At 35.8% G+C, this 57,671-nt stretch carries 38 protein-coding genes (1 of these 38 only partly in view); 27 read left to right on the top strand and 11 right to left on the bottom strand.

Annotation, left to right across the window (positions count from 1 at the left end):
• Positions 1–163: 163 nt before the first annotated feature.
• The 6 genes from IRZ80_RS08580 (at position 164) to IRZ80_RS08555 (ending at position 8,567) form a co-directional block, all read left to right on the top strand.
• Positions 164–1,021 (top strand): alpha/beta hydrolase, encoded by an 858-nt coding sequence (locus IRZ80_RS08580; RefSeq protein ID WP_194641148.1) that lies wholly within the window; start codon positions 164–166, stop codon positions 1,019–1,021.
• 125 nt (positions 1,022–1,146) lie between these two features.
• A complete protein-coding gene (locus IRZ80_RS08575; RefSeq protein ID WP_194641147.1) occupies positions 1,147–1,797 on the top strand; it encodes a hypothetical protein in 651 nt (216 codons plus the stop codon).
• Between the two features lie 326 nt (positions 1,798–2,123).
• Positions 2,124–5,186: a T9SS type B sorting domain-containing protein gene (locus tag IRZ80_RS08570; protein ID WP_194641146.1), complete on the top strand. Its 3,063-nt coding sequence runs from the start codon at positions 2,124–2,126 to the stop codon at positions 5,184–5,186.
• A gap of 64 nt (positions 5,187–5,250) precedes the next feature.
• Positions 5,251–6,660 carry a pyridoxal phosphate-dependent decarboxylase family protein gene (locus IRZ80_RS08565; protein ID WP_194641145.1) on the top strand — a complete coding sequence of 470 codons (1,410 nt, stop codon included), beginning with the start codon at positions 5,251–5,253 and terminating at the stop codon, positions 6,658–6,660.
• Positions 6,661–7,456: 796 nt separating this feature from the next.
• On the top strand, positions 7,457–8,098 hold the full coding sequence (locus IRZ80_RS08560; protein ID WP_194641144.1) for a hypothetical protein: 642 nt from the start codon (positions 7,457–7,459) through the stop codon (positions 8,096–8,098).
• A 235-nt stretch (positions 8,099–8,333) separates the two neighbouring features.
• Complete coding sequence (locus tag IRZ80_RS08555) at positions 8,334–8,567, top strand: hypothetical protein (RefSeq protein WP_194641143.1); 234 nt, start codon at positions 8,334–8,336, stop codon at positions 8,565–8,567.
• A gap of 149 nt (positions 8,568–8,716) precedes the next feature.
• Here the strand turns inward: IRZ80_RS08555 and gldA are convergent, their stop codons facing one another.
• Entirely contained in the window at positions 8,717–9,613 is an 897-nt protein-coding gene (gldA, locus tag IRZ80_RS08550) for a gliding motility-associated ABC transporter ATP-binding subunit GldA (RefSeq protein ID WP_194641142.1), read from the bottom strand.
• 192 nt (positions 9,614–9,805) lie between these two features.
• On the opposite strand from gldA, the gene IRZ80_RS08545 reads away from it, so the two are divergent.
• The 8 genes from IRZ80_RS08545 (at position 9,806) to IRZ80_RS08510 (ending at position 18,100) form a co-directional block, all read left to right on the top strand.
• Positions 9,806–10,414, top strand: a complete 609-nt coding sequence (locus IRZ80_RS08545) for an outer membrane beta-barrel protein (RefSeq protein WP_228520844.1) — start codon at positions 9,806–9,808, stop codon at positions 10,412–10,414.
• A 733-nt stretch (positions 10,415–11,147) separates the two neighbouring features.
• Positions 11,148–11,975, top strand: a complete 828-nt coding sequence (locus tag IRZ80_RS08540) for a prephenate dehydratase (protein ID WP_194641141.1) — start codon at positions 11,148–11,150, stop codon at positions 11,973–11,975.
• Positions 11,976–12,067: 92 nt separating this feature from the next.
• Positions 12,068–13,213 (top strand): pyridoxal phosphate-dependent aminotransferase, encoded by a 1,146-nt coding sequence (locus tag IRZ80_RS08535; RefSeq protein ID WP_194641140.1) that lies wholly within the window; start codon positions 12,068–12,070, stop codon positions 13,211–13,213.
• 175 nt (positions 13,214–13,388) lie between these two features.
• Entirely contained in the window at positions 13,389–14,240 is an 852-nt protein-coding gene (locus IRZ80_RS08530; protein ID WP_194641139.1) for a prephenate dehydrogenase, read from the top strand.
• Between the two features lie 72 nt (positions 14,241–14,312).
• Positions 14,313–15,395: a bifunctional 3-deoxy-7-phosphoheptulonate synthase/chorismate mutase type II gene (locus IRZ80_RS08525; protein WP_194641138.1), complete on the top strand. Its 1,083-nt coding sequence runs from the start codon at positions 14,313–14,315 to the stop codon at positions 15,393–15,395.
• Between the two features lie 244 nt (positions 15,396–15,639).
• A complete protein-coding gene (gene rsgA, locus IRZ80_RS08520; RefSeq protein ID WP_194641137.1) occupies positions 15,640–16,617 on the top strand; it encodes a ribosome small subunit-dependent GTPase A in 978 nt (325 codons plus the stop codon).
• 49 nt (positions 16,618–16,666) lie between these two features.
• Positions 16,667–17,119 carry a D-aminoacyl-tRNA deacylase gene (gene dtd / locus IRZ80_RS08515; protein WP_194641136.1) on the top strand — a complete coding sequence of 151 codons (453 nt, stop codon included), beginning with the start codon at positions 16,667–16,669 and terminating at the stop codon, positions 17,117–17,119.
• Positions 17,120–17,203: 84 nt separating this feature from the next.
• Positions 17,204–18,100, top strand: a complete 897-nt coding sequence (locus IRZ80_RS08510; protein ID WP_194641135.1) for an alpha/beta hydrolase family protein — start codon at positions 17,204–17,206, stop codon at positions 18,098–18,100.
• Between the two features lie 163 nt (positions 18,101–18,263).
• Here the strand turns inward: IRZ80_RS08510 and IRZ80_RS08505 are convergent, their stop codons facing one another.
• From IRZ80_RS08505 to IRZ80_RS08490, 4 genes are all read right to left on the bottom strand, one after another.
• Positions 18,264–20,069: an alpha/beta hydrolase fold domain-containing protein gene (locus IRZ80_RS08505; protein WP_194641134.1), complete on the bottom strand. Its 1,806-nt coding sequence runs from the start codon at positions 20,067–20,069 to the stop codon at positions 18,264–18,266.
• 197 nt (positions 20,070–20,266) lie between these two features.
• On the bottom strand, positions 20,267–21,601 hold the full coding sequence (locus IRZ80_RS08500) for a right-handed parallel beta-helix repeat-containing protein (protein ID WP_194641133.1): 1,335 nt from the start codon (positions 21,599–21,601) through the stop codon (positions 20,267–20,269).
• Between the two features lie 70 nt (positions 21,602–21,671).
• Positions 21,672–22,796, bottom strand: coding sequence for a glycoside hydrolase family 88 protein (locus tag IRZ80_RS08495; protein WP_194641132.1), 1,125 nt, complete (start codon positions 22,794–22,796; stop codon positions 21,672–21,674).
• 13 nt (positions 22,797–22,809) lie between these two features.
• A complete protein-coding gene (locus IRZ80_RS08490; protein ID WP_194641131.1) occupies positions 22,810–25,548 on the bottom strand; it encodes a glycosyl hydrolase in 2,739 nt (912 codons plus the stop codon).
• A 347-nt stretch (positions 25,549–25,895) separates the two neighbouring features.
• On the opposite strand from IRZ80_RS08490, the gene IRZ80_RS08485 reads away from it, so the two are divergent.
• From IRZ80_RS08485 to IRZ80_RS08425, 13 genes are all read left to right on the top strand, one after another.
• A complete protein-coding gene (locus tag IRZ80_RS08485) occupies positions 25,896–29,063 on the top strand; it encodes a SusC/RagA family TonB-linked outer membrane protein (RefSeq protein ID WP_194641130.1) in 3,168 nt (1,055 codons plus the stop codon).
• A gap of 45 nt (positions 29,064–29,108) precedes the next feature.
• Positions 29,109–31,211, top strand: a complete 2,103-nt coding sequence (locus IRZ80_RS08480; protein ID WP_194641129.1) for a RagB/SusD family nutrient uptake outer membrane protein — start codon at positions 29,109–29,111, stop codon at positions 31,209–31,211.
• 658 nt (positions 31,212–31,869) lie between these two features.
• Positions 31,870–35,019, top strand: coding sequence for a SusC/RagA family TonB-linked outer membrane protein (locus IRZ80_RS08475; RefSeq protein ID WP_194641128.1), 3,150 nt, complete (start codon positions 31,870–31,872; stop codon positions 35,017–35,019).
• A gap of 24 nt (positions 35,020–35,043) precedes the next feature.
• Positions 35,044–36,999 (top strand): RagB/SusD family nutrient uptake outer membrane protein, encoded by a 1,956-nt coding sequence (locus IRZ80_RS08470; protein WP_194641127.1) that lies wholly within the window; start codon positions 35,044–35,046, stop codon positions 36,997–36,999.
• A gap of 141 nt (positions 37,000–37,140) precedes the next feature.
• Positions 37,141–38,643 carry a sialate O-acetylesterase gene (locus IRZ80_RS08465; RefSeq protein ID WP_194641126.1) on the top strand — a complete coding sequence of 501 codons (1,503 nt, stop codon included), beginning with the start codon at positions 37,141–37,143 and terminating at the stop codon, positions 38,641–38,643.
• Between the two features lie 45 nt (positions 38,644–38,688).
• Complete coding sequence (locus IRZ80_RS08460; RefSeq protein WP_228520843.1) at positions 38,689–39,672, top strand: family 43 glycosylhydrolase; 984 nt, start codon at positions 38,689–38,691, stop codon at positions 39,670–39,672.
• 2 nt (positions 39,673–39,674) lie between these two features.
• Positions 39,675–39,998: an L-rhamnose mutarotase gene (gene rhaM / locus IRZ80_RS08455; RefSeq protein WP_194641124.1), complete on the top strand. Its 324-nt coding sequence runs from the start codon at positions 39,675–39,677 to the stop codon at positions 39,996–39,998.
• A gap of 365 nt (positions 39,999–40,363) precedes the next feature.
• Positions 40,364–41,653, top strand: a complete 1,290-nt coding sequence (locus IRZ80_RS08450; protein ID WP_194641123.1) for a DUF4861 domain-containing protein — start codon at positions 40,364–40,366, stop codon at positions 41,651–41,653.
• Positions 41,654–41,688: 35 nt separating this feature from the next.
• Positions 41,689–43,020: a glycoside hydrolase family 105 protein gene (locus tag IRZ80_RS08445; RefSeq protein WP_194641122.1), complete on the top strand. Its 1,332-nt coding sequence runs from the start codon at positions 41,689–41,691 to the stop codon at positions 43,018–43,020.
• A 173-nt stretch (positions 43,021–43,193) separates the two neighbouring features.
• Entirely contained in the window at positions 43,194–44,543 is a 1,350-nt protein-coding gene (locus IRZ80_RS08440; RefSeq protein WP_194641121.1) for a hypothetical protein, read from the top strand.
• Positions 44,544–44,558: 15 nt separating this feature from the next.
• Positions 44,559–45,887 (top strand): glycoside hydrolase family 28 protein, encoded by a 1,329-nt coding sequence (locus tag IRZ80_RS08435; protein ID WP_194641120.1) that lies wholly within the window; start codon positions 44,559–44,561, stop codon positions 45,885–45,887.
• An 80-nt stretch (positions 45,888–45,967) separates the two neighbouring features.
• Entirely contained in the window at positions 45,968–47,347 is a 1,380-nt protein-coding gene (locus IRZ80_RS08430; protein WP_194641119.1) for a sulfatase, read from the top strand.
• Between the two features lie 15 nt (positions 47,348–47,362).
• Positions 47,363–49,777 (top strand): glycosyl hydrolase 115 family protein, encoded by a 2,415-nt coding sequence (locus tag IRZ80_RS08425; protein WP_194641118.1) that lies wholly within the window; start codon positions 47,363–47,365, stop codon positions 49,775–49,777.
• Positions 49,778–50,263: 486 nt separating this feature from the next.
• On the opposite strand, the gene IRZ80_RS08420 is transcribed toward IRZ80_RS08425, so the two are convergent.
• From IRZ80_RS08420 to IRZ80_RS08395, 6 genes are all read right to left on the bottom strand, one after another.
• On the bottom strand, positions 50,264–50,860 hold the full coding sequence (locus IRZ80_RS08420) for a hypothetical protein (RefSeq protein ID WP_194641117.1): 597 nt from the start codon (positions 50,858–50,860) through the stop codon (positions 50,264–50,266).
• Between the two features lie 138 nt (positions 50,861–50,998).
• Positions 50,999–51,724, bottom strand: a complete 726-nt coding sequence (locus IRZ80_RS08415; protein WP_194641116.1) for a GDSL-type esterase/lipase family protein — start codon at positions 51,722–51,724, stop codon at positions 50,999–51,001.
• A gap of 38 nt (positions 51,725–51,762) precedes the next feature.
• On the bottom strand, positions 51,763–52,845 hold the full coding sequence (locus tag IRZ80_RS08410) for an SGNH/GDSL hydrolase family protein (protein WP_194641115.1): 1,083 nt from the start codon (positions 52,843–52,845) through the stop codon (positions 51,763–51,765).
• A gap of 170 nt (positions 52,846–53,015) precedes the next feature.
• A complete protein-coding gene (locus IRZ80_RS08405; protein ID WP_194641114.1) occupies positions 53,016–54,530 on the bottom strand; it encodes a rhamnogalacturonan acetylesterase in 1,515 nt (504 codons plus the stop codon).
• Positions 54,531–54,584: 54 nt separating this feature from the next.
• Positions 54,585–57,446 carry a glycoside hydrolase family 2 TIM barrel-domain containing protein gene (locus IRZ80_RS08400; RefSeq protein ID WP_194641113.1) on the bottom strand — a complete coding sequence of 954 codons (2,862 nt, stop codon included), beginning with the start codon at positions 57,444–57,446 and terminating at the stop codon, positions 54,585–54,587.
• Positions 57,447–57,466: 20 nt separating this feature from the next.
• Positions 57,467–57,671, bottom strand: partial view of a rhamnogalacturonan acetylesterase gene (locus tag IRZ80_RS08395; RefSeq protein ID WP_194641112.1) — the 3' end only. It continues 1,157 nt past the right edge of the window; the window shows 205 of its 1,362 coding nt (coding positions 1,158–1,362); its start codon lies beyond the right edge, outside the window; it ends in the stop codon at positions 57,467–57,469.

The raw sequence follows: 57,671 nt of genomic DNA, 5'->3' as shown, positions 1-57,671 counted from the left end.
TACAGTTTCGAATATTTTGTGTAATTAAAAAGAGATCTTAATTCGTGCAAATTAGTGTAATTCGTGTCAGAAACTTTTAAAAGCGAATGCTGTGATTAGGATGCGGTAAATTATAAATGTTTTGTAGTATATTTAGGAGTTGTTATTTTTTAAAAAGTCTTGAATGAAAACAATGCTGAAACTATATATCTGTTTATTTTTTTTAACTATTTGCTGTAAAGGTTCTGCTCAGGAAAATGGTTTGAAAATTTTTCTATGGGAAAATGGTGCTCCGGGTTTTGAAAATCGTAAAAATGAGCCAGAACAAGCCAAAGACTGGTGGGTAAGAAACATTCATAATCCATCTATAACGGCTTATTTTTCAGAAAAACCAAATGGTATGGCTGTCCTCATTTGCCCAGGTGGAGGTCATGAAAATTTGGTTTTTAACTCCGAAGGGAAAGATGCAGCGGCGTATTTTACTAGTATTGGCGTAACTGCTTTTGTCCTTAAATACCGTTTAGCAAGAGAAGCTGGATCTCCTTATAAATTGGAAACTCATGTCAAGCAGGATGTAGAAAGAGCGATGCGTTTGATAAGAAGCAAAGCGGTCGAATTTAAAATTGATCCAAACAGAATAGGCGTAATGGGATTTTCTGCCGGAGGAGAAGTAGCAGCCATGGTCGCTTATAATTCTAAAAATACATTAGAAAATGGTTCAGACGCTGTCGATAAACAAGATGCACAGCCTAATTTTCAAATATTGATATATCCCGGTCCATTATTTATTCCTAAAGAAATCAAGTCCGATGCTCCTCCTGCATTTTTATGTGCAGCAAATGATGATCTCTGCTGTTCTTCGCCTATTGTAGAACTGCTGAATGGGTACCGCAAAGCAAATGTTTCAGTAGAAATGCATTTGTATTCCAAAGGCGGACATGCTTTTAATATGGGCAAAAGAGCGAAAACCAATGCGTTGAAAACATGGCCGCAGCGATTAACAGACTGGTTTGAGGACAATAATTATTTTTTGAAACAGTAAATGATTGAGCAATAGATAATCGTTTTTTTGCTGTTATTAAGAATTTAAGAACTGCTAAATGACTAATTTTGGAGCGTCACATTTAAAATACTATATTTGATTTTATTATCATAGATTTTTCCCCAATGAAACCTATTTACTATACTTTTTTAGCGGCAGCAATTACAATAACGTCTTGTAAAAATAATGATGAAGAAAAGGATAAGTCTATTCCAAAAGTAATCACGCCATTTACGCAGCAAACAGCTGTTACTGCACAGACTAGTCAGCAGACTGCTCCGCAGCAGCATAATTTATTTCACGAAAATAACGCGGTCGGAACTCCATCAGTTGCAGCCGGTGTAAATCCGGCACACGGACAGCCAAATCACCGTTGCGATATTCCAGTGGGAGCTCCATTGAATTCTCCAGTTAACGGGACAGCTGCTCCGCAGGCCAATCAGGTGCAGATGCAGCCACAAGTTCAGACTATAACACAATCTGTCGTAAAAACGCCAAAAGGAATGAATCCGCCTCACGGACAGCCAAATCACCGCTGTGATATTCCAGTAGGAGCACCATTAAACTCAAAACCTGCTGCAACAGCATCAACAGCTGTAACACCTGCATCAGCCTCCGGTGTAGTAAGTAAAAATATTACTGTTCAGCCTCCAGTTCCAGAATTATTATCCACAAGTTCCACAAATGTTGAAACTTCAGACGGAATGAATCCGCCACATGGAAAACCAGGACACCGCTGTGATATTGCTGTTGGAGCACCTTTACCCAAAAGTTAGTTTTTGGAGAATATTTCAATGAAAAGAGTCATGCAGATTTATTGGTTTCAAATGTAGGCTAGAACCTGTAATTTCACTGTATTTTCTTTTTAGGTTTTAAAAGACTGTCACAAATTGCTAATTTGTGCAATTTGTGGCAAATAAATAAGCCCAACAGCCTTACAAACTTTAAGTCTGCTAACCAAACTGTTGATATCAAGTCCTTACGCAGTTTATTTTTTAATAGATAAGTATTTAATTTCTATCGATTAATAGTACTGACTGGTATAAGATTTTTGAAAATATATTTCTTATAAGGTAGTTTTACTTTATTAAACTACTCTGTTTTGAATTTCAAATACCTTATTACACTGCTGATTAGCGTTTTTTTATTCCCTCAATTGCATGCTCAGTTATGTACAGGCAGTTTGGGTGACCCTGTTGTTAAATTAGATTTTGGTTCAGGAACGTCGATTCACGGAAGTGCATTAGGGACAGGGATTACGAGTTATACTTATACTACAGCAAATTTTCCAAGCGATGGTTCCTATACCGTTGAAAGTACTACAAATACGCCCGGAACTTGGTGGACAACCACAGATCATACAGGCGGAGGGTACATGATGGTGGTTAATGCCAGTTTTTCGACTACTGATTATTTTTATAAAAATACGGTTTCGGGTTTGTGCGCAGGCACTACTTATGAGTTTGCCGCCTGGATTATGAATCTTTTGAGAAGCCAGGATAATAGTCCGCCTAATATCACTTTTACAATTGAATCAGCTGACGGAACAATTTTAGGTACATACAATACAGGTAATATTGGGCTGTCAAGCAGTGCTGTATGGAAACAATACGGATTCTTTTTTACGACTCCTTCGGGTGTTGATACTGTTGTGATCCGAATGCGGAATAACAAAGCGGGTGCTGCTCCGGGGAATGATATTGCTTTGGATGATATTACTTTCAGAGCCTGCGGGCCTACTGTAACTTCGGAAATTGTTGATCAGTCGGTAACTAATTTAGATGTATGTGAGGGTGAATCAAAATCGATAACACTTAGTGGTTCTGTCTCGTCTTCTGCTTATACAACGGTTGGTTATCAATGGCAGAACAGTACTGACGGCGGAATAACATGGGCTGATATTCTGGGAGCAAATAATGCTGCTTATACTTTTGTCTCAGGTGCTGTGGGTACTTATAAATACCGGTTGGCAACTGCAGACAGTTCAAATATCAGCTCGACTAACTGTCGTGTTTTTTCCAACGAAATAACGATTAATGTAAAATCAGGACCGATATCGCCCACTGTAGAAACAATACAGCCCAATTGTGATGTGCCTTCGGGAACGATTACTGTAACAGCACCAGCTGGACTTTTGTATAGTGTGGATGGTGTAAATTATCAGTCATCGATGACTTTTTCAGGTTTGGCTGGCGGTGATTATAAGGTTACTGCAAAAAGTTCCAGCTGTGTTTCGAGTCCCGTTGCGGCTCATATTAATTTGAAAGCTGTTTCTAGTGCTGTCCCTGCGATAGATATTATTCAGCCTGTAATTTGTAACAACCCTTTTGGTACGATCACAGTTACCAGTTTGGATGCTGAGTATAGTTTTGATGATGGATTAACTTGGCAGACCAGTAATGTAAAGACAGGATTTCTTCCAGGCGAATATTTGGTCAAAACTCGAAATAGCAGTTTATGTGAAAAAACGGCAATCACCGCCACGATTCTTGTTCCGCCAGGATATCCGCCAACACCGACAGTGAGCGTTACACAGCCAGATTGCAGTACATCAACAGGAACTATAATTGTTTCAGATAATGCAGCTTCATATAGTTTTGACGGAGGGCAGAGCTGGACTGCAAGCCCTAGTAAAACGGGTTTAGTCCCAAATATTTATCCAGTTTTGATAAAAAACACAATTGGATGTATTTCGCTAGTGGCAAATGAAGTCGAAATCAAAGCTTTTGTAAATACCGAACCGCTTCCAACAGCAGCTACACAGACTTTTTGTGTACAGCAAAATGCAGCTATTGGCGACATTGCTATATCCGGAACAAATGTTAAATGGTACGATGCTGTTACCAATGGAAATTTGCTGGCTGGTACAACAATACTGCAGAGTAAAACATATTATGCGTCTCAGACTATAACGACATGCGAAAGCTTACGTCTTCCTGTAGTAGTGAACATTCAAAATACTCCAGTTCCAGCGGGAGATTCAGTGCAGAATTTTTGTACCACACAAAAACCATCAATTGCTGATTTAGCAGTTATAGGCTCATCAATAATCTGGTATGATCAGGCAGCAGGCGGAACAGTTCTGCCAGTTACTACAAATTTAGTAAATGGAGTAACCTATTATGCAAGCCAAACGGTTAACGGCTGTGAAAGCATCAGCAGACTGGCAGTTTCGGCATCGATAGTTGTTCCAAGTCTGGCTGTAAATGATACTGCAGATTTTATTTGTGATAGCTCAGGCGATGGTTCGGAACAAGTAGATTTAACGGTTTATAATTCAAAAATAGCTTCTTGCAGCAGCTGTACTTTTACGTATTTTACATCATTGCCCGGAGCAGAAAATAAAACTGCAGCCGATCAGATTACTGCTTCTGCAGATTATAATCTGGCATCTGGGACTTCAATAGTGTATGTCCGAATTGATTCTAATGATAAATGTTATCAAATTGGCAGGCTGACTCTGACACTCGTGAATGAGCCAGTTATTTCAATACCCGATAGTATTCCTGTCTGCGAAAATTATGATGTTACTATAAATGCAGGTACTGGTTTTGACAGTTATTTGTGGTCAACTTTGGAAACTACACCTTCTATAAAGATTTCAAATGCGGGAGCTTATTCGGTGACAGTAACTCAGAATCATGGGAATACAGTTTGTTCCGCAGTTAAGAATTTTATGGTAGTGTTATCTAATGTGGCTGTAGTAACTACCGAAACCCAAGACTGGACAGATACCGAAAATGTTATTGCTGTGTATGTTTCCAGTTCAAGCGTAGGGAACTACGAATATTCGCTGGACGGAATTACGTATCAGGACAGTAATACTTTTTCGGGATTATTAAGCGGAGATTATATGGTTTATGTCCGAGACAAAAATGGATGCGGCATAACCAGTCAGGAAGTTTATATTTTGAATTATCCAAAATTTTTCACGCCTAATGGAGATGGATATAATGACAGCTGGGCAATACGGTTTTCAGCATCTGAGCCCAAACTCATGGTCAAAATATTTGACAGATATGGTAAATTTATTAAAGAACTAAATGCTGCTTCCGCTTGGGACGGTACATATAATGGGCACGAACTGCCTTCTACTGATTATTGGTTTGTTGTAACGAGAGCTAATGGAAAGGTATATAAGGGGCATTTTGCCATGAAAAGATAATTCTGTAAGTTAAGTTGTGTGATTTTGTTATATTAGCGGATTGAATTTATAACTAAAAATTAAAATGAATCCGACTTTACAGCAAGATTTACAGGATATTGAAAGTATCCTTGAACAGGTAAAACAGCATGGAATTGATTTTTTGAATTCTATTAATACTGTTCCAGCTTCCACACAAAATACTATTGATACAACTGGTAATTTAAATGATTCCGGAATTGGATCATTGGCTGCACTGGAAGTATTCAAAAAGCGTTTAGCTCCCTTGATGGTTTCGCAGGCAGGACCTCGGTATTGGGGTTTTGTTACAGGAGGGGCAACTCCAGCTTCGATTGCGGGTGATTGGTTAACGACTATTTACGATCCAAATGCACAGGCGGTAAAAGCTCAGGGAGGTGTTTCGGCTTTGGTAGAATTTGAAACTATTAATTTTTTGCTGCAGTTATTGGGGCTGCCAAAATCATTTTTGGGCGGATTTGTAACTGGCGCTACAATGTCAAATTTCACTTCTTTGGCGGTAGCCCGACAATGGCTCGGAAAGCAATTAGGGCATGATTTTGCAAAAGAAGGGGTCACAGTTCCTCTAAATATTCTTACCGCTACACCGCATTCTTCTTCGATAAAATGTTTGGCCATGCTGGGAATCGGAAGCCAGAATTTCACCAAAATAAAAACAATTGAAGGCAATCGGGAAGCTATTGATGTTTCTGATTTAGAACAGAATATAAAGAAATTAAAAGGGCAGCCTTTTATTCTAATATCAAGTGCAGCAACAGTAAATACAGCCGATTTTGATGATTTTACTGCGATTTCAAAACTTAAAGAAAAATACAATTTCTGGTGGCATATTGATGCTGCCTTTGGCGGTTTTGCGGCCTGTTCTCCAAAATATAAGTATTTAGTAAACGGCTGGGAAAATGCAGACAGTATCACGATAGATTGTCATAAATGGCTGAATGTTCCTTATGAAAGTGCTTTTTACCTGATAAAAGAACAGCATAAAAATCTTCAAGTAGAAACGTTTCAAAATTCGAATGCGCCGTATTTGGGTGATCCTTTGGAGAATTTCAACTACCTGAATTTCCTGCCTGAAAATTCCAGACGATTGAAAGCTTTGCCAGTCTGGTTTTCGCTTTTAGCGTATGGAAAACAGGGATTTCAGGATATAGTAGAAAATAGCGTTGAAAGAGCATTGCAGTTTGATGATTTCATAACTCAAAATGAAAACTTTGAATTATTGGCAGCAACACTTCTTAATAATGTTTGTTTTACTTTGTCAGGAGAACACAATCAGGAAAAAGTGAATTTATTTTTGGCACATCTTAATGATAAAGGCAAAGTGTTTATGACACCTACAGTGTATCAAAGCCGAAAAGGAATCCGAGCTTCGTTTGTGAGTTGGAGAACCACCGAATTGGATGTGCAGATTGCTATAGAGTCTTTAGAAGAAACAATTTTGGATTTGGACATATAAATGTTTTAGTAAATTCTTTTAGTTCTTCAATAATATAAAACCAACATTTTTCTATATGATGAATTCTCCAATCATAATGAGTATTACATTGGGAGCCGCATTTTTGTTAGGCTTTTTGCTTCTTGCTCATTTGCGAGAAGGGAACAAGATAGGTGATGTATCGTCACTGCTATTTACAATTTGTTGATTATGTACACTTTATGCTAAAAAATAAGTAGATTTAATTAATACTCGATATTTTTTTCCCACATTAAAAATGTAATAATCATGTTCACCTCTTTTTGTTTTCATTATAGACTTGTTATTCCAAAATAAGGCTTCTAAATGTTCAATACAATTTTCTTCTTTTGCAAATTCTCTGGCAACTTTTAGTATTGAGTTAAAATCTTAATTAAACATGGATTTTGGATTTTTATTATTCAAATACAGAACTATTTTACATTAAAAACTAATGTTTAGTATAAATATTCTAAAATTCTATTTTGTATCCTAATTTTAAAAATTTTACTATAAAACTATCTAAAAACTGGTTATTTTTTGTATAACCTATTGTTTATGTGTTTTGTTTTTATAATATTTGTTTAAAAAAAATAATATAGCGTTATCTTATATTGTTGGTATTCGGAATCTGGACAATGTCAATTTACGCCACAAGATTTAAGACTCTATGGTATGGGGGGTAACTTACCTGGTATAGGGTTTGTCCAGAACTTCGAAAACAGTTATGGTTACTAAGCTCCAATTGCCATTTCTAATAACTTCACTTTAGGCTGAGTGGAATAACAATCTTAAACCTATGATTATAACTATCATTATTTTTATCGCAGCTTATTTTTACTTCTTTAATAAATCAAATAAACAAGATAAAAGTAGGATCAAGGCGCAAGGAGGAATTTCGAATAAATACGGTGTACTTATTCAATACATACTTAGCTATTCTCCTGATATGAAAATTCTACAAATGGATGAACGTTCAATTTTAATTAGACAAAAAATTGCTAATATTGGTTATGTAAATTACAGTGTAAACAACAGCTTTAATAGGGTTTATGTAAGATGTACCTGTACTTTTAATGGCGAAAAACCAATGGATTTCAATTGGGAATATGCCGAAAACTACAATCAACACTTAATTAGTGCAGAAATTGAAGGAACTATCCAAGGAACACTCGCAGGATTAAAAGAAGTCCATATTTCTAAAGTTGAAGCTGTACGTTCGCAAATAAATGAATTAATTTCTAGTTTTAGTAAAAGCGCTATTAGAGAATATAGAGGAAGTTCAGAGTTGAGAGAACGTGTAATTGAAGCCATAGAAACTGGAAAATCGTTAGCCATTGAGGCTAGTCATAATTTAGCTTCAAACCATGATTTAAATCAAAAAGAAGTTCTTTTAATAATTGATATGTGTTGCGATAAGTTTTATGATTCATTAAATTAAAAGTCCTTTAATTACGAAGTGGCTTTCTTACTTCTGTATTTGAAATTCTAATTTCACCCAATTTTTCTAATCTTTCCGCTGTTTTTGATTTAAAGATGTAACTCAAAAGGTAAGCTTAACGTGCTAATTTTTTAGGATCATATTTATTTAACCATTCACTTGAAATATTATCATCCTTTTTATAAATATGGTTGAACTTTTTACTATTTTTAGTTATATCTTAAAATTATACTTTATGTTTGAGTTTAATTATTATTTAGTGATCGTACTCATGAATGATAATGGTATTTCTTACCCTAACTTTATAGTTTGTGCCAAAACTAAAACAGGATTTGTGCGTATTGAGAACTTGAAAGAATATCTAAAGGATGGCAAATCAGGGTTGTCAAATGAGCTTTACGATTTTGATAACAGTTTTATAAAAGTAACCGAGAATTGGCAAAATCAAATTAGAATAGGTATAAATTAAATCTACATTAATTGGTGGATTTAACTTATAGTGTAAAGTGGAATACTTGACTACAATTCATTTAAAATCATTGGTAAAATAAAAAGCAAGCTCGTTTAAAATGGCTTTAAACGAGCTTGCTTTTTACCAGTAATCTGCAGCCTGCCAGCTTATTTAGTAATCTCCCTAAACACCGCTTCAAGATTTTTATTCTTTTGGTTCAATTGTAAAGTCTTCAAACCATTATCATAAGCGAAATCAAAAACGGTTGGACGCATGTCTTTGTCGGAAATAAAAGTCAGTTCCCAAGAAAACCCATGAGTGTTTTTGAAAGATTTTAAATGCGGAATCTCAGCAATAAGATCTTCTTCTGCTTTCTTGTCAAATTCAACTTCGATTACTTGTTCTTTATCGGCAGAGATTAAATTTTCCAGTTTTTTATCGGCAGCAATTTGTCCTTTGTCAATAATAATTACGCGGTCGCAGATCGCTTCCACTTCCTGCATAATATGTGTCGAAAGGAAAACGGTTTTGTCTTTGCCAACGTTTTTAATTACGTTTCTGATTTCGGCCAATTGATTTGGATCCAGTCCCGTAGTAGGTTCGTCCAGAATCAAAACATCGGGATTATGCAGTAAGGCATTGGCCAGTCCCACACGCTGACGGTAACCTTTGGATAATTGTCCTATCTTTTTATGGCTTTCGTTTTGTAAACCTGTAAGCTGAATCACTTCTTCAATTCTTGATTTTTCTACCTTATATACATCAGCATTGAAAGCCAGATATTCTCTCACATACAAATCCAGATACAGCGGATTATGTTCCGGCAGATAGCCAATAGAAAGCTGTACTGATTTTTCATCAGTGTTTACATCAAATCCGTTCACGAGTGCTACACCAGAATCAGCATTGATATAAGTCGTCAAAATTTTCATCAAAGTTGATTTACCGGCACCATTTGGCCCCAGAAAACCAACAATTTCTCCTTTTTTTACAGAAAAAGAAATATTGTCCAATGCTTTTTGAGCACCGTAACTTTTCGAAATGTTTTTTACTTCTATTGACATAAAAATTTTATTTACTGCAAAAGTAATTAGAAAATAGATAGTTCTCCATGAATCGGAAAAATTTATGCTGTTTGACAGCGAATATACTATTCAATACAGCTTACACAGATGTTAATTGTATGAAAATTAGTAAACACTGGCACAGTTCTTGTTAATGGATTACTAATTTTTAACAAACAAAATAAATAAATTATGAAAAAAATGCTACTTGTTATTGCTTTAGCTGTGGTAAGCTTTGCAAATGCTCAAAAAGGTACTTACTTTGTATCTGGAAATGTGAGCTTTTGGTCTAGTAAAGATTCTAATAATTCAAGTGAAAGTAAGACTGATAGATTCGGTTTTTCTCCGAGAATAGGATATCAGTTCAAGGATAATTGGACTGTCGGGATTGAATCTGGATTTTCATCTGATAAAAATGTATATACTTATCAAGAAAATGCAATGAATAATCAAGAAAGAATAAGTAAAAACTACTCAGTTGGAGCTTTTGTCAGATATTCAAAATCACTTAGTCAAATGTTTTTGCTGTATGCTGATTTAGGCGCAGGTTACAAGAACAGTAAAGAAACTAACACTAATTCTTTTTCTAATCCAGTTACTTTTACAAATACGTTTGATGGCGTTTATGCAGCTTTTGCACCCGGTTTATTTTTAAATATTAAAAACAATTTTGGATTAAATTTTGGTATTGGCGGATTAACATATTCAAACACAAAGAGTGATCAAAATAATGGAAAGAACAGTAATTTTTATTTCAATTTTGGACAGTCATTTAATATAGGACTTTCAAAAAATTTCTAGTCTATCTTATTTTAAAAAAGCATCCGTTTTTGCGGATGCTTTTTATTGGTCTCAAATAGAGTTTAAAACTATGCACTTTCAGTGCATCTTGCTTTAGCTTCTAAAAAAGTTTTTGCCACAGATTACAGATTTTAAAATCATTTTTTATCTGTGAATCTGTGGCAAAATTTCATCAATTTTCGCAATCCAACCTTGCAGACTTTCTGTTTGCCTAACCAAATCTATGGACTTTCAGTCCATAGTAGTTTGGTTTTCAAGGTAATTCGTTATTTCGATAACTTATTTCTATTCTTTACGAAGTTATAACGATATTCAGTAATAGGTGAAATCGTTTTTATCAAAATTTTTATGGATAAAATTTCAAAAAAAAGCTGTTCTTGGAATAATCCATGATTTCTGGGGGAGTTTTCATTTTAAAATCAATAATTTTATTCGCTTATAAAGCTTCTTTTTTATTAAATAGTAGTTTTATAAGCAGTTTCACAAAGAAATCTTTTTTTGTTATACAAAATATTATTTTTATTTTGGGCGAGCCAAAATATGTTATACATTTGCATCAAATAATTGAAACACAAATAATACAATACAATGTCTAATAACCGTTTTTATTTTAGCAACTCTTTTTATTTCTTCTTTAGGAAGTAAGGGATTGTGCTATGGTTATTTGAAAATAAAAGAAACAAATAAAAATAATATACAATCCTGATGAAAATCAGGATTTTTTTTTGACCCAATGAAAACGAAAATTGCAATACAGGGAATTAAGGGATCTTTCCACCATCAAGTGGTTAAGGAATATTATGACAGTAAAGTAAGTGTTGATGAATGCATGTCTTTTGAAGAACTGGTAGCTAGTCTGTTATCTGGAAAATCAGATCAGGCGGTAATGGCTATTGAGAATTCTATTGCCGGACCGATAATTCCAAACTACGCATTGATTGATAAAAATAATCTGCACATCATTGGCGAACATTATTTAAGCATTCATCAAAATTTAATGGCACTGAAAGGCCAGAAAATAGAAGATATTCACGAAGTACATTCACATCCTATGGCGTTGCTGCAGTGTATGGAGTTTTTGAAAAAATACCCAAACATAAAATTGGTTGAAGACAAAGATACTGCCGAAACTGCCAGAAGAATACATGAAAAACAGCTGAAAGGAATTGCAGCAATCGCCAGTAAAACTGCTGCTGAAATGTATGATTTGGAAATTCTGGCTCCTGAAATCCAAACGATAAATAATAATATGACCCGTTTTGTGATTATCAACAGAGAAAATCATTTTGTTGACGAAAATGAAATAAACAGAGCTTCGATAAAATTTGAACTGGATCATAAACGCGGCAGTTTAGCAGCAGTTTTGAATGTAATGAGCGACTGCAAACTGAATTTAACTAAAATTCAGTCGCTGCCAAAAATTGAAACGCCTTGGAAATATTCGTTTTTCGTAGATGTAACTTTTGATAAATACGAAGATTTTGCCAAAGCCAAATCGTTATTAGAAATTATGGCGGAGTATTTTAAAGTGTTAGGAGAATATAAAAATACCAAACCGTAAATAAGTCTGAAAGCCGAAAGTCACAAGTCGAAAGTTATAATAGGAAAGCATAAAGCGTAAGGCGTACAGCCTAAAGCAAAAAAAATAAAATTATGATTACAACAGCAAAACGTTTAAATGTAGTTGAAGAATATTACTTCTCATCAAAATTGAGAGAAGTGAGACAATTAGCATCAGAAGGAAAACCAATTATCAATATGGGAATTGGAAGTCCGGATTTAAAACCATCACAGGCGGTTATAGATGCTGTTGTAAATGCAATGCAGGACGAAAATGCACATCAGTATCAAAGTTATCAGGGACTGCCGGAACTTAGAAAAGGAATGGCTGATTTTTATCAGAATAATTATGGAGTAGCGCTGGATCCTGCGGTTGAAATTTTGCCATTGATTGGTTCCAAAGAAGGGATTATGCATATTTCTATGGCTTTCCTGAACGAAGGAGACCATGTTCTGATTCCAAATCCGGGTTATCCTACTTATACTTCGGTAACTAATCTTGTTGGTGCTGTGCCGGTTTATTATGATTTGAAAGAAGCTAATAATTGGGAACCTGATTTTGAAGCTTTGGAAAAACTGGATTTGTCAAAAGTAAAAATCATGTGGCTGGGTTATCCTCACATGCCGACAGGAGCAAGAGGAAGTTTGGAATTGTTTGCAAAATTGGTAGCATTTGCGAAAAAACACAATATATTATTGATCAATGACAATCCTTATAGTTTTGTTTTGAATGATAAACCAATGAGTTTACTGCAGGTGGAAGGAGCAAAAGATGTAGCATTAGAGCTGAATTCTTTGAGTAAAACCTTCAACATGGCGGGATGGAGAGTTGGAATGGTTTTAGGAAGTGCAAGTCTTATTGATGCAGTGCTGAAAGTAAAAAGCAACATGGACAGCGGTATGTTCTACGGAATTCAAAAAGGGGCTGTTGCAGCATTGAATAGTGACAAATCCTGGTTTGAAGATATGAACAAAATTTATCGCAGACGAAGAATTTTGACAGAACAGCTGGCTGAAAAGTTAGGCTGTGAAGTATACAAAGAAGGCGTTGGTCTTTTTGTCTGGGCAAAATTGCCGGCAGGAATTGATTCGGCTGAGGATTTTATAGATAAGATATTGTATGAAAAATCAATTTTTATCACGCCGGGAACTATTTTCGGAAGCAATGGAGAAGGATATATCCGATTTGCGCTTTGTGTGAAAGAAGAGAAAGTGCAGGAAGCGATAGATAGATTTTAGATTACTGACTTCAGATTGCAGTTTATCAGAAATGACAAACTAAAATTGGAAAATATAAAGTTGTTGAGAAAATGGGATTCCTAGCCCTGATAGCAGTGGAAATCCTTTTATCCCGATTTTTTTTCGGGATAAAAGATTGCAACGAATAGCAGGATTAGCTCCAAAAAATTAGAATATGAATATATATGTAATAGGTGTTGGATTAATAGGTGGGTCAATAGCACTAGACGCTAAAGATTTGAATCCTGATGCTAAAATTTTTGGAATTGACACTAATGAAAAGCATTTGCAAGAGGCAGCTGCGCTTGGAGTTATTGATGATACAGCTATTTTTGATGACTTATCCAAGGCAGATTTAGTTATTGTTTCTGTTCCCGTGGACATAGCTATTGTGGTTTTGCCAAAGGTTTTGGATTTGGTTTCGGACTCGGCTATTGTTTTTGATGTAGGTTCGACTAAAATTCCAGTTTGTGAAGCAGTTGAAAATCATCCGAAGAGGAGAAATTTTATGGCCACGCATCCTATTGCTGGAACAGAGTTTTCGGGACCTTCAGCAGCAATCAGAGGGTTGTTTAAAGGGAAAACGAATATCATCTGTGAGGTTGAAAAAACAGCTTTTAAATTACAAGAGAGAGCATTGTGGCTTTTTTCGGCAATCGGAATGAGAATCCGCTACATGGATCCGAAATCGCATGATAAACATATTGCTTATGTGTCGCATTTATCACACATCAGTTCGTTCATGCTCGGGAAAACGGTAATCAATAAAGAAAAGGACGAGCAGGATATTTTTGATATGGCAGGTTCCGGATTTGAAAGCACCGTTCGTCTGGCCAAAAGTTCACCAGCGATGTGGACACCGATTTTTAAACAGAATAAAAAACAGGTAGTCAAGACGTTAGAGGAATATATCGCAAATTTGTCTAACTTTAAGGAGCTTTTGGTGAATGATGATTACGAAGCAATTTATAATGAAATGCAGAGCGTAAATAAAATAAGAGAAATATTAAACGGAATGAAAAAATAAGCAATTGCAAAAATCAATTGCAATATCAATAATAACAACACATAAAAATAATAAAAAGTAAATTTAGAAAAGATGGAAAACAAGAAAGAAATGAGAGATTGGTTGAACGAATTCAAATTGTCTCATCCATTCGTAATTGCAGGACCTTGTAGTGCTGAAACTGAAGAGCAGGTTTTGAAAATTGCTCATGAATTGAAAGATTCTGATGTTAGTGTTTTTAGAGCTGGAATCTGGAAACCAAGAACTCGTCCAGGAGGATTTGAAGGTGTTGGAGAAATTGGATTGAAATGGCTTAAAAAAGCTAAAGCTGAAACTGGTTTGCTTATGGGAACTGAGGTTGCTACTGCAGCTCACTGTAAATTAGCTTTGGAAAATGATATCGATGTTTTATGGGTTGGTGCCCGTACAACTGCAAATCCATTTGCGGTTCAGGAGATTGCTGATACATTGGCAGGAACGGATAAAATCGTTTTGATTAAAAACCCAGTAAACCCAGATATGGCTTTATGGTTAGGAGGAGTTGAGCGTTTATATGCTGCCGGAATCAAAAAATTAGGAGTTATCCACAGAGGTTTTTCTACTTACGAAAAAACAAAATACAGAAACATTCCAGAATGGCAGATTGCTATCGAATTGCAGAATAAATTCCCTGATTTACCTTTAATCATTGATCCATCACATATCACAGGAAACCGTGATATGATTCTTGAAGTGACTCAAGAGGCTTTGGACTTGAATTATGATGGTATGATTATCGAAACTCATAATGATCCGGATAATGCTTGGTCTGATGCCGCACAACAAGTTACTCCTGATGCTTTGAAACAAATTTTCAAAGATTTGAAAGTAAGAAAAGTGAGCGGAGATACAGCTGATTTTGAACAAAAAATGACAAAATTAAGAGCTAACATCGATGTTTTGGATGCTAATTTGTTAGACTTGCTAGGAAAACGTATGAAAGTTGCTGATGAAATTGGTCAAGTGAAAAAAGACAATAACGTAGCGATTCTTCAAAACAACCGCTGGAACGAAATTCAAGCCAAAATGGTAGCAGAAGGTGCTAAAAAAGGATTGACAGAAGAATTTATCACTAAATTATTCAAATCTATTCACCAGGAAAGTATCGAACACCAAGAGAGAATCTTGAATTCGTAATGATTTCAGATTTAACAATTTTTGATTTCAGATTTTGTTAGTTGAAAAATTAGATTTTATTAAATCCCAAAGCTTAAGGTTTTGGGATTTTTTGTTTATTTCGAAAATCTTCAATCAAAAGGCTTAGATTTTCAATCATAAATCAGAATTCGTTAATCTTCAATCAAAAATCATTTTATCTTTGCAAAATCTTAGGTTTTAAATCATAAATATAAAATCGTTAATCTTCAATCAAAAATCCTCTATGACAGGAACCGTTTATAAATCTACAGGAAGCTGGTATACCGTAAAATCCGAACAAGGTGATTTCATTGAATGCCGTATGAAAGGGAAATTCCGAATTAAGGGAATTAAAAGTACCAATCCGATTGCTGTAGGTGATATTGTCGATTATGAGCTTGAAGAAACCTCGGACAATGTTACGGGAACCATTCACAAGATTCACGACAGAAAGAATTATATCGTTCGAAAATCTGTGAATCTTTCGCATCAAATGCATATTATTGCGTCTAATATTGACCGCGTTTTTCTTTTGATTACGATAAATAATCCTCCCACAACGACCAGTTTTATTGACCGATTTCTGGTTACTGCTGAAGCTTATGGGATAGAAACGATTTTGGTTTTTAATAAAATAGATACTTTTGATGATGCCATGCTGGATGAACAGCTGTATCTGCAATACATTTATCAGGAAATCGGTTATCAATGTCTAAGAGTTTCTGCCACCCAAAATAAAGGTGTAGAAGAGTTAAAGCAGCTAATGATTGATCAGGTAACGATGTTTTCCGGACATTCCGGTGTGGGGAAATCTACTTTGGTCAATGCTTTGGAGCCTACATTACAGCTGAAAACCAAGACAATTTCAGAACAAAGCAAGCAGGGACAGCATACCACAACATTTGCAGAGATGTATGATTTGAGTTTCAACGCCCGAATAATTGATACGCCGGGAATTAAAGGTTTTGGGATTGTTGATATGGAAAAAGAAGAAATCAGCGGTTATTTCCCTGAATTTTTTAGGATTAAAGACCAATGTAAGTTCAATAACTGTCTTCACAAAGAAGAACCGCACTGTGCCATAAAAGCAGCACTGGATAAAGATGAAATCGCTTGGTCGCGTTATAACAGCTACCTTAAAATCCTTGAAGGTGATGATGAACATTACCGCACTGATAATTATGACGAGGATAGAAAAGCAAGTGATAAAACGAGGGAATAATAATATCAATATCAAAAATCAATAACAATTTCAATATTGAAGTTTTAAAATGAAAACAGTTATTCAAAGAGTTTCCTCAGCCTCTGTGAATGTAGAAGGAAATAAAATAGCCGATATCCAAAAAGGACTTCTTGTCTTAGTAGGAATCGAAGATACCGATAATCAGGAAGATAGTATTTGGCTTTGCCAAAAAATCACCAACCTCCGTATTTTTGGAGATGAAAACGACGTAATGAATTTTTCTGTAAAAGACATTGACGGTGAGATAATTATTGTTTCACAATTTACACTTCATGCTTCCACCAAAAAAGGCAACCGTCCCTCGTATTTAAAAGCTTCAAAGCCTGAAACTGCCATTCCGATGTATGAAAAATTTGTGAGTCAGATGGAAAAAGAACTGGGCAGGAAAGTTCAAACGGGTATTTTTGGCGCCGATATGAAAGTGGCATTACTCAATGACGGTCCTGTTACCATTATAATGGACAGTAAAAACAGGGAATAACAGATAAAAAAATCGGGAACTACCTGATAGTTGTAAGCAATGCTAACAAAGACCAATCAAAATGAAATTGTAATTACACTAAAAATGAGCACTAACTTTTTTTCTAGCATATTTTTTTGGTTATTATTAATGGTATTGCCAGAAATTGCATTTTCGCAATCTGACTTTACCATTCAAGAGGTAAAGTTTGAAAGTCAGGGTGTCACGCTTGCAGGCTCAATTGTAACACCTAAAAAAACAATTGCAGCAGTTGTAATTGTACACGGGTCTGATCCTGTAAAAAGAGAATTGGAATTTGCTAAGCGTCTTGCCAAAGAAGGTATTGCTGTATTGACGTATGATAAACGTGGAGTAGGAGAATCAGGCGGGGTGTATGTAGGGCCAACTGTTGGCACGAATAATATTGATATGACTAATCTTAATTTATTATCGCAGGATGCAAATTCTGCAGTAAATACATTTCGAACTTATTTGAAAGATAAAAAAACACCAATTGGATTAGTTGGTTTTAGTCAAGCAGGATGGATAATCCCAATTACAGCGAGTAAAAACCCGCAAATAGAATTTATGGTTTTGTTTAGTTGTCCAACAATTACAACTTTAGAACAGCTTCGATTTCAGTTTTATACTAATGGGAATAATAATTTTTGGGAAAATCATACAGAAACAGATGCTCGTGAACATACTAAAAATGACCCAGACAGATATCAATTTGTGGCGACTGACCCAAAAAAATCTCTCAGCACTCTTTCAATTCCTGGACTTTGGTTATTTGGAGAAAGAGATATACAGATTCCGGTAAAGATGTGTATTGAACAATTAAATACATTCAAAGTTCAAGGCAAACCTTTTGAATATACTTTATTTTCAACATTAGGTCACAATACTGTATTTGACAGTGATACAACACCTTTTGATATTTCAATTCAATGGATAAAACAGAAAACCTTGAATATTAAGAAATCTAAAACATCAAAATAAACTACTGTTACTGTCTGCAATACAATATTTGCTACAGGAGATTTGGGCATTTGGTTTAATTTAAAAATGGTCTTGTCGCTGGGAGTTTTGGCAAATCCGAAAACAAGGTATAATTCACCCCAAATCTCTTGAAGCAAGCAAATGATAATTTCTGAAAAATGAATTACTCTTTTTTCAGATTGGCAATAATTTCTGGATCAACCTTGATAACCGTTCCGTGTCGCATTCCTTGTGGAAATGAAACTTTATCTGAAATATCTTCCCAGCCCGTTTCGGTTTGTTTTATAGCTCCGTATTTTTTTGAAGTATATTTGTCAAAATAGACAACCCAATTCCCATCAATTTTGATAGCAGTTGGCCCTTCTGCCCAGTAATTTCCTGTAATCGGAGTACTTGCTTTTGAATATGGACCAGTCAATTTATCGCTATAAGCAACTTTAAGATTTTTTTGTACTGGAACTTTGGTTTCATCTTTTAAAAACATCACATACCCTTTGTCTTGTTTCAAAATAGTAGCATCGATCACATTAAAGCCTGGCTCATAAAGGAGTTTTGTTTTGCTGAATTTTTTAAAATCTTTTGTAGTAGTATAATAGATTCGGTGATTGTATCCTTTTTCTTCTTCAGATTTGGTTTCCAGAAATTTCCCTTCAATTGTACTTGCCCAATAAATCATATAGGTTGTTGATTTTTCGTCGAAAGTAATTTCGGGAGCCCAAGTATTCCGTGTGCCCGTTTCATATTCCATTACTGGCAGAAATTCCTGTTTTGACCAATGAATTAAATCTTTGGATGAAGCATAGCCAATTCCTTTGTCAGTCCAGCTTACCGTCCATACCATATGAAATAAACCATCACCGCCTTTAATAACGCAGGGATCTCTCATTAATTTGTCTTTACCAACTTCGGGAGTTAAAAAGTAAGTATCATTTTTTAAGGTCTGCCATTCGTAACCATCAGTACTGCTGGCAAAATGAAGTCCGTCTTCGCCATTTCCTTTAAAATAAGAAAATAAATAAGTTTGTTTTTCTTCTAAAATTTTATTTGCGATTAACCAATTTTTGCAGGCAGCAGGCCAATACGTTTGTGTTCCTTTCGTTCCTAAACCAAAGCCATGACCTCCATTTTGATACAAATGCATCTCTGCAGGAACTTTGTTTTTCTTTAATGCTAGATAATAATTAATACTGTTTTCTACAGGAACAGCATGGTCATCAGTTGCATGGACTAAAAATGCAGGAGGCGTATTTTCGTTTACTACTTTTTCATTCGAATATTTTGCAATTAAATCTGCAGAAGCGTTTTTCCCTAAAAGACTTTCTTTGGAGCCATTATGTGTAATTCCATCTTCCATAGAAATTACAGGATAAATCAGCATCGAAAAATCAGGACGCGCGCTAATATCGTCTTTGCTGTCATATATTTTATCTAGATAATGAGTTGAGGCAGTTGATGCCAAATGACCTCCTGCCGAAAATCCCATAATTCCAATTTTAGAAATATCCAGATTCCATTTTACAGCATTTCGGCGTAATGTTCGTATGGCTTCCTGAGCATCCTGAAGCGGTGCAACAGTTTTATCCGTCATAATATCATCTGATGGCAAACGGTATTTTAGTACAAAAGCCGAAACTCCTATCGAGTTAAACCATTTTGCAATATTGATTCCTTCTTTGTCAATCGACAAAACGGTATAGCCTCCGCCTGGGCAAATGACAACTGCAGCGTTTTTGCCTGAGTCATTTTTTACCAAAAAAGGCATCAAAGTGGGCTCTGTGACTTTTCGTATTCCTGTTCGATTGCCTTGAGCATCCAGTCGCGGTTCTTCTTTGTAAGCGTCATTTTTAATAGCCCCAGGAATTTGATCCCATAATGGAAACGCAGCACTTTCCTGTGAAAAACCGTTAATGGAAAATCCAAAAAAAAGCACTGTTCCAAAAAGTATTCTTTTGTTAATTCTATTTGTCATTTTTATAAAATTTTATTTCTACAATGTAACTATAGTTTAATTGCTTATGCTCCTTCGCGTCTTTAGTTTTAAATTTTCAACCCGAAACTAACATGGTATTTCTTTCTGCAGAATTCTTGTCAATGCGCATAAAAACTGAAAATTAATAATAATGAAACATAAAAAAAATAGTTTAGGCTATTTTCATATTTTAGTATTTATTTTTTCTCAAAACAGCCTAAATCAGGAGCTTCTCCATTGAAAGGGAAGCCAATATCGGTTCCCGCATTTATAAGCTTACTTGAAGGAGCCAGCTTTAAAAAATCGTTGTTAGGAAGACTTCCGTCGGCTTGTCTTGGAGCGGTCAGTAAAGTTTCGTCCAGACTTAAAAAATCAGCAGCAGTAATTGAAATGTCTGCTAAATCAAAATAATTATTTTTCAATATACAGCGGGATTTATCAATATTTCCTAATTCCTTTACTTTAGCAGCGAAGCCTAAGTTGTTTGCCAATTCATGATTCCAGCCAGGACCGTCAGTTCCAAAATCATCTGGGTTAAATGCCACGCAGTTAAGCATGTCATAGTTTACTCTGTTTTTATAAGCAGTATTATTGTGCCAATAGTTCCCTTCTAAATGATGATTAGCATAAAAACCGCCTTGTTTATTTCCTACAGCAAGACAAAAGCGGATTGTGTTTTTAGGAATTGGAGCGTAATTAGCAATAAGGTTGCTATAGGGATTTCGGCCTTTACCGTAGCCGCCGGATTTAAAACCATTTCCGTCACCGCGACTTACAAAATCAGATGAAAAACCATTATAAAAAGCCCAGCAGTTTTCTATTAAAACAGGTTCGGCATTATTGATTAAATCAAAACCGTCATCGCTGTTAAACCAAGCACGACAGCCTCTAAAAACATTATTAACGCTTCCTTTTTTTAGATGAGCACCAAATCCATCTGTGTTTCCGCCTCTTCCGCCTTCAGAAACAGAGTCCCAGTTATTATAAGCATCACAATTTAATATCAGATTATCTGAACCGCTCAGCATATAAACTCCGATTGCCATATTGTTGTGTATTTTCAGCTGTTCCAATATGTTTTTGCTTCCTCTGATTTCAAAACATTCTGATTGCGTGTGCGAGTTAATTGTAACCTGAATGTCTATTGTTTCAATACCTTTTACATGAATATTATTACCGCTTACCAAAAAAGCAATTATTCGAAAGCCGGCTGGTTTAATATTTTTATAATCAAATACCGGAATCTCATTTTTATAGGCTAAATAAGAAATGTTGTTTTTGTCCAATTTAGTTACATAAGCCATAATGCCTTTTTTTTCAGCAATTTGATCTTCTCTCATAGTGTAAATACCGCCTCTTATATAAACAATATCTCCAGAATCAGTTAATTCCTGTGCTTTTTTGATGGTTTCAACGGGTTTTGTAATGCTGCCATCATTAGTATCATTTCCTTGAGGAGCAACATAAAATTCTTTAGCTGACAGAAGAAAGCTTTTCAAAAAAATGAGGACAAGTAAAATTCTATATTTCATAATGATGGGATTATTGTTTATTAAAAAGGGAAGCTGTTAAACCTCCCTTTTTACTATTTAATCATTAGTATTACTTCATTTTATAAATTTCAGACCCAGCTAACAGGAAACAGCCCAATCCATAATCTTCAAAATCAGGGATTTTATCATAATTTAACGGCTGACCGTCTTTTGGCTCTTTTCCAGTAGATTGTAAATAACCTAAGAAACCATCTTTATGCAGACTTTCGGCTGTTAATGCGTTCCAGGCTTTTTCAACAACTGGTAAATAGATTTTTTTATCTAAGATGCCACTGTTGATTCCGTAAGTGATTCCATAAACAAACAAAGCAGTTCCAGAAGCTTCTTTTTCTCCAAAATTAGTCGGATCATGTAAACTCACATTCCAAAATCCGTCTGTTCTTTGAATTGGCACTAAGGCTTTGGCCATAGCCTGTAAATCTTTTACATATTGATCTCTATGCGGAGCGTTCTTTGGAATTATCGTCAGTACTTTTGCAAGAGCAGCAATAACCCAGCCATTGCCACGGCTCCAGTAGCAGTCTTCGCCGTTTGGTTCTTTGTATGGAGCATCAAAATCGGCATCTCTCCACCACAATCCGTCTTTTGGATTGTACAATCCATGATCCCCGTGATTGTTTCTGGAGAACATGTACATTTCATACATTTTCTCGAAATAACGATTGTCTTTTTCTAATACGCCCATTTTGGCAAAAACTGGCATTCCCATTTGTATGGCATCAATCCATGACCAGTCATTGTTTTGAGGCGTATTGAGAAGCATTGCAATATTTGCTCTGGTATTTTTTAATTTTTTTGCATCTGGCTCTAAATTATACAAATCGATGTAAGTCTGAGCAGCACAATAATTATCGGCATTTCTAGTCGTGTTACCGCCATTAAAACCCCATTTATGAAATTCTGACCAATCATATGCATAGTTATAATAAATGTCTTTTGGATATATTTCATGCAAAGCCATCAATCCTTCATAATAAACTCCTCGTGTCCATATGTTGCTTGGGCGTTCTTTGTTGGTAATAATGGTTTTGCCAGTATCAGGCCATTTGTCCATAAAATATTTATTAGCCAATTCCATTTGAGACAAAACTGTTTTTTTGTCGAATGTCTGTTGTGCTTGCGTCGCAGTAGTATAGGCTAAAATTGACGTGATAAATAAAATTAATTTCTTCATTTTTGGTATTGATTTATTTCGTGATTTCGTTTTTTAAAGGAGTAATAGAAACAGGGCCTAACAATCCTGAAGGAGTCGGATCCCATTTGGTTGCATCAAATTTTTTATAATCCTTGTCAACCATATTGATTTCATAAAATATTTTCCATTCTATTCCTTTGAGTTCCATATCGCGAATTCTGTTGGCAGCCAGATTGGTAACCTGAATTTTAAGTTCGTTTTTACCTGGTTTCAATCTGCCAATGTTTAATTGATAAGGAACAGACCAAGCCGTTCCGATAAATGTACCGTTTAACCAAACTTTGGCACTTTCGCGGACATCACCAAGATTTAGAGTCCAATTTTCGGCAGTAGTTTTTGGACTGTCAAACTGCAAAGTGTAAGTGGCAGAACCCGAAAAAGCTTCGGCTTGCGGTGATAATTTTGTCCAGGACTCCAAGGCTGTTATTGCAGCAGGCTGTGGAAGTTCAGGTCCGCCTTTGTCAAAATTTAACTGCCATTTTCCGTTTAAAGGAACTGTAGCAGATGCTGTTTCCCAATAGTTCCATTTTTGCTGGCTTGCTGTATTTTCTGTAATCAGTATCAGTGATTTTCCAGCTTCGATATGTAGTTTTACAAGTGTCTGATCATTCGATTTTTGCACAATAGCATTGCCGTACAGATTAGTTAACGGATCATATATAACTACTTCTTTATTACCGATTTGTAATGGAATCATTCCTTCAATAGTTTTGTTGGTATGATTTACTAAATAATATAGTTTTTCGTTGTCAAGAGTTCTTCGTGTGAATTTTAATCCAGTTTGAACCAAACTTTCAGGATTGATATTCTCTGAACTTAGGCTTTGAAAAATATCCGAAACAGGCTGTGTTAAGCTTTTATTCTCGGCTAATATTTTTTGTAATTCGGCATTCTGTTTTTCATATTCATTAAATCCAGGAACAGATTCCGGCAGCCCTTCAAAGATAATTTTAGCTCCATTTTTCTTTAAATCGATTAACTTTTTTAATGTTTCCAATGGCATTGTTCTGCAGACTGGGACAACCAGTGATTTGAAATTTCCGCCTGGCAAAACTATTAATCCGTCTTTTACAACTGCCTGTTTTATAAAGGAATCCGAAATGAAATCGACGCTATAGCCTTTACTCATTAAGTTTTTGGTAGTGTCATAAAATGAAGTTCCATAAAGCCATTCTGATAAAGAATGAATTTTGAACTGCATAAACAGAGAGCCTTTGTCGTATTTACTCCAAACGTCATAAATAGGCCAGTACAATAAAATTTCATTGTCCGGTTTTCCTTGTTGAAGCAAAGATTGACAATTGGCGATATAAGAAAATAATGCAGGAGCATCTTCCCAAATAGTATTGTTGCTGTTGAAATTTACGGAAGCATAAAATTTCCATCCTGGCCACGCAGCTCTGTCTGGAGAGTAAGTAGAACCGTGTAAAAAAGCGTGATTGACACCGTTTAAAAATAAGTCTTCTACTTCGGGTTTACATTGTGACAACGCGGTTTTAAAGTGTTCTCTAAGCCATGTAAATGATTCTGAAGAAACTAAAGGTTTTCCTGAAATATGCGCTGCAGATGATGAAAATTTCAACATTACCGGATCAGCATCGCCTTCGCGGATATCCTGTTTTTCACGTCTAAAACCTGGAATGTCATAAGGCATTGATCCAAAGGTTTCGCATTCTGGAATATCGGCAGAAGCGTATAAATCGATTAAATTCCCAGGTGATCCATGTGCCTGCAGTTTGGTTTTGTAATTTTTGCTGTTTGCCCATTTTGTCCAAGGGAGATCAAATTTATTCAACAGTAAATCAGAAATAGTTTCCCTATAATCACTTTTAATTCTGTTGCCTATTTCATTGTCGTTCTCGCTTAACAATTCCGGAATATGCATTTTTAAATCATACCCTCTGCGTTTTTTAAATTTCTGAAGAAACAAAGGAGTGAAATCGGTTCCATATACTTCATAACTGTCGTTAAAAATGGCTCTTAACTTTCCTTCAAATCCTACTAATGCATTGTCAAAAGGAACAACATATTCGTTGAAAGCAAGTTCCGAATAATGATCTAAAGTGTATCCTTTACCTCCAGGTGCTGAACGTTTTACCTGCTGTCCTGTTTTACCTGCAAAAACGGCATACAGGGTGTAATTTGTTTTTTTTGCCTTCCAGTTCAGCAGATTTGCTTTTAATTGGTCTGTCAGGTCAAAATAAGACCCATCGTCTCCATATGCTGAAACCGATATTAATTGTGCTGGTATTTTTTCTTTTTCAGGATCGGCTTTTATCTCTTTATTAAAAAGTTCGTTTTTTTTAACTTGGTATTTTTCTACAACTAGTTTTGTTGCTGCATAAGGAAGTGTAACCTGCGGACCTCCATAAGGCCATCCCGTTCCAAGAACCATATCGACCTGCATTTTCAGGCTGTCTGCAATTTTTACAGTATAGCCTAACATTTCCATATATTTTGGCGATAGATAATCTATAAAATTATTTTCTTCGCCTTTTACACCGTATATGGGAGTAATCTCTACACCGCCGATTCCCGCTTTGTGAAAATCGATTAAACTTTTTTTCAGGCCGGGTTTGTCTACGGCATTTCCCATCCACCACCATCGGACCCAAGGCTGATTGATATTGCTTATTTCCTGCAAACGAAATTTAGATACAGTTTGTGCAGAAGTTATAGAAATAAATGTTAATGCGATTACTGTAAATAAACTAGCTTTTTTAACTATCATTTGTGGCTAATTAGTTGTTGATATAGTATGGATATAAAGAACGTAAAAATAGAATTATGTGCTTTAATAGGTGTCCTGTTGCGTCCTGTTTGTTAAAATTGAGACTTTCTTAAAATTTTATTTTTTTGTAATCAATGTTTTATGAAATTATTTCAAAAAAATATTTTTTTTTGAATAATTCTTAACAACACCTAAACAACTTATTATGAATATTTTAACAAGAGATTTGTTTTTATTAAGGATTTCTATACAATAAAACATAGTCATGTTGCAGGATACTGCAGGATAGTAAGCGTCATAATGATAAATAATTTTGAGGATTAATATTAACCTATATTTAACTTTTTATGAAAAATAAAACAAGTCTTTGGGTTTTTATGGTTTTGTTTGCTTTGTTACAAACGGTAACATATGCGCAGAATAAGGCCATAAAGGGAGTAATTACAGACCCAACTGGATTACCAATTCCTGGAGCAAATGTGACGATTAAGGGATTAAAAAAAGGAATAAGTTCTGATTTTGACGGACATTATTCTATTGATGCCAAGACGGGCGACATTTTAGTTTTTAGTTTTACAGGAACAAAAACAATAGAGAGAGTCGTTGGAACTTCAGATGCTTTAAATGTGACTTTAAGAGAAGAAACAGCTACTCTTAATGAAGTAGTAGTTATTGGATATGCCGCGGTTAAAAAGAAAGATGTGACAGGATCTGTATCGAGTATCAATGCAGAAGCTTTGACTTCTAGACCAGTAAATAATGCTATTGAGGCCTTACAGGGTAAAGCTGCCGGAGTGGATATTACATCAAATCAGCGTCCAGGTACTGTTGGAACAATTCGTATTCGTGGTAAGCGATCTATAGGCGCAAGCAGTGAACCGCTTTATGTAGTGGATGGAGTGCCTTTGTTGTCCGGTTCTGGTATCGAAACGCTTAATCCAAAAGATATTGCAACTATCGACATCCTTAAGGATGCTTCTGCAACAGCTATTTACGGATCTCGTGGTGCAAATGGGGTTATCATTGTAACTACAAAACAAGGTAAATCTGGTCAGTTCAGCTTGAATTATTCGGGAACGGTTACTACATCTGATATAGTTGACAGATCACCGTCAATGAGTGCTGAAGATTTTATAAATTTCAGACGTTCGGCTGCTTACAATCTTAATCCAGCTACTTATGCAAGTCCGGATGCTCCTACGTATGCAAACGACAAATTGATTTTTGACAGTGCACTTGACGGACAGTCTACCAGAGATAATGTCTTGAATGGCTGGGCTAGTGGTACTTGGGATCCTTCTAAGGTAAAGAATACTGATTGGACAGATTTTGTAACCCAAACAGGAATTACAACTGAGCACGTTTTGAGTGCAAGTGGTGGATCAGATAAAGTGAACAGTTATGGTTCATTTGGATACTTGAATAATGAGGGTACTCAAAAAGGGCAATCATATAAACGTTATAGTGCAAAACTTAGTAGTAATATTACTCCTGTTGACTGGTTTAAAATGTCTTTAACGTTGAATACTTCTTGGAGTGAGCAAGATTATGGTATGTCAACTTTAGGAGCAAGCAGTAGTACAGGACCTAATTCAATCTATTTAGCTGCCAAATCAATTTATAATATGGCGGTTCCTTATGATGCGAATGGTAACTTATTAATAAATCCTGGAGGAGAAAGTACTATTTATAGTATTATGAATGAATGGGACAAAAGTACTCAATTGTCGCAAACGATGCGTATTTTAGGTAGTTTCTCGGCAGCAGTAAATATTGGTAAGATTTGGGAGCCGTTGAAAGGGCTTACTTATAAGTTGAATTTTGGTCCTGATTTCCGTCATTGGAGAGAGGGGGTTTATATTGATGGAACATCTGTAAATAGGATGAGTGCAGGTGGAATTGTAGGGGCAAATTATGCTAGGCTTCAAAATCGCCGCGATTTTTCATGGACTTTAGATAATATAATAGCATATGAACGTACTTTTGCAGAGAAACACAATTTTGGCGTTACACTTGTACAGTCTGCATCATCTTGGAATTATGAAAATTCATCGATGAATGCTAATAATATACCTTATTCAAAATTTACATGGAATGCTTTCGGGACTGTAGATGTTACTAATGCTGCTAATAAAGTAGGAATTAGTTCTGGAATTACTGAGCGCCAATTGACGTCCTACTTGGGTCGTTTGAGCTATGGATATGATGATCGCTACTTGTTGACAATGTCTGGGCGTTATGACGCGGCTTCTCAGTTGGCTGAAGGATTTAAATGGGATTTTTTCCCATCAGCTGCACTTGCGTGGCGTATTAATAAGGAGGATTTCTTTAAAAATGTAAATTGGGTTCAAAATCTAAAACTTCGTTTAGGTTTTGGTTCAACAGGTAGTGCAAGTGTAGATCCTTATGCGTCAAAAGGTTCCCTTACTTCTGTTTACGTTCCTTTCAATGGGATGCCTAACGAAATAGCTTATACTACTAATGAGCCTAATTATACAACTCCAGCAAACATGGTTCCAATGGCTAACAAGGTGCTTGGATGGGAAATAACAACACAGTATAACTTGGGTGTTGATTTTGGTATTTTGAACAACAGAATTAACGGTAGTATCGAGGCCTATAAAACTTATACGAGTGATTTAATTTTGAATATGCCTGTTTCTACAGTAACAGGTTATGCTTCAACATATGAAAATATTGGCAAGACAAGTAATAAAGGTATTGAGCTTACACTTAATTTAATTCCGGTGCAGTTAGAAAATGGATTTAGCTGGGAAACTAGTTTGATTGGTGCTTGGCAAAAAGATAGAATAGAAGAATTGGCTTATGGAAAAAATGACATGGTAGCCAATAGATTGTTTATTGGTAAATCTATTGATGCTCAATACGGTTATGACAACCTTGGAGTATGGCAAAACACTCCTGAGGATCTTGCTGAAATGGCTAAGTGGAATGCTGTCCCTGGCGGAGATAGATTTACGGTAGGTAATGTTCGTCCTAAAGACCAAAATGGTGATTACAAAATGACAGAAGCTGATAGAGTAGTTCTTGGAAACAGTAATCCTAATTGGACAATGGGCTGGAATAACTCATTTAGTTATAAAGGTCTTGAATTGGGTGTTGAAATATACGGCCGTATGGGATATACTGCAAATTTAGGAGGAGAAGCAATGACGGCTCATGCAAATCAGCGTGAAACGGATTATTGGACACCATCAAACACGGGTGCTGAGTTCCAAAAGCCTATTCTTGGGCAAGCAACAGCTGGTTCAAAGGATGTATATTCTGGGCTTCTTGGATTCACAGATGCAGCATTTGTTAAGATTCGTAATATTTCTTTGGGTTATAATTTTCCTAAAGATCTTGCTTCTAAAATTGGTGTAGCAAATATGAAATTATATGCTCAGGCAATAAATCCGGGTAATATTTATCAATCTTTGAGCTGGTACGATTTTGATGTAAATGCAACATTTTATAACAGAAGTTTTGTTATGGGACTTGAAGTTGGATTTTAATAAATAATTTAAGTTGTAAAAAACTAACATTAAAATAATTGTAAAATGAATAAATTTAAAAATATTGGAATCGTTTTTTTAGCAATGATGGGGCTATTGTCTTCATCATGCTCAAATGATTTCCTTGACGAGGAGCAGGTAAATAAATATTCGGCTGCCTATTTTGACACACCTCAAGGGCTTACAGATCTGACAGAGTCTCTTTATGGTAATATTAGATGGCATTTTGGTTATGAATGGGCTTATGGAATCAATCTTTATGGTACTGATGAGTTTACAAATGCAAATGACCTGACAAATGAAATGTGGAATACTTACGGTAATAGTTTGGGGCCATTAGGAGCAACTAAAGCTACAGGTGCGGCCAATGATAATGCGACTTCTCCAGCAGCACTTTGGGATGAGATGTATTATGGTATTGCATCTGCTAATACGATCATTGCAAAAGCACCAACAGTTATTACTGATGTAAAAGTTCGTAATCGTTGTTTGGCTCATGCTTATTTTTTGCGTGGCTATAATTACTATCGTCTTACGGCTCAGTATGGCGGTGTAGTTCTTCAGACTGTACCTATCGTCGGAACAGTTGTCCGTAATTTTACTCGTTCAAGTGAAGAGGATTGCTGGAAACAGGTTATATCTGATTTACGTAATGCTTACAGTCTTTTTGAGGGTGAAGTTTTTACTTATGGTAAAGGAATTACATGGACTAAAGCTACTGCAGCACACTTCTTGGCAAAAGCATTATTGTTCCGCTCTTCTGAACGCAATGATGCTTGGAACAGTGCTTATAAAACAGACGATTATAAAGAAGCAGCTGATGCATGCAGCTACGCAATTAGCTCTCGTGGAGCGTTAACGCCAAACTATAGTGATTTGTATGCTAACTGGACTGGTATCGATTGTCCAAATGAGCAGCTTAATGAAATATTGATGGCGGCTGGATTTAACGGAGATGCTGTCGCGGAAGGCCGATTTGGAAATCAAACCTATAATTATTTTGCTCCTCAATTTTCAAGTTTCGCAGGTGGCTGGGTCGCTCGTGGTATCTGGATTGGATCGATGGATTTTCAGCGTTGTCGTCCTACTGAGTATAGCTATGGTGTTTTTGATCATGTAAATGATGCTCGTATGTGGAAAACATTTAAGACAGTTTACGGAGTAAATACTGTAAAGACTCCTAATCCAAATAATGTAAAGCTGGGTGATCCGGGTATTGTAATGATTTTAAATGACAAAAATGATAATACTTATAATGGATTTACCTTTGGTTGCTTTAGTCAAAACCCGACATGGAAAGATAATGCAGGCCGTTTACCAGAATGGAGTATTGCTGGTCGTCAAAAAGCTACATCTGGATCTTTGACAAGTAAAGTAGGGCAATTTGTTCCAAATGCATCAGTTTTATATCAAAATGGTGTTTATGTGGCGCCTAAGTTTAAAAATCAAGATGTTTGTAATTTCTTTGCAGGTATTAATAAAACAGATGATGGGTCACGTACAGCTGAAAAAGGTAATGCTCATCGTGACGTAATCATGGCACGTCTTGGTGAAACTTATCTTTTGCGTGCAGAATGTTATGTTCGTATGGGACAATATGGTAATGCAATGAATGATATTAATGTTGTTCGCAGCCGTGCTCAATGGAAAAGCGGAGAAAACAGATCTTATTATAGTGATGGTTCTCAGGCATTTGAGAAAAACTCTCTGAATACAGGTGCAGCAGCAACAAATTATGTTAATTCAAACCTAAATATGAATACCTACTATTTGTCTAATCCGGGAGTGGCGGTAACTACTGCGGCATCTGATTTGACATTAAAATCATTTCCTGCTAATTTACCAGCAGAAGATGAAGCTATTATTGCTAAAGTAGGAGCTTCCGGTGATAAAGAAAGAGCATTGAATTTTATTTTAAATGAACGTACTCGTGAGTTATTAGGTGAATGGGACCGATGGGAAACTTTGTCACGTACAGGAACTTTAATTAAAAGAGCCAAGGCATTTAACCCAGAGGCAGTATTCATTACGGCAAATAAGCATGAACTTCGTCCAATTCCGCAAACGTTTATTGATGGCGTGTTAAATAAAGACGGATCGAATTTGTCAGCTTCACAAAAAGCGGCTTGGCAAAATCCAGGTTATTAATCTTTTTTAGTTTTTAAATATGAGAAGGAGGCTGTCTATTTTAGACAGCCTTTTTTTCTGCTTATAATCAGGAGTTTTAATATATTGTTTTTCTCAGTGTGTACTTCAAAGCACTGCCGTTAAGTTTTTAATACTTCCCAATATCATGAAAAACATAATTTTCTTTTCTCTATTTCTTCTAAGGGCATATGTCGATAATATTACAACTAGGTCATCTGATATTGCTGTAAGATTTTGTTTTTATTGTCTATAAAATACATTTGATGGAAGACTATAAATTCTAATTAAATTATCGGCTTGAAATTGTTTGTAAAAGTTAAAAAGTCATAGATGCTATAGTTTTAAATTGATCTGTAATTTGAAATATTTAATGATTTTATGATGTAATTTTCAGTATGATATTTTTTTATGAATAAAAAAACATAAATAATTTAAAAAAGCATAATTTTTTATGATTATTCAATTTTTTAACATATTTTTTAGTATTTAATTTCAATTCAATCGATTGCACAGTATATAAAAGATAAAAATCCAATAATAATTTTATAAATAGCTGATAATTATGAATCTGTAAATTGAAATACAGGACAGTACAGGATAGTGTATGAAAGTGTTCTAAATAAATTTGAGTTAACTAATTAACTAAAATTTAACTTTTATGAAAAACAAATTTATTCTTCTGCTCATTATTGCGGTGCTTTCATTACTGGATTCATCACTCTATGCGCAGAATAAAACTGTAAAAGGTGTTGTCAAAGATGCCGCGGGAATTCCTATCCCTGGTGTGAATGTGCTTGTTAAAGGTGTTGCATCAAAAGGCACAAGTACAGACATCGATGGTTCCTATTCTATTGAGGCCTCAAAGGGATCTATTCTTGTGTTTAGCTTTGTCGGTTTCAAATCTGAAGAAAAAACAGTAGGAGATGCAGGTAATTATGATGTCTCATTAAAGGAAGCGGGTAATTCTTTAAATGAGGTTGTGGTTGTAGGATATGGTGTAAGAAAGAAAAAAGATTTAACAGGCTCTATTGTTAGTGTCGATGCAGAGGAAATTGCTTCCAGACCCGTTCAAAATGCTGTTCAGGCTATGCAGGGTAAAGCAGCAGGGGTAGATGTTGGCTCAAATGAGCGCCCTGGACAGGTAGGATCTGTTACTATACGTGGAGCTCGTTCAATTTCAGCTACCAATGCGCCGCTTTATGTAGTAGATGGGATTCCTATTAATACAAAACTGGTGGCCGATTCAGCAGGAAAAATCACTGTTGATGCAAATTCAGGGGGGATTGATTTTTTAAATCCTAATGATATTGAAACAATGGATGTTTTAAAGGACGCTTCGGCAACGGCTATTTATGGTTCTAGAGGAGCCAATGGGGTTATTATTATAACCACTAAAAAAGGAAAAAATGGAAGACTTACATTAAACTATGACTCTTCTGTCATCACAGAAACTATACACGAGAACGCTCCAATGATGTCAGCTGGAGAATATATTGAATTTCGTCGTTGGGGTAAATATTATTCTAGCCCTCTTAGTGCTACTAATCCAGCAGGCTTTCCAAGTGGAAATGCACCAACTATTGCGAATGACAAAACTATTTTCTTAGCTTCAGCCGATGCAGCAGCTTGGGCAAACATAGCAAAAGGATGGAGTAAGGATAGTAATGGCAATGATGTGTGGGATGGTTCTAAAGTTGCTACTACTGATTGGACTAAATTTGTTACCCGTACAGGAATTACTCAACAGCACAATTTAAGTGTTAGCGGGGGTACTGAAAAAATGAAAGGTTATGGTTCTTTCGGTTACTTAGATAATACAGGTACTCTCTTTGGTCAGGGTTATAAACGCTATAGTGCAAATGCAAATGTTGATATCACGCCAACCAAGTGGTTCTCTATGGGAGTCAATCTTAATACTAGTTATACCATTAACGAGTATGGACAATCGAACACAGGAAGAACGGCTGTTACAAGTTCTACAGGTATATATGCTACAGCTCGTACAAATCTTCCTTATGCAGTTCCTTATGACGCTAATGGAAATAGAATTGATAGCCCAGGTGGAGATTCTACAATTAGGACTCCTGTAGACGAATATAAATATTCACAAGATCAGCGTGTTACTTTGCGTGCTTTTGCTAGTTTATATACTCAGTTTGACTTAGGAGCGATTTCTTCAGTACTTGATGGATTGAAATACCGTATAAATTTTGGTCCGGATTTAAGTTCTTATCGTGATGGAGTTTTCTTAGATGCAAAATCAGCTATTCGTTCCGGAACAAGTTTTGCTTCCTTAACAAAGGAGGAAACTATTTCTTATACACTAGACAATTTGATCTTTTACAACAAAACTGTTGGGAATCATAATTTCGGTTTAACTTTATTAGCAAGTCAGACACAATACCATAATGAATCAAGTTCTATGTCTGCCAATTCTATTCCAAATCCTGAGAATAAATGGAATGCTTTAACTCCTTCCAATGTAACTTTAGCAGGTTATTCTTCTGGATTGAATCAAACAGCTTTATTGTCTTATATGGGAAGAATCACTTATGGTTATGCAGATAAATACCTGCTTACTGCTTCTTGGCGTAGGGATTATGCTTCTCAGCTGGCACCTGGGCATAAAGGTTCTGATTTTCCTAGTTTATCTTTAGGATGGCGATTAGATAAAGAGTCATTTATGAAAGGAACCACTTGGATTGATTTGTTAAAATTGAGAGCAGGATATGGTGTGACAGGTAATTCCGCTGTACCAGCTTATACAACTGATCCAGCATTGACAGGAATTCTCTACGGTACGAGTTCAGGGGTTGTTAATAATACTTCTTTGGCTAATCAATTATTGGGTTGGGAAGAAACTACACAGTTTAATTATGGTTTGGATTTTTCCATGTTAAATAGCAGAATATCGGGAGCTTTGGAATATTATACAAGTAATACTACTGACTTATTATTTAAAAGAAGCGTTCCTACTCCTATTGGAGTTAGTACCACTTATCAAAACGTTGGAGAAACAGAAGCAAATGGAGTTGAACTTACTTTGAATACTATCAATGTTAAGGCTAAAGACTTTGAATGGAGTACTAATTTTAGCGGTTCCTATCAAAAAAATAAAATCGTTACTTTACAGAATGGTAAAGTTAACGATATCAATAACAGCCTCTTTATAGGTCAATCTCAAAATGCAATTTATGGTTTCGAATCCAACGGAATCTGGAAACCAGAAGACGCAGCGGAAATGGCTAAATTCAATGCTATAACTCCAGGGGCGTTTACATTTGGTAGTGCGAGACCTGTTGATCAAAACGGTGATTATAAAATTGATGCTACTAACGACCGTGTGATTATAGGCAACAAAGACCCAAAATTTATAGTAGGTATGACAAATACTTTCAATTATAAGAATCTTGATTTGTCTTTCTTTGTATATGGAAAAATGGGATATATTTATGATACAGGTGGTGAAAATGAAGGAGCAAAAGGCAGTCAGAGATCAATTAATTATTACAATGACAACAACACCAACTCTGAATACCAAAAACCAATCTATTCAGCAGGAACAGGTGATTCCTATTATCCTACTTTAGGATATCGTAATGGTTCATTCTTAAAAATGAGAAATATCTCTTTAGGGTATAGATTCTCAGATGACTTGGTGGAAAAAATAGGGCTATCTAAACTGAGATTGTATTTTCAAGTAAATAATCCTGGTATGGTTTTCACAAAAGTTAAGTGGACTGATTTGGATACGCAAACTACAGCTTCAAACAGAGGAATTACAATGGGAGTAAATGTGCAATTCTAAAATTGAATTTTAATAAAATAAATTATGAAAAATTATAACAAAATATATATTCATTTAATTCTTGTGGCTACATTAGTACTTAGCAGCTCATGTAATGATAATTTCCTCGAAGAGGATTTGACTACAGCTTATAACAAGGATTATTACAAAACCGAAGCAGGAATTCAGGCTTTAGCAGTTGGGGCTTATTACCAAACATTTGCAGCCGAATTAGCTGGAGAAGTTCCTCTTACAGCAAATGAGTCAGGTACAGATGAATTTCATGCTGGAGGAGATCCTTCGAATTGGACTTGGAATTCTTATTCTCCTTCAGGTTTTCAGGCTTTTGTGACTGTGTCTAATGCTAATACTGTTGCGGCGAATACGAATTGGGACAATTTGTATGTTGGTGGAATTGGTAATGCCAATCAGTTAATTGAATCCGCTACAGCAATTGTATCCAGCAATGATGCTATTAAGAAAACGGCATTGGGAGAAGGATATTTTTTAAGAGCTTTTAATTATTTAAAATTAGTAAGTCAATATGGTGGTGTGCCATTAGTATTGAAGACTAGTTCATCAGTAAATTTAGAATATACCAGAGCAACTCCGCAGCAAGTTTTCGATCAGATAATAGCTGATTTTACTCAAGCGTATAATTTATTAAGCAATGCCGGATTTCCTGCTAAAATAACAAAAGATGCCGCTGCTCATTATTTAGCAAAAGCTTATTTAGCCCGTGCTAGTGAAATTAATGATTCTTGGAATGCTTCTACAAAAACTGCTGATCTGCAAAAAGTAGTTACGTTATCTGATGAAGTTATTTCTCACCATCCATTGACAGCAAACTTTGGAGATTTATGGAATTATACTGCTGCGGATGGTGCAAATGAAAAAGTTTCGGAATTAATCTTGTCAGCACAGTTTAATGCGAATACTTTGACTACTGGAGGAAATCAGCAACACCTGTATTTCCTTTCTACATATGATCAGTTACCTCAAATGAAGCGTAATCTTGCAGGCGGAAGACCATTTAGCCGTTTAGCTCCTACTTATTTTATGTATGATATATACGATCAGGTAAACGATTCTCGTTTTTGGAAAAGTTTTCAAACCAAAAGTATTGTTAATAATGCTTCAGGAGCAGTTTATAAAAATGGGGATCTAGGTATTATGTATATTGTTAATAATGCTGCTGACACTCGTTTTGCAAAAACTAAAAATAACGATAATCCAGCGATACTCTACAAAGGAAAAACAATTCCAAGTGTATATGTAGCTTATGCAGCAGATAAAGTTGGATTAATGGCGGATGTTCGTTTTCCTTCTTTAAGTAAGTATATGGATGGAAATAGAGTTGATTTGAGTGTTACAAAAGGATCTCGTGATGTGGTTTTAGCGCGCTCGGCAGAGACCTATTTAATGGCAGCCGAAGCAAAAGTACGTTTAGCAAAAGCAGGTGGAGCTGCGTTTGCAGATGCATTGCCTTATATTAACACTGTTCGTGCACGTGCTGCTTATAAAAGTGGAGAAAATCGTGCTCTTTATGCAGATGGAAGTGCAGCCTATACACAAACTGGACAGGCAGGAATTCCAATATCTTATATTCCGGAAAGTTCTTACTACGAGTCCAATAATATTGCAGCTACAGTTACTACAGCAACAAGTTTGAATATAACTAGTATTGGAGCTTTGCCTGCGAGTGATGAAGCAGTAATTACTAAGTTAGGATATTCTGGTGATTATGACAGAATGTTATGTTTGGTTTTGAATGAGCGATCTAGAGAACTTTGTGGAGAGTTTCACCGCTGGGAAGATTTAAGCAGAACCAATACTTTGGTGGCTAGAGCAAAAGCATATAATATTGAAGCGGCTGCAAATATTAAAGATTACCATAATTTGAGACCTATTCCTCAAACTTTCTTAGACGGAATATATGCTAATGGAGCTCCTTTAACAGCAGCTCAGAAAAAAGAAATGCAGAATCCAGGATATAACTAATCTTTGATTTTTATAATAACTATAAACCGTCTCATAACTATTTTGAGGCGGTTTGTTTTTTTATAATCAGGAGAGTACAGGACGCTTATTAAAAAGTTGTCCTGTATTTTTAAATCCTCTACTCAATGTAAAAAAGAAGATATGAAAATAGTTAAAAAAGAACTGCTGCTTTTTTGTTTTTTAATTGCTTGTCAATTCCTTTATGCACAGATAAAATTACCGGCTCTTGTAAGTGATAATATGGTTTTGCAGCAAAATGCAAAAGTAAATTTGTGGGGCTGGGCTGGGCCAAATGAAAACATTCAAATTCAATTAGGATGGCAGAAAGAATTAGTTGAAACAAAAGCAGATGCCAAAGGAAATTGGAAAACTGAAGTTTCAACTCCAAAAGCAGACGAAAAAAAATATACTATAACACTGCAGGCTTCCAATAAAATTGTTCTTAATAATGTTTTACTGGGCGAAGTCTGGATTTGTTCAGGACAGTCCAATATGTTCTTTCCTGTTGGGAAACAAGAAGGCACCTGGAAAACAGGAGTAAAAAATTATGAAGAAGAAGTCAAAAATGCTAATTTCCCATTAATCCGATTGTTTACCGTAGCAACTATAGCTTCAGAGAAACCATTAGATGATGTAAAAGGGAGTTGGAAAGAATGTTCTCCAGAAAGCATCAATGATTTTTCGGCAGTTGCCTACTTCTTTGGTCGTGATTTGTTTCAAAATATTAAAACGCCAATTGGATTGATCTCAACTTCATGGGGAGGTACCAAAGCAGAAGCCTGGACATCGGCAAAAGTTTTAGAAGAGAACAAAGACTTAGTTCCAATTCTGATAGAAAATGCTCAAAAAGAGAAGCAGTATTATACCGATTTAGAAACTTATTATACTAATTTGAAAAATGGGACTGCAACGGCAGAACTCAAAAAGCCAAAGAAAACAGATGAGAATAAATATCCTTATGTTTTGTATAATGGGATGCTGCATCCCGTAATTAATTATACGATGAAAGGAGTTATCTGGTATCAAGGAGAAAGTAATGCCGAAAAAGCATTGCTGTATCAAACCTTGTTCCCTGCAATGGTGCAAAATTGGAGAGACGACTGGAAACAAGGTGATTTTCCATTTTATTATGTTCAGATAGCACCTCACAAAGGTCAGAATGCCTATATTCGTGAGGCACAGCTTCTTTCTTTGAATAAAATTAAAAACAGCGGCATGGCGGTTACCACAGATGTTGGAAATGAAACTAATATTCATCCAATCGATAAGCAGACTGTTGGATATAGACTATCATTGATTGCTCGTTCAAGAACATACAATGAAAGTAAGTTGGTCTACTCAGGACCTATTTACAATCACATGAAAGCAGATAAAAAGCAAATACAATTGTTTTTTGATTATGCAGAATCTGGTCTTCTTCAAAAAGGAGAAACATTAAAAGAGTTTGAAATTGCTGGCGAAGACAAAGTATTTTATCCAGCTGAAGCTAAAATTAAAGGGAAAACCGTAATTGTTTCTTCTGATAAAGTAAAAAATCCAATTGCTGTTCGTTTTGCTTGGAAGCCAGTTCCTGATCCAAATTTATTCAATACCGAAAATTTGCCAGCTTCACCATTTAGAACAGACAATTGGGGAAATCAATAGAAACGAAAAACAGTTATGATTGCATTAAATAAAAGGTTTTTGTTGATGTTATTTCTGTTTTTTCAGATTTTTAGTTTCTCTGCAGAAGCACAAAAATCTGAGAATTTAGCCAGTAAACCATTGTTTCGGGATCCTGTTTTTGATGGAACCGCAGATCCAGTTATTGTTTGGAACAAAAAACAGAAAAAATGGTTCATGTTTTATACCAATCGCAGGGCTAATGATTCAACGGCCAAAGGTATTAGCTGGGTTCACGGAACTCGAATTGGAATCGCCGAATCAACAAATGGAGTGAATTGGGTTTATAAAGACACTTGTAAAATTGGTTATAAATTGCCAGGAATTACGCATTGGGCGCCAGATGTTATTGAAAATAAAGGCTTGTATCATATGTATCTAACGATTGTTCCAGGGATTTTTGAAGACTGGTACCATCCGCGTTTTATTATTCATCTGACGAGTAAAAATTTAATAGACTGGAAATTTGAATCAAAATTAAAATTAGCGTCAGAGCGGTGTATAGATGCTTCTGTTTTTAGATTGCCCAATGGAACCTGGCGCATGTATTACAATAATGAAAATGACGGAAAATCTATTTATTATGCAGACAGTCCTGATTTATATAATTGGACAGATGCTGGTAAAAAAGTTGTAAAAGAGCGTGGCGAAGGGCCAAAAGTTTTTCAGTGGAAAGGCAAAAACTGGATGATTTGTGATATTTGGCGCGGATTGAGTGTATATTCGTCTGATGATTTTATTAATTGGAAACGTCAGCCAAAAAACATACTTGAAATTCCCGGAACAGGAACAGATGACAAGGTTATTGGAGGACATGCAGATGTAGTAGTAAATAATGGTAAAGCGTATATTTTTTATTTTACACATCCAGGAAGAACTCCCGAAAATAAAGGAATAGATAATTACCAGACCAGAAGAAGTTCGATTCAAGCAGCCGAATTAGAATTAGAGAATAACGAAATTGTTTGTCACAGGGATAATCCTGTTTATATAAATTTAAAACAGCCATAAAAATGAAAAACACCTATAGAAATGCTTTCAAAATGAAATTAAAAAAAGGTTTTGAAGCAGAATATAAAAAAAGACATGACGAAATCTGGCCAGAATTAGCATCCCTGCTGTCTGAATCAGGAATTCAGGATTATAGTATTTTTTTGGATGAAGAAACACTTATTCTTTTTGCAGTTCAAAAATTAAGTCCAGATTTTGATACAGCATTTTTGCCAAATCATCCAATTGTGAAAAAATGGTGGGCATACATGGGGGATATTATGGAGACGAATCCTGATAATTCACCGCTTTCGGCTTCGTTAAAGGAAGTTTTTCATCTGGATTAATTTATTGATTAAAGGGAACTAGTTAGTTAGCAGTATACAACAGGATACTCTTACCCGCTTTAATAGATAAATTTGAATCTATGTTGGTTTAATGACTCTTTACGGTTGTTTTGGTTTAGTTAGTGGTTTTAAATTTTTTTAAAAAGAAAGTTAATTCTATAAGTGGAGTTTTTACAAAACATTCTTTTTAAACGCTATAATCTTTTTGGTTTAGCGTTTTTTTTGTAAATTAATTTAGAGCAGATTAAAGAATTATACTGAAGGCTTTCAGTAGGTTTTTGCTGTGTGAAATTGATAGTCAGGTTTGTAAAAAAAATATTTTGGAACAGCAGTTCTGATGTTTTTTAATAGAAAAAGTAAATAAAATGAAAAAAAGTATTCAATTTGGTTTAACAATTACAGTTGCAGTACTTGCATTGAACAGCTGTAAAGCTCAAAAAAGTGAAGGTGCTTCAAAAATTGTTCTGAAGAATACATCGGATATTGCTCTGCCTCAAAAGGCAGTTGAAATTAAAAGAAGCCTTCTTCCTGTTGTGAAAAATGCAGCTGGCTATCCAATTCTGCTGCAGCAAAAGGATACTATTCCCGCACAGTTAAATGATCTAGATGGAGACGGGAAATGGGATGAGATATTTCTGGTTGCTGATTTTGCCGCCAAAGAGAAAAAAGAATTAGTGCTAAAATGGTCCGTAACTGATCCAAAATTTACAATAAGAACAAGCGTTCGTTTTGGAAAAAGAGCCGGAAAAGAGGAGCCAGTAAAACCAGCAGTCGAAGAAATAATGCCAGCCAATGAAGTGCACACTGCATTAGGTTATCAGCGTTATCAGACAGATGGTCCGTCCTGGGAAAATGATAAAGTAGGATTTAGGCATTACTTAGACGGAAGAAATGCTAAAGATGTTTTTGGAAAAAAAAATCCAGCCATTACTCCAGAAAACGTAGGTATCAACAGCAAAGGTGCAGTAGAAGATAATTACCACCAAATGTACGATTGGGGAAGAGATATTTTTCCAGTTGGAAACTCAGCAGGTTTAGGAGGTTATGCTTTATTGGTCAATAATGAAATAAAAAGATTGGGAATTACCGCCAAAGAACCTTTAAATACTATTGAAACAACAACGTTTAAAATTGTAAGTGAAGGACCTGAGAATTCGGTTTTAAGTTATAATTATCATAATTGGGATATTAATGGGAAAAAGTATCAGGTACAGGAGACAACTTCAATCTGGCCGGGAATGTACGGATATAAAAATACAGTAAAGGTAAACGGGCTTCAGGGAAATGAAGTGTTTCTGGCAGCTCTTTCCAATATTAATAACACGAATCCTTTAAAAGAAATTGAGTCGGGGGATTTTGTCTGTTTAATACAGCATGGACATTTAACTTACGAAAAGCAATGGATATTAGGAACAGCAATTATAGTTCCAAAAAAGTTATATAAGGGCTATATTGAAGCTCCTAAAACAGGACAGCTAACTGATTCTTATCTGGCTAAATTAACGGTTAAAAATAATGAGCCTGTAAGTTATTATGCAGTAGCGGGCTGGGAGTTAAGTGCTGATCCAAATTTTAAAGACCCAGCTTATTTTGCCAAATATGTTACTGCTCTGGCTGAACAGCTTTCAGCCAAAATCGGTATTGAAATAAAATAATGGACTAATCAAAAAAATAATTTAATCTAAGAATTATGAAAAAACCAAACCAGATTCTCGTTTTATTTTTTTTGGGAGTATTTGCAATTGCACAATCTCAGACAAATGACGCTACTGCTCCACTGCATCTGCTTCAGCCAGAATACCCAACTCCGTATGTTATCCCTCAAAAAGAAAACGTAAAAGCAGTTTTAGATAAAGTTTATAATTTTTTAGAGGCAAATACCGCTTCAAGAGCTGTAAATAAAAAGGATAATTCAGAAGTAACCAATTTTAAGAAAATTGACGGCAACATTGCTTTTGATAAAGGAGCATTTAGACTTACTAGTTACGAATGGGGAGTAACCTATGCAGGTATGCTCTTGACAGCACAAGTGACTTCTGATAAAAATTACGAAGATTATGTAAACAAAAGACTGAAGCTCATTGCTGATCTTTATGCCAATACTGATGAAAAAAACATCGAAGGTTCTCCAATACATTCGGTAATTAAGCCACATGCTTTGGATGATGCAGGAGCATTATGTGCTGCTTTTATCAAAGCAAAAAATATGGGTTTAGCATCAAATATAGACCCAGTAATCAATAATTTAATTACGTTCATAAGCCAAAAACAGCAGCGTCTGAGTGATGGAACTTTGGCGCGAAACAGACCGCAGATGAACACGCTGTGGCTTGATGATATGTTTATGAGTGTTCCTGCATTGGCACAAATGGGCGGTTATGCAGGTGATGTAAAATATTTTGATGATGCTGTAAAACAAGTAACGCAGTTTTCACAAAGAATGTTTAATACCGAAAAAGGTCTTTATATGCACGGCTGGGTAGAATCTATGCAGGTGCATCCTCAGTTTCATTGGGCTAGAGCCAATGGCTGGGCGGTTATGACTATGGTGGAATTATTAGAAACATTGCCAAAAAATCATCCGGGATATCCAAAAGTTTTGGCACAATTACAGGCTCATATTGCAGGACTGCAAAAATATCAGGATGGAACCGGTTTTTGGCATCAGCTGATTGACAGAAACGACACTTATCTTGAAACTTCTGCGACAGCAATATACGCTTATTCAATTGCAAGGGCTATAAATAGAGGATATGTGGATAAAATGACGTATGCTCCAACAGTTTTATTGGCTTGGAATGCAGTTGCATCAAAAGTTAATGACAAAGGTCAGGTTGAAGGAACCTGTGTTGGTACAGGAATGGGATTTGATCCTGCGTTTTACTATTACCGTCCTATAAACACATTTGCAGCTCATGGTTATGGTCCTGTTTTATTGGCTGGTGCCGAAGTGATCACGCTGTTAAATAACAGTCAGTTTGAGGTCAATGACAGTTCTATACAATTAAAAAATAAAGGATAACAAGTAACAATTACGAATTATTTTGATAATAAATGGTTTTTGCCAAAGGAGAATAAAATATTCCAATCTTAGCTCCCTCTACTTTGGAGAGGGCTGGGGTGAGGAAAATATAACAGACTATTTTATACTTGGTATTACATTAAAAAGGTATCATTAAATTATTTTAATTACTTATGAAGCAAAAATCAGCATGTTTATTGTTTTATATTTTCTCTACAGTTACTGCTTTTGGTCAGATTGGAAAGCGTTTCCCATCTGAAAAAAAGATTGTCAAAGACCCAGTAACGGGCTATGAAATCATTTTTTTGACTAGTAAACCAAACGGAGATTCTAAAATTTATCCAACGCATCCGCAATGGACTTCGGATGGCAATTGGGTATTATTCCGTTCGCATCGTGTTGAGGGTGAAATTATGGCTGTTAATGAAAAATCGGGTGACATAGTTCAGGTTACAGAAGGCGGTTATTCAGGAACGTTCTGTATCGCCCAAAAATCGATGAAAGTCTATTTTATGCGTGATGCTGGCGAAAAAGCCATGCAAATCATGGAAGTAGATTTGGATAAAGTTTTTAAAGACAGTAAATCTGGAACAATGCAGGCTGTGTCTGCCTATGAACGCATTTGTGGAAAAGCTCCATCCGAAATGGAAGCCTCAGGTGATATGGCTTTGGATGCCAATGAAGATAAAGTATATTTTAGAGTAGGTAAAAATGAAGCCTTAAAATATTTGGATAAGAATACTGCTCTCGAAAAGAATTTTGGACCTCGAAATATGGGAGCTGGACCGGGAGGGATTTCTAGTATGAATTTGAAAACGGGAGAGTTTAGACATGTAATTTCTGTTGGTTTTCAAATTGGTCATATTCAATCGAACACGTGGAACCCCAACGAAATTATTTTTTGCTGGGAAACAGGAGGAAAGTCACCACAACGTACTTGGACTGTGATGGGCGATGGTTCGGGCTTACGGCCATTATATCCCGAAGCTCCTTACGAATGGGTTACTCACGAAGCAGTAATTGGAAAAGATGAAGTCGCAATGGCGATAATGGGACATAGGAAAATTGACATTCAAAAAGAAACTCCTGCTGAGGTTACTGATAGTAAAGAAGTTAAAAATCCCGAAAATCCTGGACAGGAAAGTAATTGGGGAGCAACAGGAACTCGTGAAAAACCGACAGGATTGGCTATTGTTAATCTTAGAACAAGGGAAATGATTATTGCTGGTCAAACAAAATCGGGCAGTGGTTTTTGGCATGTTCACGGTTCATCTGATGGCAGATGGGCTGCAGGAGATGATTTTTCCAGAAGTCTGTATTTAATAGATAGAAAAACAAGCGAGGTAGTAATGCTTACAACGGGTCATAAAGAAACGGCAAAAGATCACATTCATCCCACATTTAATAGAGAAGGAACCAAAATACAATTTGAATCGGCAATGTTATCTGAGGATAATAAAACGATGAATATCTGTATTATAAATGTACCGGAATCGTGGTTGAACAGAAAATATAAAAACTAAATTAAATTGATTATAATGAAGAAAGGTATCGTATTAATTATCTTGTTTATCGGATTATCTCAGATTTCGATAGCTCAAAAAAAAGCCAAAAATGTTTTTCCTGACGGAACAAAAATTCCCGCTTGGTTTAATGATGCATCCAAAATTAAATTAGAAAAATTAGGGAAACAGTATGTTATCACCGATTATGACGTAAAAATAGATAGCACTGTAGTCCAAACTGTGGCCATTCAAAAAATAATTGATAAAGCTTCTGAAAATGGCGGAGGTGTGATTGTAATTCCAAAGGGAGTTTTCTTGAGCGGAGCCTTGTTTTTTAAGCCAAAAACACATTTGCATGTTTCTGAAGGCGGCGTTTTGAAAGGTTCTGATGATATTTCTAATTATCCAATTATGCCTTCGCGTATGGAAGGGCAGAATCTGGATTATTTTCCAGCGCTGGTTAACGCTTACAATTTGGATGGATTTACCATTTCTGGAAAAGGAACCATAAACGGTAATGGTTATAAGTATTATGAGGCTTTTTGGGCAAGACGCAAAGAAAATCCAAAATGTACCAATTTGGAAGTTTCAAGACCACGATTGGTTTTTGTCTGGAATTCAAAAAATGTGCAGTTTCAAGATGTGAAGCTGATTAATTCAGGTTTCTGGACAAATCATTTTTATAAATGTTCGAATGTAAAACTGATTGATCTGTATATTTTTTCGCCACATTTAGAAATCAAAGCACCAAGTACTGATGCCATTGATATTGATGTATGTTCAAATTTCTTGGTAAAAGGCTGTTATATGTCGGTTAACGATGATGCCATTGCCTTAAAAGGAGGAAAAGGGCCGTGGGCAGATACCGAAGAAGGAAATGGAGAAAATACGAACATTATTATTGAAGATTGTACGTATGGATTTTCACATTCGGCATTAACAAATGGAAGTGAATCTATCCATAACAAAAATGTGATTATGCGTAATTGTTCAGTTACAGATGTATCGCGTTTGCTATGGCTCAAAATGAGACCAGATACACCGCAAAAATACGAATACATTTTGGTAGAAAACATTAAAGGCACTGCTGTAAAAGGATTAGTAGTGTACCAATGGAATCAGTTTTTTGATATGAAAGGACGCAAAGATACACCCGCTTCCTATGGAGATCATGTAACGCTGCGTAATATTAATTTAAAATGTGATAAGTTTTACGAAGTGCAGAAAGACCCGAATATATTTTTAACAAACTTTGCTTTTGAAAATCTTAACATTGAATCAAAAAATGGTGAAATTGATAAAACTGCCATCAAAGGGGGGACTTTTAAGAATGTAAAGGTTAATGGTAAATTAATTGATTAGTTATCGTAAAAATTTATAAAAGCTGTTTCCTGTTTTTGAAACAGCTTTTTTTGCAAACTGATTTGTACTGTAATTTTTTGATGATGAATTCTAAAAAAGTATTTATTTATACAGCTCTAGTGTTTTTAAGCAATCTGGTGATATACGCCCAGCAGAAAAAAGTACCCAAAGAGCAAAAGCCTAATGTCATTGTGATTATAGCTGATGATGCCGGCTGGAATGATGTTGGCTATAATGGTTCTGAAATAAAAACGCCTAATATTGATAATCTGGCAAAAAATGGTGTGCAGCTTAACCGTTTTTATGTCAGCCCTACCTGCTCGCCTACAAGAGCGGCTCTTCTCACTGGAAGACCTGCCAGCCGCATGGGAATTTTAGCTCCGATAAGTGATAAAAGTGAATTGAAATTACCTGATTCAATTCCAACTCTGCCTCAATTATTGAAAAAAAACGGATATGAAACCGCGCTTATCGGCAAATGGCATTTAGGACTTCAGTTAAACAGCAGCCCAAAAGCATACGGATTTGATTACTCCTATGGTTTTTTGCACGGACAGATTGATCAATACACTCACCGCTACAAAAATGGCGATCAGAGCTGGTATAGAAATGGAGAATTTATTGATGAAAAAGGGCATACTACCGATTTAGTTACTCAGGAATCGATTAAATGGCTTTCGGAAATCCGCAATAAAAAGGAGAATTTTTACCTGCAGGTAGCATACAGTGCACCTCATTTTCCTTTGCAGGAAGAAGAGAAATGGAAGATACCTTATAATAAAACAGCTAAAGACAGTTCCCGCAGGGATTATGATGCGGCAATGGCGCATTTGGATCACAGCATCGGGATCTTGCTTGATAATTTGAAAAAGCAAAAGTTAGACGAGAATACCCTTATCATTTTTATGAGTGATAACGGTGCTATGGAAAACTGGGATTCCAGAAAAGAATATGGAGGAATACACAGATCAAATACAACTTTGGGAGATAATACGCCGCTGCGTGATTGGAAAACTTCAAATTATGAAGGAGCAGTTAGAGTGCCTTGTGTGCTGTATTGGAAAGGCCGTTTAAAAAATTATAAAAATTCAGATTATATTTCAGTGATTGATTTTCTGCCTACGATTTTAGGATTAGCCGGTGCTGAAAAATTGCCAAAAACCGTAGAAGGACAGAATATATGGAATGAAGTTTCGGCAAATAAAGAAATTAAAAAACGGCCGATTTATATCCGTGGTCATAAACAGGCCTGTTTAATCCAAAAACCATGGAAACTGATTCAAAATCTGCCTTCCAGAAAAGGGATGCCAGATTATGAATTGTTCAATATAGAAAAGGATCCTGAAGAAAAGAATAATGTTCTGCCTCTGAATCAAGAGATCTTCGGGAAAATGAAGCAGGAACTGGATGTTCAAATAAAGAAAGATCCAAAAATAGCAGAGACGAATAAATCAGAATAAAATAATACAGATATAATGTTCAAAAGACACCTTTTTTTAATTGCAGTAATTAGTTTTTTAACAGATACAGCTTTTGGTCAAAATGATAAGTCAAATGATTTTTCTATTGTAAAAGCCAATGAAACCGCTGCAATATTTATTGATCCAAAAGCAGACAAATTAGTGGTCTGGGCAGTCAATGAACTGGTTTCGGACGTGGAAGAAATTACAGGAAAGAAATTAAGTATTGTTACTGCAGACAAAATTTCTCAAAACGGAATATACATTGGTCAGGCTTCAAGTTCTTTATTTCAGTCTAAAAACATTCAAAAAGAATTAGCCGGTCAATGGGAGAAATTTTATATAAAAAAAGAAAATCAAAACCTGATAATTGCAGGAAGTGACGTCAGAGGAACTGTTTATGCCATTTTTGAAACAGCAGAACGACTAGGAGTTTCGCCATGGAAATGGTGGGCTGATGTTAATCCAATTGCCAGAAAAGAACTGGTGCTTCAATTGCCTTCAAAAGGAATAACTGAAAAGCCGTCAGTACAGTACAGAGGAATTTTCCTGAATGATGAAGACTGGGGATTACAGCCTTGGGCTGCGAAAACTTTTGAACCCGAAACCGGAGATATAGGGCCAAAAACATATGAGAAAATATTTCAGCTGCTTTTGAGATTAAAAGCCAATACGATCTGGCCTGCGATGCATCCGTGTACCAAAGGTTTTTTTACCATTAACGGAAATAAGGAAATGGCGGAAAAGTATCATATGATAATCGGTTCTTCTCATGCCGAACCCATGCTTCGAAATAATGTCGATGAATGGAAAAAAGACTTTGGAGATTATAATTACTTTACAAACAGTAATCAAGTAAATAAATATTGGCAGGACCGTTTAGACGAAATAAAAGCAGCTAATAATGAAGTGGTCATGACACTAGGGATGAGAGGCGTTCACGACAGTAAAATGGAAGGCGCCAAAAATACGGAAGAGTCGAAGATAATGGTGGATAAGATAATTGGCGTACAGCGCGAAATGCTTTCAAATACATTCAAAAAGCCATTAAATGAAATTCCGCAGGTTTTTGTTCCGTATAAAGAAGTGCTGGAATTGTATGATAACGGACTCAAAGTGCCCGATGATGTTACTCTTGTGTGGCCCGATGATAATTATGGCTACATACGCCGTTTAAGTGATGAAAATGAACAAAAAAGAAGCGGCGGAGGCGGTGTTTATTATCATCTTAGTTATTGGGGGCGTCCTCATGATTACCTCTGGTTAAGTACTGCACAGCCTGGATTAATTTGGAGCGAAATGTCAAAAGCATACCAAAACGGGGCTAAAAAAATGTGGATTGTAAATGTGGGAGATATCAAGCCAGGCGAATATAATATGGAGTTTTTCATGGATTTAGCATGGAATATCAACAGTATTCCGTTTGATGGGATTAATAAAAATCTGGAAAAATGGATTTCAAGAGAATTTACGCCAATAATTGCCAGCAAATTGAGTCCTGTAATTGCAGAATACTATCGTTTGGCTTTCATCAGAAAACCGGAGTATATGGGCTGGAGCCAGACCGAACCTACAACTCAGATTAAGCCTTCTAACTTTACAAAAGAAGAAATAGAGGAAAGAATCAAAGCTTATGAGGATTTGGTAAAAAAAGCAGATGATTTATCTTCTTTAATACCTGATGAACGAAAAGATGCCTGGTTTCAATTGGTTGTGTATCCTGTAAAAGCGGCAGCCAACATGAATTTTAAATTTCTGTATTGGAATTTGGAAGCGACAGCCAATGATGAGGTTCAAAAACAAAAATACCATAAACAGGCATCCGAAGCTTATGAGAAAATAAAAGAGCTTACAGCATTTTATAATACAAAAATGAGCGGTGGAAAATGGAATCAGATGATGTCAATGCATCCTCGAAATCTTCCTGTTTTTGATTCGGTAGCAAAAAACACAAAGACTTATGAAGCCAATAAAACAAACAGTGCTATTGTAATTCAGGCAAACCAATTTACAGCTTCAAAAAGCATTGAAAATTATAAATGGCAGTCAATTAATGGTCTTGGTTTTAGTAATAATGCTATGACACTTTTTCCTTTAAACCATAATTATTTTAAGAAAGATAAACCCGCTGTTTCGTACGAATTTGAAGTTTCAGAGATGGGAGATTATGAGGCGGAAGTACATTTTTTACCTACACATTCGAATAACTTTGATCAGGAAGCTGTAATCAGAATAAATGGAAAGGAATCGAAACCATTTTTAATTAATACCAAAGACCGCGATACTACCTGGAAAGAAAATGTATTACGAAACAGTGCAGTTGTAAAAGTTCCATTTTCGGTTACTGCTGCTAAAAAACAAAATATAACCGTTTTGGTAAATCAGACAGAAATTGTTTTGGACTATATTTCGATAAAAAGAAAATTATAGCAGATTGAATTTTGAAGTCCGCTCTAAAGACATTTTTAGCTGAAAAATTAAAACCAGAGATAGAGACTGGGTAAATAAAGCCAAAATTTTAGTTTACCGGGTAAAATATATCAGAAATAACATCGTTTATAAAAAACGGGAATTAATTTGTTATGGTAGATGGTATTAGCCAGAGATAGTTATAAAATTATATATTCGATTATTCTTTTTCTTGTAGCTTTTATGATTTGGGATGAAATTTATCAGGCTCAATTCTTGCCATATGATGAAAATTGGGGAAACTTAATTACAGCGTTCCTTATTTCTTTCTGCTCAATTTTTGCATTGATTATTTTATGGTCAAATTATAAAAAAATAATTCTCGCATGTAAATGGCAGACATTACTTTTTTTAGTGTTTGCCTCACCAACCACTGTTGTTTTTGTTGTCTTTAATTATAAAAGTTTTTTTGGAGCTGTTCTGAGAGTTTAAAAAAGAGTCTGTTTTTTACTCTTTGATCAATATAATTGTGGCCTTATAACCGGTTCCCACATTCCATTGGCTTGAAGTGATAACAGTTCCTTTGTCATCATAGACTTCAAACTGGGCGGTATTTGGAGATGCAAAACCTTCGTTTAGTGCTTCAAAATCAATTTTGTTTATACCATCGGTCAGATTTATTTTGAAGCTTTGAAATTCACCGCTCAGGCTGACCTCGGGCTGAATCATTTTGTCATTCAGGTATATCTTTATTTTATCACCGTCTACAAAGGCAGCATCCCGAAATCGGATAGTAGAAGTAAATGCCTTCGTTTTAAAACTTCCTAAATATTGATTTTGTCTGTAAAATATACCTTCAGAATTGTTTGGTTTTTTATACAGATAAGGATTTTTAAAAAGCTCTTCGGGATTGATCTGATAAGGATCTGGTTTTTTTACAACAGCCACAGCTTCATTTTTTGGCGTAATTTCTCTGGGCGGAATAATTATTTTTTCTTCCGTATTTTTTGGAGGAATCGGTTTGAATTTAGTTTTATTCCCATCCTGAGCATATCCCTGAAGAGAAATACTAATAACACCAATCAAAAATATTATCCTTTTCATAAGCTGAAATACCATTAATTAAAAACAGTTATATCTTTTTTATATAACATTTAATTGAGGTATTTATTGCATTATGACAAATCTGCTTCCAAGAAAAAATACATGAAATAATTTGCAGATTGGAATTAAAAATCTGTTTTATTCGAAATATTTTTTTAGGCAATCGACCCAGATTTGATATCCTTTTTCATTTAGATGTATGCCGTCAGTACTTAGTTCTTTTTGCATTAAATCATCTTTGCCGGCAAATAGAATATGTGTTTCTATTAATGTAAATACGCCCTTTCTCTTATGTTTTCTAATAATATCATTCGTCAGCTTTATACGTGCTGCCTGATTGACTTTATTGGTTGGAAAAATTGTTTGTACAAATATCTTGGTTTTTGGATTCTGCTGATGAATTATTTTTGTGATTTGAATGATATTCTTCGCGGTGCGCTCAGGTGATAATGTATCGTTTAATAAATCGTTAATACCTATTTCAATAAATACCGCAGTTGGTTTTATGTAATTGATTTCACCCAGTCGTGCTATTAGGCCATCAGTAACATCACCAGCTATTCCTCTGTTTTTAATGGCTTTATTATTCAAACGTTCTCCCCAGTTTCTTCCTTGCGAAGTAATGCTGTTGCCTGCAAAAACAATGTCATGTAACTGCAGAGGATTTGCTTTGAAACTTTTAATCATTTTAGGATAATTCTTGCTGGTCCATTCGTTATGTGTTGGAATAGATAAGTCTGCCGAAGGATACAGACTGTCGGGTATTGTCAGAATTGTATCGGAAGCTTGTGTTTTTCCAACTTTTGAATTGGAGGAGCAGGCAGCTAAAGCAATTGAAAGCAGAACAATTAAATATTTTTTCATGGATTTAGATTGGATATTTTGTATTCACTATTTAGGGATTACCATTTAATATTTTTATCTATAAATCCAATTAAATCATCTGCCATCATTTGCTGTTCTTGTTTATTTGGGTGGGCTCCTGTATTTTTATAAGGAAAAATCAAACTATAAATTTTAGTATCATTTATTCTTTCAACAGCTTGCTTAATATAGTTAGGCCATTTGGAGCCCGCTTTTGTGGCATCCATATTTCCCAAGGCACAAATGATGTGAGCATTTGGATATTTGATTCTGATTGAACTAATAAAATTTTGATACGCCAAAATGGTAAACTCATCCGTTGGTTTGGAAGTGCCAAACCTAGAAATAAATTGTTCATTTTTAGGCATATTGACAATCCATGAATCATTCTGAAAGAGATTGACCACAACCACATCGGGAGTGTATTGAGTGAAATCCCATTTACTATTCGGATCCATAGGGTTTAACCTATCATATATTTCGGGCATAATTTCTGGAAACCAGCTAACCATAATGCCAATACCGCTGCGAGCAATACAGGAATATTGTGCGTTATAATGACGAGCTGTCAAAGCTGCATAGGTGTAATAATTATTGAAAGTTTCTGGTTTTCCAGAATCCTGACCTCCTTTTTCAACATCCACGCCATGCCCAGCTGTAATGGAGTTGCCGTAAAATTCGATTTTTCTTTTTAGAGGTTTATTGGGAGTATTGATTTTAGACTTACCATCTATTTGAAATCCATAAAAAATATTTTCGGAGGTATTGTTTGAAAGTTTATAAAGCTGCAAAGTATGATTCCCAGAAGAAAGTCCGCTTGCCAGAGATACTGTTGTTTTCGTAGTATCTGATTTAAACTTAAATGCGTGCTCGGCATCATTATCGATAATGGCATAAAAATAACCGACTTCATTACGTGACTTTAAACTGGCGGAAATCCCTGATCCTTTAAAATTAATAGCTGCTGAAGTTCCCGGCCAGTAAAAACAGGCTGAATCTTGTGCTAACTTTACACGTCCCATATAAGTGATGCTTTTGTCACTTGGTTTAATTTGTAACTGGCTAAATCCATTTAAGCTCAGCAATAAAACAGCTGCAAACGTAATTTTTCTTATCAGCATGAATAATGGTTTGTCGGTTTAAAATAAAGAATTTAAGAATGATAAATTTAGAAAATATAATTTTCAGTCTTTAAAAAACAAACCAGAGTTTTACAAATTATAAAAAGAGTATAATTTGTGAATCTCTGGTAAAAAAAATCGCAAAGCTGAAGGCTCCAGTCTAAAGCTTTTTATTCCTTCTTTTTCGGAATCTCAATATAATCCCTCAAAGCACATTTTTTTAAGTTTTTAATGCTTTCAGCTGCGGTCAGCGCATTAAAATCGGCTCCTTCAGGACCAGTATGTGTATGGTCTTTAGGGAAAAAAGCACTTACTTTTTCTTTACCTAATTCTTCATATTTTTTGGCGATAATCACATTTAGATCAATAAAATCGGCGCCTTGATTTTCGGCAGCTGTTTTAGACCAAAGGTTGTAACTCTCATCTCTAAGTTCAGGTTTTCCGTTCGGCCATTCGTTTCGCACGGTCTGGCTCATCACAATTGGGATTGCTCCTTTTTCTTTGGCCTCTTTGATATAAGTTTCAATATAAGACCCAAAAGAGCGAACTGTTTCTTTAATACTGTCGGCACGGTTTACAATTTGTGTTTCTGTACCGTTTCCTTTTAGAGAACCTCTGAATTTGTCTTTGTCTACAGCACCAGCGTCATTGTGACCAAACTGGATAATTACAAAATTACCAGGTTGCAATTGTTCTCGGACTTCCTTCCATAAACCCTCAAATTCATAGGTGCGGCTGCTTCGTCCGCCTCTTGCTTTATTGATTACATCGACACGCATTGTATCTACATATTTTGGGAAAGCAACTCCCCAGCCCACAGCATTTTCATTGTTGCCATTATTTGCCATCGTAGAATCGCCAATCAAAAAGATTTTTTTCTTTTTTGGAAGTTTAATTTTCGGATCTGCTAAAACATATTTGCTCAATGAATTGTTTTTTTTGAGTTCACCTGCAATTACTGTAGCTGATAAAACAGCTCCTTTTGCCGAGGTATGCGTATGGTCTCTTTCATAAAAATAGGTTCCCATTACTTTTTCTTGTCCTATTTTGTCTAATGCTGAAGACATACCGGCATTCAGATCAATGAATGTCGCTTTTTCCTGCTCAGCAATTTGTTTTGCCCATAAACCATACGATTCGTTGTTGCGGAGAACTTTTCCGTCTTTCCAGTCGTTTCTTGGAATTGGTGAAAAAACCACAGGAATGGCTCCTTTTGATTTGGCATCCTGTACTAATTTTCGAATGTACCAGCCATACGTATGAACGATTTCGTGTTTGTGGGTTAACAGATTGTCAATTTCTTCGGTTTCGTTGCCAATGCCTTTAATTGTTCCTCTGGCTCTCGTTGTGTCATTTATGGCACCGTTATCATTATGCCCAAATTGAATAAAAACATAATCGCCTTTTTTGAGCTGTTTAAAAACAGGTTCCCATAATCCTTTGTACTGAAAACTTCGGCTGCTGGTTCCTCCTAAAGCATGGTTTTGAATAGCAACTTTGGTGGTATCCAAAAATTGGCCAATAAAATCGCCCCAGCCCCAAAGACCGCCGTCTCCTTTTCCGCTTCCATTTTTTACAGTAGAATCGCCGACTATAAAAATGGTTGGTTTGGTTTCCGTTTTTTGGGTGAAATTAAAAAAAAGTACTGCAGCATACAGTAAAGCCATTAATCGTATAATTTTCATAATGTATTTGTTTTTATTTATATCAGACAGAGATTCTTGAACTCAGCTTATTTTTTAATTATTATTTCTAAAATCAAACCACAGATTCATTGATATTCCGTCATCTCCTTTTTTGATGCGGATATTTGTCGGCTGGCTTTCTGGTCCCTGCTGTTCCAATGGTTTGAAATCTCTCATCGCCGGAATTTCATACATAAAAGAAATGTCTCCTTCCGGAAAATCCGGCTGCGGGTTACTTCCCGGAAAACCATTTTTCGGTAAATCCGGTGTGAATAATCTCAGAAACAAATTATCAGATTCGCTAAAAACTTTAAATGACGATGCACCCGCTTTTAGATTGGCTCCCAATAAATTGGCGTGATAACCTTTGAATTCCGGATAAACCAAATTTTCAAAACTTTCGCCAGTTATCGTGGTGTTGTAATTCTTTTCCCAAACACCGTAAGTTGTTCCTTTGATTCTGTTTTTCCAAACGTGGTAAGGACCTCTTCCGAACCATTTTATTCCCGTAACTTCTTTTTCAGGGAAACTGAATGTGATTCCGAATGAATTAATTTTATCTTCAAAATAAGCGCCGTCAAAACCGCCTGCATTTTCTGCATTTTTCAAAGCAAGAAGTTCCATTTTAAATCTTCCGTCAGGACACATAATCCATTTTATAGAGTTTAATCCGCCGGAATAAGTAACTGTACAGACTGCATTTTCGCCTTCCTGCGAAATCTGTACCTCTTTTAGTTTGGATTTCATCCCGATAGGACGCGGACCGTTTGTCAATGGAATTACTGTAACTGCGTTTTTAACCGTCAGGATTTCTCCAGTGGTACTGTCCAAAGTCACAGTAACATTATCTCCGCTTAAAACAACCTGATTTCCGTTTAGGATGGCTGTGGCTTTAGTTTTAACTGTTTTAGATGCTAAAAATTTAGCAGCAAAATAACTCGCTTTATGAATAGGCCAGGTCCAAGTATAAATTTCTTTGCCATATAGATTATTTGCAGTAATAGATAAAACATCACCTTCCAAAAAGCTGGCAGGAACGTCAAATTTAATTCTGCGGGTCTCGCCGGGCTCAATGCTTGGAATTTCAATTTTACCCGAGCTTAGTACTTTTGAAACACCATCAGTATAAAGAACATCTGCATCCGATTTCATTATTTTATATTCCATTTTGCAGGAATTCAAATTGCTGAACAGATAATCATTGGTTATCAAAAAGGAGCCGTCGAAAGCATCTGTTACTTGCTTTGGAGTAAATTGAATAGGTGCCCAGACTTCTTTTACCGTATAATAACTTCCTTCTCTTTCTCGGTGCGGGCCTAAAATTCCGTCTGCAGCCAAAGAGCCTTTGGAGTCAAATTTTACATCACCTTTCCAGTCCGAACGAAAAACAGCTTCGTCCAGCATTGCCCACATAAATCCTCCGGCAAACAAAGGACTTTGTTTGTAACGCGTCCAGAAATCTTCAAGAGCAGCTCCGTGTCCGTTGTCATAAGTCCCGTGCATGAATTCGGTTGGGAAAAACACGTTTTCTCCGCTGTTGAATCGGTGCATACCCGTTAAATAAGTAGGATAATGGTGCGTATCCCAGCCATTAAAATCGGACCAAGGATGTACTACAATTCTTTTTTGCGGATCGAATTGATCGAATACTTTGTCCACTTCATAATTCCATCCTCCTTCATTACCATTGTCCCAAATAATTACAGACGGATGGTTGACATCTCTGGTAATCATTTCGGCAGCTAATTTTGTTCCTGTTTTGGTATCATAAGAGTTTTGCCATCCGGCTAATTCATTTAGAACAAACAGCCCCAAAGAGTCACAGACTTCCATGAAATGCTCGTCTGGCGGATAATGACCGCGGACTGCATTCATATTCATATCTTTCAATAGCTGGCCGTCAAACACACTGATGCGTCTGCTGGTGCTTCGTCCGCCTTCCGGCCAGAAGGAATGACGATTGATTCCTTTCATTATGATTTTGGTGCCATTCACATAAATGCCGTCTTTTTTCTTGAATTCCAAAGTTCTGAAACCAATTTTCTTGTCCAATTTGTGAAGTATAGTTCCGTTTTGTTTCAAAGACAGTTCTAAGCTGTACAAATTTGGAGTTTCCGGGTTCCAGGGTTTAATATCTTTCCATTGGGCTGCGATGGTTTCTTTGATGCTTTTTGCCTTAACAGGAAAAGTGAATGTTTGAAAATTTTCACCGTTCAATCCTTTCAAACCAGCTTCTATGACCGTGTTTTTAGGAATGTTTTTAAGGTTCATATCAATAGTGATCGAACCGTCCATTTTTGGGTTTACGGCAATATGCTGAATTTGTGTTTTTGGAGATACTTCCAGCCATACCGGACGATAAATACCGCCAAAAAGCCACCAGTCTGCTCTGCGTTCTGCAGCATTAACCGAATTATTGTTCGAATGTTTCCATACATGAACTTCCAGCGTGTTTTTGGTGCCAAATTTTACTAAAGAAGTAATATCATATTTAAATTCGTAGAAACCGCCCTGATGAATTTCTCCTGCCAGTTTTCCGTTAATTTTTACTTCAGTGTCTGTCATTGCTCCGCCAAAAGCAATAACTACTTCTTTGTCTTTATAATCATTTGGAACATTAAATTCGTATTTATAAAGTCCTTCTTCTTTGCTGGGGTCTTTTTGGTTAAGTTCTTTATACCATCTTCCATAGGTATACTCGCCAAAACCTTCTAATTCCCATTGAGAAGGAACGTTGATGGTGGTCCATTTTTTGCTGTTATTGCCATCTGTACAATAAAAATCCCATTGTACCGGGTGTTCAAAATCTTTTCCGGAAAGGAAAACTTTTTCCGTTTGCTGTGCAGAACTGTTTTGCGCCGAAAAGGCAGTTACAGCCGCAATAAAAAGAAATTGTAAAGTTTGTTGTATTTTCATTTTAAATGTATTCAAAAAAATTAATTGCCATCAGGCTTTGCGATTTCAAAACGGGTACTCATTGGCAGAGTCCAATCTGAAATATAATTAGGCTGCTGGGGATTGTATTTTGGTGTCTGTTTCAATATATTTTTTTGTAAAGGTAAATTCAGATCGCGAATTCCCTTAATTACACAAAGTGTAATTTCATTGGCACCAAAACTATTAAAGTGTGTATTATCTTCT

The organism is Flavobacterium sp. HJJ, assembly GCF_015351475.1.
GTDB lineage: Bacteria > Bacteroidota > Bacteroidia > Flavobacteriales > Flavobacteriaceae > Flavobacterium > Flavobacterium marginilacus.
The sequence above is the reverse complement of the archived record's forward strand: the minus strand, read 5'-3'. Positions and strand labels throughout refer to the sequence as shown.

Excerpts from the sequence above, each read along its gene's own strand:
- IRZ80_RS08485 (WP_194641130.1), top strand. The coding sequence starts at position 25,896 with ATGAAAAATAAAACAAGTCTTTGGGTTTTTATGGTTTTGTTTGCTTTG.
- IRZ80_RS08505 (WP_194641134.1), bottom strand. The coding sequence starts at position 20,069 with ATGACAAATAGAATTAACAAAAGAATACTTTTTGGAACAGTGCTTTTT.
- rsgA (WP_194641137.1), top strand. The coding sequence starts at position 15,640 with ATGACAGGAACCGTTTATAAATCTACAGGAAGCTGGTATACCGTAAAA.
- IRZ80_RS08400 (WP_194641113.1), bottom strand. The coding sequence starts at position 57,446 with ATGAAAATACAACAAACTTTACAATTTCTTTTTATTGCGGCTGTAACT.
- IRZ80_RS08530 (WP_194641139.1), top strand. The coding sequence starts at position 13,389 with ATGAATATATATGTAATAGGTGTTGGATTAATAGGTGGGTCAATAGCA.
- IRZ80_RS08465 (WP_194641126.1), top strand. The coding sequence starts at position 37,141 with ATGAAAATAGTTAAAAAAGAACTGCTGCTTTTTTGTTTTTTAATTGCT.
- IRZ80_RS08450 (WP_194641123.1), top strand. The coding sequence starts at position 40,364 with ATGAAAAAAAGTATTCAATTTGGTTTAACAATTACAGTTGCAGTACTT.
- IRZ80_RS08445 (WP_194641122.1), top strand. The coding sequence starts at position 41,689 with ATGAAAAAACCAAACCAGATTCTCGTTTTATTTTTTTTGGGAGTATTT.
- IRZ80_RS08575 (WP_194641147.1), top strand. The coding sequence starts at position 1,147 with ATGAAACCTATTTACTATACTTTTTTAGCGGCAGCAATTACAATAACG.
- IRZ80_RS08495 (WP_194641132.1), bottom strand. The coding sequence starts at position 22,796 with ATGAAGAAATTAATTTTATTTATCACGTCAATTTTAGCCTATACTACT.
- IRZ80_RS08420 (WP_194641117.1), bottom strand. The coding sequence starts at position 50,860 with ATGAAAAGGATAATATTTTTGATTGGTGTTATTAGTATTTCTCTTCAG.
- IRZ80_RS08470 (WP_194641127.1), top strand. The coding sequence starts at position 35,044 with ATGAAAAATTATAACAAAATATATATTCATTTAATTCTTGTGGCTACA.
- IRZ80_RS08480 (WP_194641129.1), top strand. The coding sequence starts at position 29,109 with ATGAATAAATTTAAAAATATTGGAATCGTTTTTTTAGCAATGATGGGG.
- IRZ80_RS08475 (WP_194641128.1), top strand. The coding sequence starts at position 31,870 with ATGAAAAACAAATTTATTCTTCTGCTCATTATTGCGGTGCTTTCATTA.
- IRZ80_RS08490 (WP_194641131.1), bottom strand. The coding sequence starts at position 25,548 with ATGATAGTTAAAAAAGCTAGTTTATTTACAGTAATCGCATTAACATTT.
- gldA (WP_194641142.1), bottom strand. The coding sequence starts at position 9,613 with ATGTCAATAGAAGTAAAAAACATTTCGAAAAGTTACGGTGCTCAAAAA.
- IRZ80_RS08510 (WP_194641135.1), top strand. The coding sequence starts at position 17,204 with ATGAGCACTAACTTTTTTTCTAGCATATTTTTTTGGTTATTATTAATG.
- IRZ80_RS08535 (WP_194641140.1), top strand. The coding sequence starts at position 12,068 with ATGATTACAACAGCAAAACGTTTAAATGTAGTTGAAGAATATTACTTC.
- IRZ80_RS08580 (WP_194641148.1), top strand. The coding sequence starts at position 164 with ATGAAAACAATGCTGAAACTATATATCTGTTTATTTTTTTTAACTATT.
- IRZ80_RS08405 (WP_194641114.1), bottom strand. The coding sequence starts at position 54,530 with ATGAAAATTATACGATTAATGGCTTTACTGTATGCTGCAGTACTTTTT.
- IRZ80_RS08500 (WP_194641133.1), bottom strand. The coding sequence starts at position 21,601 with ATGAAATATAGAATTTTACTTGTCCTCATTTTTTTGAAAAGCTTTCTT.
- rhaM (WP_194641124.1), top strand. The coding sequence starts at position 39,675 with ATGAAAAACACCTATAGAAATGCTTTCAAAATGAAATTAAAAAAAGGT.
- IRZ80_RS08565 (WP_194641145.1), top strand. The coding sequence starts at position 5,251 with ATGAATCCGACTTTACAGCAAGATTTACAGGATATTGAAAGTATCCTT.
- dtd (WP_194641136.1), top strand. The coding sequence starts at position 16,667 with ATGAAAACAGTTATTCAAAGAGTTTCCTCAGCCTCTGTGAATGTAGAA.
- IRZ80_RS08415 (WP_194641116.1), bottom strand. The coding sequence starts at position 51,724 with ATGAAAAAATATTTAATTGTTCTGCTTTCAATTGCTTTAGCTGCCTGC.
- IRZ80_RS08410 (WP_194641115.1), bottom strand. The coding sequence starts at position 52,845 with ATGCTGATAAGAAAAATTACGTTTGCAGCTGTTTTATTGCTGAGCTTA.
- IRZ80_RS08440 (WP_194641121.1), top strand. The coding sequence starts at position 43,194 with ATGAAGCAAAAATCAGCATGTTTATTGTTTTATATTTTCTCTACAGTT.
- IRZ80_RS08425 (WP_194641118.1), top strand. The coding sequence starts at position 47,363 with ATGTTCAAAAGACACCTTTTTTTAATTGCAGTAATTAGTTTTTTAACA.
- IRZ80_RS08430 (WP_194641119.1), top strand. The coding sequence starts at position 45,968 with ATGATGAATTCTAAAAAAGTATTTATTTATACAGCTCTAGTGTTTTTA.
- IRZ80_RS08460 (WP_228520843.1), top strand. The coding sequence starts at position 38,689 with ATGTTATTTCTGTTTTTTCAGATTTTTAGTTTCTCTGCAGAAGCACAA.
- IRZ80_RS08560 (WP_194641144.1), top strand. The coding sequence starts at position 7,457 with ATGATTATAACTATCATTATTTTTATCGCAGCTTATTTTTACTTCTTT.
- IRZ80_RS08545 (WP_228520844.1), top strand. The coding sequence starts at position 9,806 with ATGAAAAAAATGCTACTTGTTATTGCTTTAGCTGTGGTAAGCTTTGCA.
- IRZ80_RS08540 (WP_194641141.1), top strand. The coding sequence starts at position 11,148 with ATGAAAACGAAAATTGCAATACAGGGAATTAAGGGATCTTTCCACCAT.
- IRZ80_RS08525 (WP_194641138.1), top strand. The coding sequence starts at position 14,313 with ATGGAAAACAAGAAAGAAATGAGAGATTGGTTGAACGAATTCAAATTG.
- IRZ80_RS08435 (WP_194641120.1), top strand. The coding sequence starts at position 44,559 with ATGAAGAAAGGTATCGTATTAATTATCTTGTTTATCGGATTATCTCAG.
- IRZ80_RS08555 (WP_194641143.1), top strand. The coding sequence starts at position 8,334 with ATGTTTGAGTTTAATTATTATTTAGTGATCGTACTCATGAATGATAAT.